The organism is Pararhodonellum marinum, assembly GCF_015354735.1.
GTDB lineage: Bacteria > Bacteroidota > Bacteroidia > Cytophagales > Cyclobacteriaceae > Pararhodonellum > Pararhodonellum marinum.
Genome location: NZ_JACEFJ010000007.1, coordinates 173,015 through 230,685 on the forward strand (window position 1 = coordinate 173,015; position 57,671 = coordinate 230,685).

Annotated in this window: 51 protein-coding genes (2 of these 51 running past the window's edge); 31 read left to right on the top strand and 20 right to left on the bottom strand. The window is 43.1% G+C overall.

Annotated features, from left to right (window positions below):
* Both H1A14_RS14235 and H1A14_RS14240 read right to left on the bottom strand, forming a co-directional pair.
* On the bottom strand, nt 1-1,217 hold the 5' portion of the coding sequence (locus H1A14_RS14235) for a D-arabinono-1,4-lactone oxidase (RefSeq protein WP_194776942.1). The gene continues 127 nt to the left of window position 1, outside the view; only the first 1,217 of its 1,344 coding nucleotides appear in the window; the start codon lies at nt 1,215-1,217; the stop codon falls past the left edge of the window.
* Nucleotides 1,218-1,315: 98 nt separating this feature from the next.
* The gene (locus H1A14_RS14240; RefSeq protein ID WP_194776943.1) at nt 1,316-1,777 is read right to left on the bottom strand and encodes a nuclear transport factor 2 family protein; all 462 of its coding nucleotides are present in this window, start codon (nt 1,775-1,777) and stop codon (nt 1,316-1,318) included.
* 367 nt (nt 1,778-2,144) lie between these two features.
* Here H1A14_RS14240 and H1A14_RS14245 point away from each other — a divergent pair, with 367 nt between their 5' ends.
* The 4 genes from H1A14_RS14245 (at nt 2,145) to H1A14_RS14260 (ending at nt 7,227) form a co-directional block, all read left to right on the top strand.
* Nucleotides 2,145-4,067 (top strand): sigma-54 interaction domain-containing protein, encoded by a 1,923-nt coding sequence (locus tag H1A14_RS14245; RefSeq protein WP_194776944.1) that lies wholly within the window; start codon nt 2,145-2,147, stop codon nt 4,065-4,067.
* A 140-nt stretch (nt 4,068-4,207) separates the two neighbouring features.
* On the top strand, nt 4,208-4,984 hold the full coding sequence (locus H1A14_RS14250) for an OsmC family protein (protein ID WP_228527789.1): 777 nt from the start codon (nt 4,208-4,210) through the stop codon (nt 4,982-4,984).
* A gap of 183 nt (nt 4,985-5,167) precedes the next feature.
* Nucleotides 5,168-6,667, top strand: coding sequence for a potassium/proton antiporter (locus tag H1A14_RS14255; RefSeq protein ID WP_194776945.1), 1,500 nt, complete (start codon nt 5,168-5,170; stop codon nt 6,665-6,667).
* 149 nt (nt 6,668-6,816) lie between these two features.
* Nucleotides 6,817-7,227, top strand: coding sequence for an OsmC family protein (locus H1A14_RS14260; protein ID WP_194776946.1), 411 nt, complete (start codon nt 6,817-6,819; stop codon nt 7,225-7,227).
* 189 nt (nt 7,228-7,416) lie between these two features.
* Here H1A14_RS14260 and H1A14_RS14265 read toward each other — a convergent pair whose 3' ends face one another.
* From H1A14_RS14265 to H1A14_RS14275, 3 genes are all read right to left on the bottom strand, one after another.
* Nucleotides 7,417-7,746: a hypothetical protein gene (locus H1A14_RS14265; RefSeq protein ID WP_194776947.1), complete on the bottom strand. Its 330-nt coding sequence runs from the start codon at nt 7,744-7,746 to the stop codon at nt 7,417-7,419.
* Nucleotide 7,747: 1 nt separating this feature from the next.
* Nucleotides 7,748-8,071, bottom strand: a complete 324-nt coding sequence (locus tag H1A14_RS14270; RefSeq protein WP_194776948.1) for a hypothetical protein — start codon at nt 8,069-8,071, stop codon at nt 7,748-7,750.
* 65 nt (nt 8,072-8,136) lie between these two features.
* Nucleotides 8,137-8,505, bottom strand: a complete 369-nt coding sequence (locus H1A14_RS14275; RefSeq protein WP_194776949.1) for a hypothetical protein — start codon at nt 8,503-8,505, stop codon at nt 8,137-8,139.
* A gap of 198 nt (nt 8,506-8,703) precedes the next feature.
* Between H1A14_RS14275 and H1A14_RS14280 the strand changes: the two genes are divergently transcribed.
* From H1A14_RS14280 to mgrA, 6 genes are all read left to right on the top strand, one after another.
* A complete protein-coding gene (locus tag H1A14_RS14280) occupies nt 8,704-9,054 on the top strand; it encodes a single-stranded DNA-binding protein (protein WP_194776950.1) in 351 nt (116 codons plus the stop codon).
* A 271-nt stretch (nt 9,055-9,325) separates the two neighbouring features.
* Nucleotides 9,326-10,618, top strand: coding sequence for a TCR/Tet family MFS transporter (locus H1A14_RS14285; protein ID WP_194776951.1), 1,293 nt, complete (start codon nt 9,326-9,328; stop codon nt 10,616-10,618).
* A gap of 309 nt (nt 10,619-10,927) precedes the next feature.
* A complete protein-coding gene (locus H1A14_RS14290; protein WP_194776952.1) occupies nt 10,928-12,808 on the top strand; it encodes a DUF4153 domain-containing protein in 1,881 nt (626 codons plus the stop codon).
* 95 nt (nt 12,809-12,903) lie between these two features.
* The gene (locus tag H1A14_RS14295) at nt 12,904-14,238 is read left to right on the top strand and encodes a YfcC family protein (RefSeq protein ID WP_194776953.1); all 1,335 of its coding nucleotides are present in this window, start codon (nt 12,904-12,906) and stop codon (nt 14,236-14,238) included.
* Between the two features lie 280 nt (nt 14,239-14,518).
* Nucleotides 14,519-15,544 (top strand): patatin-like phospholipase family protein, encoded by a 1,026-nt coding sequence (locus H1A14_RS14300; RefSeq protein ID WP_194776954.1) that lies wholly within the window; start codon nt 14,519-14,521, stop codon nt 15,542-15,544.
* Nucleotides 15,545-15,553: 9 nt separating this feature from the next.
* Nucleotides 15,554-16,570 carry an L-glyceraldehyde 3-phosphate reductase gene (mgrA, locus tag H1A14_RS14305; protein WP_317174893.1) on the top strand — a complete coding sequence of 339 codons (1,017 nt, stop codon included), beginning with the start codon at nt 15,554-15,556 and terminating at the stop codon, nt 16,568-16,570.
* Nucleotides 16,571-16,634: 64 nt separating this feature from the next.
* On the opposite strand, the gene H1A14_RS14310 is transcribed toward mgrA, so the two are convergent.
* Complete coding sequence (locus tag H1A14_RS14310; protein WP_228527790.1) at nt 16,635-17,426, bottom strand: hypothetical protein; 792 nt, start codon at nt 17,424-17,426, stop codon at nt 16,635-16,637.
* A gap of 346 nt (nt 17,427-17,772) precedes the next feature.
* Here H1A14_RS14310 and H1A14_RS14315 point away from each other — a divergent pair, with 346 nt between their 5' ends.
* Entirely contained in the window at nt 17,773-18,897 is a 1,125-nt protein-coding gene (locus tag H1A14_RS14315) for a pyridoxal phosphate-dependent aminotransferase (RefSeq protein ID WP_194776955.1), read from the top strand.
* Here the strand turns inward: H1A14_RS14315 and H1A14_RS14320 are convergent.
* The gene (locus H1A14_RS14320) at nt 18,894-20,270 is read right to left on the bottom strand and encodes an exonuclease domain-containing protein (RefSeq protein WP_194776956.1); all 1,377 of its coding nucleotides are present in this window, start codon (nt 20,268-20,270) and stop codon (nt 18,894-18,896) included. The two genes, H1A14_RS14315 and H1A14_RS14320, sit on opposite strands and share 4 nt — an antisense overlap.
* Nucleotides 20,271-20,330: 60 nt before the next feature.
* Between H1A14_RS14320 and H1A14_RS14325 the strand changes: the two genes are divergently transcribed.
* The 3 genes from H1A14_RS14325 to H1A14_RS14335 are packed head-to-tail and all read left to right on the top strand — an operon-like array spanning nt 20,331 to nt 23,283.
* Complete coding sequence (locus H1A14_RS14325; RefSeq protein WP_194776957.1) at nt 20,331-20,945, top strand: DinB family protein; 615 nt, start codon at nt 20,331-20,333, stop codon at nt 20,943-20,945.
* The gene (locus tag H1A14_RS14330; protein WP_194776958.1) at nt 20,942-21,499 is read left to right on the top strand and encodes a sugar O-acetyltransferase; all 558 of its coding nucleotides are present in this window, start codon (nt 20,942-20,944) and stop codon (nt 21,497-21,499) included. The genes H1A14_RS14325 and H1A14_RS14330 overlap by 4 nt, the downstream gene beginning before the upstream one ends.
* Before the next feature lie 2 nt (nt 21,500-21,501).
* On the top strand, nt 21,502-23,283 hold the full coding sequence (locus tag H1A14_RS14335; RefSeq protein WP_194776959.1) for an acyl-CoA dehydrogenase: 1,782 nt from the start codon (nt 21,502-21,504) through the stop codon (nt 23,281-23,283).
* 33 nt (nt 23,284-23,316) lie between these two features.
* Here the strand turns inward: H1A14_RS14335 and H1A14_RS14340 are convergent, their stop codons facing one another.
* Nucleotides 23,317-24,921 carry a GMC family oxidoreductase gene (locus H1A14_RS14340; protein ID WP_194776960.1) on the bottom strand — a complete coding sequence of 535 codons (1,605 nt, stop codon included), beginning with the start codon at nt 24,919-24,921 and terminating at the stop codon, nt 23,317-23,319.
* Between the two features lie 120 nt (nt 24,922-25,041).
* On the bottom strand, nt 25,042-26,721 hold the full coding sequence (locus H1A14_RS14345) for an AMP-binding protein (protein ID WP_194776961.1): 1,680 nt from the start codon (nt 26,719-26,721) through the stop codon (nt 25,042-25,044).
* 318 nt (nt 26,722-27,039) lie between these two features.
* On the opposite strand from H1A14_RS14345, the gene H1A14_RS14350 reads away from it, so the two are divergent.
* Nucleotides 27,040-28,248, top strand: a complete 1,209-nt coding sequence (locus H1A14_RS14350) for a hypothetical protein (RefSeq protein WP_194776962.1) — start codon at nt 27,040-27,042, stop codon at nt 28,246-28,248.
* A 102-nt stretch (nt 28,249-28,350) separates the two neighbouring features.
* Nucleotides 28,351-28,965 (top strand): DUF4230 domain-containing protein, encoded by a 615-nt coding sequence (locus tag H1A14_RS14355; protein ID WP_194776963.1) that lies wholly within the window; start codon nt 28,351-28,353, stop codon nt 28,963-28,965.
* Between the two features lie 56 nt (nt 28,966-29,021).
* On the opposite strand, the gene H1A14_RS14360 is transcribed toward H1A14_RS14355, so the two are convergent.
* Complete coding sequence (locus tag H1A14_RS14360) at nt 29,022-30,602, bottom strand: NAD(P)/FAD-dependent oxidoreductase (RefSeq protein WP_194776964.1); 1,581 nt, start codon at nt 30,600-30,602, stop codon at nt 29,022-29,024.
* 104 nt (nt 30,603-30,706) lie between these two features.
* A complete protein-coding gene (locus H1A14_RS14365; protein WP_194776965.1) occupies nt 30,707-31,672 on the bottom strand; it encodes a tryptophan 2,3-dioxygenase family protein in 966 nt (321 codons plus the stop codon).
* Nucleotides 31,673-31,798: 126 nt separating this feature from the next.
* Between H1A14_RS14365 and H1A14_RS14370 the strand changes: the two genes are divergently transcribed.
* Both H1A14_RS14370 and H1A14_RS14375 read left to right on the top strand, forming a co-directional pair.
* Nucleotides 31,799-33,007 (top strand): acyl-CoA dehydrogenase family protein, encoded by a 1,209-nt coding sequence (locus H1A14_RS14370; protein ID WP_194776966.1) that lies wholly within the window; start codon nt 31,799-31,801, stop codon nt 33,005-33,007.
* 351 nt (nt 33,008-33,358) lie between these two features.
* Nucleotides 33,359-34,012, top strand: a complete 654-nt coding sequence (locus H1A14_RS14375; protein ID WP_194776967.1) for an energy transducer TonB — start codon at nt 33,359-33,361, stop codon at nt 34,010-34,012.
* 114 nt (nt 34,013-34,126) lie between these two features.
* Here the strand turns inward: H1A14_RS14375 and H1A14_RS14380 are convergent, their stop codons facing one another.
* From H1A14_RS14380 to H1A14_RS14395, 4 genes are all read right to left on the bottom strand, one after another.
* On the bottom strand, nt 34,127-34,726 hold the full coding sequence (locus tag H1A14_RS14380) for a response regulator transcription factor (protein ID WP_194776968.1): 600 nt from the start codon (nt 34,724-34,726) through the stop codon (nt 34,127-34,129).
* 1 nt (nt 34,727) lies between these two features.
* Entirely contained in the window at nt 34,728-36,524 is a 1,797-nt protein-coding gene (locus H1A14_RS14385; RefSeq protein WP_194776969.1) for a sensor histidine kinase, read from the bottom strand.
* A gap of 277 nt (nt 36,525-36,801) precedes the next feature.
* Nucleotides 36,802-36,951 (bottom strand): hypothetical protein, encoded by a 150-nt coding sequence (locus H1A14_RS14390; RefSeq protein ID WP_194776970.1) that lies wholly within the window; start codon nt 36,949-36,951, stop codon nt 36,802-36,804.
* Nucleotides 36,952-37,011: 60 nt separating this feature from the next.
* The gene (locus H1A14_RS14395) at nt 37,012-37,326 is read right to left on the bottom strand and encodes a hypothetical protein (protein ID WP_194776971.1); all 315 of its coding nucleotides are present in this window, start codon (nt 37,324-37,326) and stop codon (nt 37,012-37,014) included.
* A gap of 1,155 nt (nt 37,327-38,481) precedes the next feature.
* Between H1A14_RS14395 and H1A14_RS14400 the strand changes: the two genes are divergently transcribed.
* Nucleotides 38,482-38,985: an RNA polymerase sigma factor gene (locus tag H1A14_RS14400; protein ID WP_194776972.1), complete on the top strand. Its 504-nt coding sequence runs from the start codon at nt 38,482-38,484 to the stop codon at nt 38,983-38,985.
* A complete protein-coding gene (locus H1A14_RS14405; RefSeq protein WP_194776973.1) occupies nt 38,972-39,562 on the top strand; it encodes a hypothetical protein in 591 nt (196 codons plus the stop codon). Before H1A14_RS14400 ends, H1A14_RS14405 begins: the two co-directional genes overlap by 14 nt.
* A gap of 6 nt (nt 39,563-39,568) precedes the next feature.
* Here H1A14_RS14405 and H1A14_RS14410 read toward each other — a convergent pair whose 3' ends face one another.
* Nucleotides 39,569-39,808, bottom strand: a complete 240-nt coding sequence (locus H1A14_RS14410) for a DUF7218 family protein (RefSeq protein ID WP_194776974.1) — start codon at nt 39,806-39,808, stop codon at nt 39,569-39,571.
* 357 nt (nt 39,809-40,165) lie between these two features.
* On the opposite strand from H1A14_RS14410, the gene H1A14_RS14415 reads away from it, so the two are divergent.
* The 3 genes from H1A14_RS14415 to H1A14_RS14425 all read left to right on the top strand — a co-directional run bounded on the left by H1A14_RS14415 (nt 40,166) and on the right by H1A14_RS14425 (nt 41,928).
* Nucleotides 40,166-40,600 (top strand): hypothetical protein, encoded by a 435-nt coding sequence (locus tag H1A14_RS14415; protein WP_194776975.1) that lies wholly within the window; start codon nt 40,166-40,168, stop codon nt 40,598-40,600.
* Between the two features lie 331 nt (nt 40,601-40,931).
* The gene (locus H1A14_RS14420) at nt 40,932-41,498 is read left to right on the top strand and encodes a YdeI/OmpD-associated family protein (protein ID WP_194776976.1); all 567 of its coding nucleotides are present in this window, start codon (nt 40,932-40,934) and stop codon (nt 41,496-41,498) included.
* A 7-nt stretch (nt 41,499-41,505) separates the two neighbouring features.
* Nucleotides 41,506-41,928, top strand: coding sequence for a DUF1801 domain-containing protein (locus tag H1A14_RS14425; RefSeq protein ID WP_194776977.1), 423 nt, complete (start codon nt 41,506-41,508; stop codon nt 41,926-41,928).
* Here H1A14_RS14425 and H1A14_RS14430 read toward each other — a convergent pair.
* Both H1A14_RS14430 and H1A14_RS14435 read right to left on the bottom strand, forming a co-directional pair.
* On the bottom strand, nt 41,925-42,458 hold the full coding sequence (locus H1A14_RS14430) for a hypothetical protein (protein ID WP_194776978.1): 534 nt from the start codon (nt 42,456-42,458) through the stop codon (nt 41,925-41,927). The genes H1A14_RS14425 and H1A14_RS14430 overlap by 4 nt on opposite strands.
* A gap of 171 nt (nt 42,459-42,629) precedes the next feature.
* Complete coding sequence (locus tag H1A14_RS14435) at nt 42,630-43,562, bottom strand: sugar phosphate isomerase/epimerase family protein (RefSeq protein ID WP_194776979.1); 933 nt, start codon at nt 43,560-43,562, stop codon at nt 42,630-42,632.
* A 241-nt stretch (nt 43,563-43,803) separates the two neighbouring features.
* On the opposite strand from H1A14_RS14435, the gene H1A14_RS14440 reads away from it, so the two are divergent.
* From H1A14_RS14440 to H1A14_RS14475, 8 genes are all read left to right on the top strand, one after another.
* The gene (locus tag H1A14_RS14440; protein WP_194776980.1) at nt 43,804-44,421 is read left to right on the top strand and encodes a TetR/AcrR family transcriptional regulator; all 618 of its coding nucleotides are present in this window, start codon (nt 43,804-43,806) and stop codon (nt 44,419-44,421) included.
* Between the two features lie 54 nt (nt 44,422-44,475).
* Entirely contained in the window at nt 44,476-45,831 is a 1,356-nt protein-coding gene (locus tag H1A14_RS14445) for a TolC family protein (protein ID WP_194776981.1), read from the top strand.
* Between the two features lie 6 nt (nt 45,832-45,837).
* Nucleotides 45,838-46,893 carry an efflux RND transporter periplasmic adaptor subunit gene (locus H1A14_RS14450; RefSeq protein WP_194776982.1) on the top strand — a complete coding sequence of 352 codons (1,056 nt, stop codon included), beginning with the start codon at nt 45,838-45,840 and terminating at the stop codon, nt 46,891-46,893.
* Nucleotide 46,894: 1 nt separating this feature from the next.
* A complete protein-coding gene (locus H1A14_RS14455; protein WP_194776983.1) occupies nt 46,895-49,945 on the top strand; it encodes an efflux RND transporter permease subunit in 3,051 nt (1,016 codons plus the stop codon).
* Nucleotides 49,946-49,971: 26 nt separating this feature from the next.
* The gene (locus tag H1A14_RS14460; protein WP_194776984.1) at nt 49,972-50,205 is read left to right on the top strand and encodes an acyl carrier protein; all 234 of its coding nucleotides are present in this window, start codon (nt 49,972-49,974) and stop codon (nt 50,203-50,205) included.
* 41 nt (nt 50,206-50,246) lie between these two features.
* Nucleotides 50,247-51,344: an MBL fold metallo-hydrolase gene (locus H1A14_RS14465; RefSeq protein ID WP_194776985.1), complete on the top strand. Its 1,098-nt coding sequence runs from the start codon at nt 50,247-50,249 to the stop codon at nt 51,342-51,344.
* 783 nt (nt 51,345-52,127) lie between these two features.
* Nucleotides 52,128-52,964, top strand: coding sequence for a DUF2490 domain-containing protein (locus H1A14_RS14470; RefSeq protein ID WP_194776986.1), 837 nt, complete (start codon nt 52,128-52,130; stop codon nt 52,962-52,964).
* A 371-nt stretch (nt 52,965-53,335) separates the two neighbouring features.
* Nucleotides 53,336-54,070, top strand: coding sequence for a class I SAM-dependent methyltransferase (locus tag H1A14_RS14475; RefSeq protein WP_194776987.1), 735 nt, complete (start codon nt 53,336-53,338; stop codon nt 54,068-54,070).
* A gap of 18 nt (nt 54,071-54,088) precedes the next feature.
* Here the strand turns inward: H1A14_RS14475 and H1A14_RS14480 are convergent, their stop codons facing one another.
* Both H1A14_RS14480 and H1A14_RS14485 read right to left on the bottom strand, forming a co-directional pair.
* Nucleotides 54,089-56,020, bottom strand: a complete 1,932-nt coding sequence (locus H1A14_RS14480; protein WP_194776988.1) for an SLC13 family permease — start codon at nt 56,018-56,020, stop codon at nt 54,089-54,091.
* A gap of 153 nt (nt 56,021-56,173) precedes the next feature.
* Nucleotides 56,174-57,671: the 3' portion of a sialate O-acetylesterase gene (locus H1A14_RS14485; protein ID WP_194776989.1), read on the bottom strand. The gene runs 470 nt beyond the window's last position; the window shows 1,498 of its 1,968 coding nt (coding positions 471-1,968); the start codon falls outside the window, past its right edge; the stop codon is at nt 56,174-56,176.

The following is a 57,671-nucleotide window of genomic DNA, read 5'->3' on the forward strand; positions in this document are numbered from 1 at the left end:
GTAAAGAGTTTGCCCCAATGCGGCCTCACCCCAAAGGGTTCAAGCTCCTTCTCGATCATAGGCAACAGGCCTTGGACCGCCTCCACTTCCTGCTTCCAGGTAAAATGAATGGCAATGGAATCCTGTCGGTAACAGGGGCTCATCCAGAGTTCATCTCCTTTGATGGAGCGGATTTCGGAAATGAATAGGTGGGGACCGATCTTAGCGCTTAGCTTTTTTACCGCGCGGATGGCCTCCACGGCATGGTGGTGGGGAACAAAATATTCAGACTGCAATTCCTTCCCACTGCTGGGCGTAAAACCCATCCGGAAATGAGGCAATCGGTCAAACCAAGGGCCCGGCACACCCATTTGTTCACTGCAATTTTCTGCGGATAGGTCCGCAATGGGATGTAAATTCCGTGTCGCGGCCTTACCTCCAAAAAACGCTGACATTCCAGCAAAGTCCTTTCCTCCTTTTGCCAGGGTTTTGATCCAAACCTCGTTGACTTGGTCACTTTGCAAGTCCGTGAACAGACTGACACTGTAAGCCGCGCCCATTATGGCATCGAAATTTGGATAAAGCTGTTCAAATGGCAGGTGTTCAAAAACAAATTGCTTGACCTGAAAACTTGGTTTTAGATCCAAGGTAATCTCTGTGACTACGCCCAAGGCTCCCAAACTTACCACCGCTCCATAAAAAGCTTCATCTTTGGAGCGGCTCAATCGAACCAATTCTCCATCAGCAGTGACCATTTCCAGCTCAGAAACGGCAGTGGCAAGGTTTCCGTTTTCCATCCCTGACCCATGCGTGGCGGTGATGCACCCTCCTACTACAGAAATATGGGGCAGGGAAGCCAGGTTGGCCAAAGCAAAACCCCTTTCCTCCAGGTAGGGAGCTAGTGTACCATACTTTATTCCCCCTTCCACCCTAACCGTTTTGGCTTGTTTGTCCAGATTTAAGACTTTGTCCCGGTTCTGCATGGCCAGAAGAAAATGCTGGCTGTCAGCAATGGTATTGAAACAATGTCGGGTACCCAATGCTTTGAGCTTAGGTTGTTTCCTGATGATTTTTTGGATTTCAGCCAATTGCTCGGGGTAGCTTACTTTATCCGTCCCGTACACCAGGTTTCCCGCCCAGTTACTCAATTTTTCCATTTTGATCAAATCTTTGGCTTGTACGAAGATAGGACTTGCCAGCAGTAGGGAGAACAATTTCAAAAATGTATTTCTTTCCATGCCTTTAGAGGTCGTGCATCAATTTACACTTAAATCAATCAAAATAAAATTGGGCATCCTGTTGAAACCTCAAAAAATCTAAATGCTGAATTGAAAGCCTAATTTTGGCATATGATATTGGCATGGCGGGCAATGACCTGCCACTTACCCTCCTGATATTTCCAGATGTTGGTGTACCTTCTGAGCACGGTTCTCCCAGCAGATGGAGCTTCACCTGTGGGGACGACCGTTTCCAATCCCATAACGATCACCAAATCACCTATTTCTTTGATGGCCTCTATGTCACGGGTAAAGGATTCATAGTGGATGATGCCCCCCCGCATTCGCTCAAACACAGCAGATTTCCCTTGGATCACCTGATAACCTGGGTTGTTGACCATAAAATCAGTCGCCCAGATTTTATCCAACGTCTCCATATCTTGGCCAAGTACTGCTAAACTTTCTTCCAATTCCAATTCTCGGATTTGTTGGGTAATTTCATTTTCTTGAATAATCTCCTGGGCAAACATGGAGGTAGACCACATCAAACCCACCAAAGTCAAAAATAGGCTGTTTCTCATTTTAGTGCTCTTTTAAGAAGCTAACATAATGGGCCAGTAATCTAAAATTACTTGGATACTCAAGTAGTAAAAAAAGCAACGGGCCTTAAATTTCAACTTTTCAAGACCATCAAAAAAGATAATTAAAGGTAAAACCAATTCGGTCCATTTCCAATACACCCTTTTATAATGACCTGTCTTTTAAACAATTATAAACAGAATAATTTCCCTGTTTTTCTTCGGTAAAAATTCAAAAAAGTTTAATTTTAAGCGTCTGTTTTAGCTTGAGTGCCAAATCCAATTGTCTTTAGCGTATGCTTTTCAATCACAAAAAGTATAGGTTCTATTTTTTGGTTTGATGTAAATAATTTTTCCCGAATTCAGAAACATGAAATCCATTCCTGTCCATAAGGAGAATGAAAACACTGACCGGCTAATCCGATATATTGTTGAACATACCCATCATGAATTCGGAGAGCAGTATTTCCTGTCCTTTGTAAAACATTTGGCAGAAGCGCTACAGGTTAAAGGTGCTTGGGTCACTGAACTCCGGGAAAAAGAAATGCGGTTGAGGTCTTTGGCTTTTTGGTTTGATGATCATCATGTGGAGCACTATGAGTATGATCTGATCAATACTCCCTGTGAAATGGTCATCAACCAACAAGAATGTTTTTTGGTAGAAGACAAGGTTATAGAACTTTTTCCGGATGACCCGGATCTCAAACCATTGAATGCGGTCAGTTATATGGGTTACCCACTGTTTGATTCTTCAGGCAAAGTGATCGGCCATGTAGCCATCTTACATGATGAACCGCTCTATCCTTCCACTGAGCAAGAGGCCATCTTCAACCTTTTTGTTCAACGGGCCAATGCAGAATTTATAAGACTCAAAACCTCCCAGCAGCTGGAGGAAAAAAAGCAGAAACTTTCTTCTCTGATCAACAGTGTGCACGATGCCATCTTGGAAACAGATGATACAGGATTCATTACTCTGGTCAATCCGGCTGCTGAAAAACTTACTGGCTTTAAACTTCAAGCACTTGAGGGAAGTTTGATTTTCAGTCTATTTGAAAAGGAGAGTGGGGATTACTTAAGGAAAACCTTAAAAAATATTCGTGACGAAGCAAAAGCCTTTCCAAATTTAAAAGACCGGAAAGAACTTTACTGTATCCATGCCAAAGGGGATACCATTCCTGTAGAGGCTTCATTGTGTCAATACAAAGTTCATGACAAACAATACATGACCCTGATCCTACGGGATTTGAAAGCGCTGAAAATGGCAGAGCAGCGGATTGAGATCATGGAGGAAAAATATGCCTTTAATGGTGCTCCGAGAAGGTCAGGAATCATCGGAGATTCACCGGTCATGTTAAGGCTGATGGAAGAAGTAGAGCAGGTTGCTGAAACAGACAGCACCATCCTTTTGCTGGGTGAATCGGGTACAGGGAAAGAGGTCTTTGCCAAATACATCCATCAACTGAGCAAAAGATGGGAAAAACCACTGATCAAGGTCAATTGTGCAGCTATCCCGCTCAATCTGATAGAAAGTGAATTTTTTGGGCATGAAAAAGGTGCATTTACTGGAGCTGTTTCCCGCAGAGACGGACGATTCACACTGGCTGATGGAGGCGCTCTTTTTCTGGATGAAGTGGGTGAATTGCCCCTGGAAATGCAACCCAAACTGCTGAGGGTACTGCAAGAGGGAGAATTTGAAACCGTAGGTGGGCAACGGACCCTCAAGGTCAATGTAAGGATCATTGCAGCCACCAATAGAAATCTGGAAGAAATGGTGAAAAAGGGCACTTTCAGAGAAGACCTTTATTACCGTCTTAATGTCATTCCCCTGACCTTGCCCTTGCTCAAGGAAAGAGGCGGAGACATTCTTTTGTTAGCGGATCATTTTATCAGACAGTTCAGCAGGGAAACCGGGAAACCCATCCTGCCTATGGATGAGGAACAGATAAACCAACTTTTGAAATACCCCTGGCCAGGCAACATCAGGGAGTTGGCCCATGTCATAGAAAGGGCAGTGATCCTTTCCAAAGGAGGAAAACTGGATTTGTTGCGCTTTTTGCCCTTTGATAATACACAAATAGCTACTTCCCAAACCGACCCATTGGATCTCATCCATCTCAAGGTCATGTCCATGGCGGCATTGACCCAACTTGAAAAAACCAATATCCTCAAGGCTTTGGAACTCACCAAGTGGAAAATTGCAGGACCACAGGGAGCTGCTGCCCTCTTGGGAATTCCTCCCACCACACTCAATTCCAAAATCAAAGCTTTTCAACTCAAAAAAACTCACGAATAATCGTGAGTTTATTGGCGAAATTTCGCCATTCACGAATTTCCATTACTTGTAAAACCCTCATAACTGGCTTCAAAGGCTGTTTTTCGGCTTTGGCATGTAAGTAGCCTTAGGACTGGCATGTTCAACAAAAAAACAACAAAATGAAAAACTTATCTAAAACCCAATGGACGCCCAAAGTGGTAACGGCATTGCTATTGGCAGCGATCCTGTTCAATCTAGGGATTGCTAGAAATGATTATTTCAATACAGACAACCTAAACCCCAAAATCAAAATGGAAACAACAGAAAAGAAAAAGAAAAAAGCCAATGAAACCGCCAAGATCAACGGTTTTGCATTAGGAGACATTGTAGGCACAGTAGAAGCCATTCAGGCCAATCCGGACATTGCCAAATTTCAGTTCCGTGTTCAGAACAAATGGATCAATGGTGGCCACAACCGCAGCTGGATCAAAGACTTTTATGGAGGAGGACAAGAAGATGATTCCAGAAAAAGACCTTTTGTCTATGACAATTCTGAGCCTCCGATTTTACTTGGCAACAATGAAGGAGCCAACCCTGTAGAATACATCTTACATGGTCTGGCTGGCTGTATGACCACCACACTGGCCTTGCATGCCGCAGCAAATGAGATTTACCTGGAAAGTGTGGAATCTAAATTGGAAGGAGATTTGGATGTACAGGGATTCCTGGGTCTCAATGATCAAATCAGGAACGGTTATCAAAATATCCGCATAACCTTTCAAATCAAAGGAGATCTTTCTGAAGATGATAAGGAAAAACTAGCTTCATTTGTGAAAAAATCTCCTGTTTTTGACATCGTGACCAATCAGGTTCCTGTACAGGTAGATTTGCAATATAAAAATTTGCAACACGCACTTGATGGCATTAAAGGCACATTACTCCATGACTTCGGGTAATGTGCTTTTGTATGGGTAAAAATCCATCACAGTATTAAGTCCCCAATTAAGAAAGTAAAAGATCGATTTGATATTGAAAAATTATTAGAAAAAATGTTTTTGTAGAATCATTATAGAAGTAATTGACTTTTGTGGTTTTTGGGTATCTTTATCTAATCCACCAAAAGCCTATCAAGAATACCTATGGCCATTTCCACCGAAAACATCCTATTGATCGGTTCCATACTGATCTTTATTTCGTTGTTGGCGGGAAAAACTTCATTCAAATTTGGCGTTCCAACATTGATTTTTTTCTTGGGGATAGGCATGCTGGCCGGTTCAGAAGGAATCGGCAAGATCTATTTTGATGACCCCCAAAAAGCCCAGTTTATTGGTATAGTAGCCTTGAACTTTATCCTTTTTTCCGGTGGACTGGATACCAATTGGCAGGCCATCAGACCTGTGCTTTGGCAAGGACTTTCCCTGTCCACACTGGGTGTTTTTCTGACTGCCGCCTCTGTAGGAGTTTTTGTCCATCTTGTCACCGATTTCTGTTTGTATGAAGGGTTGTTGTTGGGGGCCATCGTTTCTTCCACCGACGCAGCAGCTGTTTTTTCAATCCTAAGGTCTAAAAACATTGCACTCAAAAACCAGCTGAGGCCCATGCTGGAGCTGGAAAGTGGAAGCAATGATCCCATGGCATATTTTCTCACCATCGCCTTTATGGGACTGGTTTTGAATCCGCAGTCCAGTGTTTTAAGCATCATTCCGTTGTTCTTACAGCAAATTCTCATCGGAGCTGCCATGGGTTTCCTTTTTGGCTACCTTGGAAAAGTTACGATTAACCGGATCAAATTGGGCTTTGAGGGCTTGTATCCGGTACTTGTCATTTCCCTGATGTTTTTTAATTTTTCTTTTACTGATTTTGTAGGAGGCAATGGGTTTCTTTCGATTTACATCTGTGCGGTTTATTTGGGAAATCAGGATTTTATCCATAAAAAATCGGTTTTACAGGCTTTTGATGGCTTCGCCTGGTTGATGGAAATAGTGCTTTTCCTTACTTTAGGTCTTTTGGTGTTTCCGAGTCAGGTGGTGCCAGTTATGGGTATAGGTTTTGTCATTGCCATATTCCTGATTTTTGTGGCAAGACCTGTAGGGGTCATGTTGGCACTTCTCTTTTCCAAGGCGAGTATCAAAAGCAAAGCCTTTGTCTCATGGGTAGGCTTAAGGGGTGCTGTTCCGATAGTATTTGCCACCTATCCGCTGCTCAACGGGGTAGAAAAATCACAGATGATCTTCAATATGGTCTTCTTTATTTCCCTCACCTCCATTCTCGTCCAGGGTACCAGTCTATCCAAAATGGCCTCTTGGCTCAATCTCACACTTCCTCAAGACCTAAAACCCAAGCGGCCCAATGAAATCCTGCTATCCGATGAGGCCAAAGAAAAAATGATGGAAATCGAAGTAGACCCCAAAGGTGAGGCGGTAGGCAAAAAAATAGTAGAATTGGGGTTTCCTCCCTCCACGATCATTGGCTTGATCAAAAGAGATGGCAAATACCTTACTCCCAATGGCGCCACCATTCTCCTTGCCAATGATTTACTGATGATCCTGACCGATCAGGAAGATGGACTGGCCAAAGTACAAGAAATCCTAAGCCGCCCTAACATGGATCTGGGCAAGGATGCTCCCTTACACCAATGAAAAAAAATGGCGCTGACCCTATGGATCTTTTTTTACCCAGTGAAAGAAATTTAACCGCAGCCTAAGCCGGGGGGCTTTTATCTCTAAGATAACTTGACTAACTTGTAGGATAGTGAAACAAAACCAATACTAACCAAAATTAAATTGTTATGATCAGAAAAGCGAAAGCGGTATGGAAAGGCAGTGGCAAAACAGGAAAAGGCCATTTGACCACCGACAGCCATGTTTTAGAGCAAACTCCTTATGCTTTTAATACCCGTTTTGAAAATGAAAAAGGCACCAATCCCGAAGAATTGATTGCCGCAGCCCATTCCGGTTGCTTTGCCATGAAGTTGAGTTTTAACCTGAGTGGCGCAGGCTTTGAGCCCGAAGAGCTGCAGGTAGAAGGACAGGTATCTTTTGAAGATGGGAGTGTGACCAAATCCCACCTAGTGCTCAAAGCCAAAGTGGAAGGCATTGACGAAGACAAATTCGCCGAACTGGTCAAAGATGCTGAAGAAAACTGTCCCATTTCCAAATTGTTGGATACCAAAATTTCAGTGGAATACACCTTGAATTGAATTTAGGCCACCAACCGCTAACACGCTATCCGATTTCTCCTGTCGGGTAGCGTTTTTTTTTAAGGTAGAGGTGACCTTGTTTATTGTAACGGTTTCGGACTTTGCGTTCTGGCGGGATTAGGAGCACAAAACATTTAATAAGCCCTAATTTAATAGAAGCACAACTTTTCCCGCCATAGCGGGAAAGCTCTAATTTTGCACGTTACCCCGTCTGACGCATAATTCGTGAGGTAGGACTTTTTTATTACCCGCTCTTTTAATTGTCCATTTGTCTCCAATATGTTTTCTTATCGCAACGTATCCAGGCTCCATTTCCTTTAACTCCTTTAAGGTTGGATCTTTGTCCATAATCTCATTTAGTCCAACAACTTTTGCAACGCTCTCAAAGTCCTCAAACTCGTCATCACTGAAAAATTGCCATGTTCCATCTTCAATGTCATGCGTAACATAGGTTATATCCTTGTTGTCTTCAAGTATAAACTTTGTTGTATATACAGCTGTGTCGGTTGAATTTTCCAATTTATTTATATTTTTTTTGTCCAACTTTAAGAACTCCGATTTTATTGAATTGAATTACATTGTCCATAGTAGGAGACCAAAGTTGAAACTCATCTGTCCCAAGTAACGGTTTTATTTTTTCAATTATTTTTTCTTTTTTAAGTTGTTCAGAAGTTGTTCGTCCGTAGATAAATAATAATTCCTCGTCCTTTAAGTGGTCTTTAATTAATTTCTCCAACAGATCAAATTTGATTTCATTTTCAGTCCCAAAATGTATCCAATCTTTGTCCCAAATCACCAATTGTATCATGTGACTTGTTGCATTATACATTTCTCTTGAATCCATTGACTATAATTTTTTTAAAATACCCTACAACTCCAAAATTAATATCCCTCAATCAAAAACAAGTATCAATCCCCCTTGTTTTTGACGATCAGAAACCAGTTGTGATCCAGCTCCAGGTAGCCAAAATCATAGCAATACACATAGATGTTTCCCTTTTTGTTGGTGTACGTGTGGGTGCAGAATTTAAATTGAAAACCTTTGCCCAGTAACCTTTCCCGGGTCGTTTTGGCAGTCTCCTCCTCTCCCATCAAAAGCTCTGAAAGGATGTGGCGGTTTTTGCGAAGGGCGTTGTTGATGTTGCGGATCAGGTTGTTGCTGACCGACTTGATCTGATTGTTGTAGCCGTTTCTGCAATAATCATCACAAAATTTTTTGTCTATCCTCCCCTGCACGGGCTTTTGACAATACAAACAGTTTTTCTTCTCCAGTTCCATAAAAAATGAGGTTTTGGTTAAAAATCAAACTTAAATTAAGAATTTAATTTGAGAACTGCAAACGTGTACAAACGCTTACAAACGGATGGAAACGAAAAACAACCGAATTAGTTTTGCGCCAAGTCCCAACTTTGTATCGTTCGCTATCTGAAATGGATCGGACATCAAAAAAATCTTTTAACCTTAAATTTTAACATCATGAACGCTTTAAGAAACAGAGTACAGTTGATCGGAAGAATGGGAGACAACGCAGACGTAAGGAAATTGGAGAGCGGCAAAGCTCTTGCCAGATTCAGCATGGCCACCAATGAGGTGTATTACAACAGCAAAGGAGAGAAAGTGGAAGAAACCACCTGGCACAATGTAGTGGCTTGGGGCAAGCTCGCCGAGACCATTGAAAAATACACCCACAAAGGAAGCGAGATCGCCATACAGGGCAAGTTGGTCAACCGCTCTTATGAAAGCAAGGAAGGTGAAAAAAAGTACATCACCGAGATCCATGCCGCAGAGGTTTTGCTGATGGGCAGCAAAGCGGCCGCAGTGGGTTAAGGAAATACCTTTACTCTTGCAATAAAGCTTCAAAGGCATGTTGCCTTTGAAGCTTTATTATTTTTGGGGGATTGAATCTTGGTGCCGGGACCAGTGATTTACTGCTTCACTTCCGAGGCAATGTGAAAAAACAATCTGAAAAATTCATGTTTTGGTTTTGAGGTATTGTTGAACATATAGGCGCAAATGGAAGTTCTTTGGCTGAAGAAACAAAAACATGAAAAGTTTACCTTTCCTTAAATTCTAAAAGTCATTTAATTCGACTTCTACAATGCCATCCTCAAAATCAGCTTTACTTTTTATTTTCATTACCATACTGGTGGATGTGATTGGCATAGGTATAATCATTCCCATCATCCCGGAATTGATCATGGAATTGACAGGTGAAGGCACCCATGTTGCCATCATCTATGGAATGTGGCTTACTACTTCATTTGCCGGGATGCAGTTTTTGTTTTCTCCGGTGTTGGGTGAGATTTCAGACCAGTATGGCCGAAGACCTATTTTATTGATGGCATTGTTGGGATTGAGTATAGACTATATGATCCATGCCTGGGCACCGACAATCATTTGGCTTTTTGTAGGTAGGTTCTTGGCTGGAATTACCGGAGCGAGTCTGACCGTGGCTTCCGCTTACATTGCGGATATCAGCACAAAAGAAAACAAGGCAAAAAACTTTGGCGTAATCGGAGCTGCTTTCGGATTGGGTTTCATCATCGGTCCCGGTATCGGTGGCTTTTTTGGAAATATTGACATCCGATTGCCTTTTTACATTGCTGCAGGATTGACATTCTTGAATTTTCTTTTTGGATGGTTTTTCGTTCCAGAGTCCTTGGTGCAGGAAAACAGGAGACCCATCAATTATTCCAAAATGATTCCAGGCGCATCATTGGTAAGCCTAAAAAATTACAAAGGGGTTTTGTTGCTTATCGCAGCCTTTTTTCTGGCCAACCTGGCTGGGCAGGCGTTGCCATCCACTTGGTCTTACCACGGGATCGAGAGATACAATTGGAGTCCAAGGGACATTGGCATTTCTTTGATGGTAGTCGGTTTGGCAGTCTCTATTGTGCAGGGATTTTTGGTTGGATATTTGGTAAAAACCTTCGGAAAGCGAAAAGTCATCACGGTAGGATTTCTTTTTTGGACGATAGGAATGTTTCTTTTTTCTCTTGCAAGCGAACCGTGGATGCTTTATGTATTCTTATTTGCTTATGCCTTTGGGGGAATAGCAGGACCTACTGTCCAAAGTATCATTTCGGATGAGGTTTCCGAAAAGGAACAAGGCAACCTGCAGGGAGCCATCTCAGGATTGGTAAGCCTTACTTCCATTTTAGGCTTGCTGATTTTCTCCCCTACTTTCTATTACTTTACCAATCCCGAAGGATCGATTTATTTTCCCGGAGCGCCATTTGCCCTGGCAGCTATTTTTCTGTGCACGGCATTTATTCTGACACTTTTTGCCATGAAAAAGATTTTCGGAAAGGAGAACACAAAGGAAATTGCCCTTGCAGAAACTGGTGGTCTTTCCACCTCTCCTATAAACTTGGTAGAAATTAGGAAGTAAAGGCTTACTTCTTGTAAGAAGTTAAATGGTATAATGGTGTACCCTTAGCAATTGAAACGGGCCTATGGCTAAAGCAGAAGTGATCATGCTATGATTTTTTGTTCCATCTGCCGATTAAATCCAGCAACAGCACCCTTTTTCACTTTAGCGAATTTCCCTTCCCAAAAAAACATTATTCAAATAGAATACACTCGCGCTTTTGTATCGATCATTCTTTGACTAGTGAAATTCAAAGTGAAACTAACAAGTTAAAAAAATAAATACATTTGAAGTGAGAAATTTTAATTTGGATTTCGATAATTTACCAGAATGAAATTCAAAATAAAGGAGCTCTATCTTAATGCAGGCCTTGTATGGCGAAAGTATCCTTTCGTTCTTCTCTTTGCTTTCCTTGGAACCGCTTTACTGATTCTTGGTATTGAAGTCTCAGAATTCAAGCTAGAGGAGATTTTTTCATTCAGAAAAGAAAAACTGTGGGATTTTCCTTTCTACAAATTGAGCATGTTATCCATGCTGGGAATTTCTTTGTCTTTTGGATTGACCATGTTGGATGAAGTCAAAAAAACCAAATGGATCCAAATCTTTAGCATTGTATTGATCATCTTTTATTATTTTTTGTTTCCAAATGACCTTAAGCAATGGTCGGCATTTGACACGACTTTGTTTATAGTAATTGCCATTCTGCATCATCTCCTCGTTTCCTTCCTTCCCTTTTTGTTTCAAGCTAACAATGAATTGGATTTTTGGAGCTATAACAAGTCCCTGTTTTCCAATGCAGCCCAAACAGCCCTCTTTGTAGGTGTACTCACCGGTGGGCTTTTGCTGGCCATAGCGGCAGTTGAAACACTCTTTGGGCTTCATTTCGCGAATTCAAGACCCTATTTATACGTGACTTTGTTTTCATCTATATTTGGCTCCTGTTTTGTGTTTTTACTTTTTGGATTAAGTGGATTCCAAAGTCTGGTTCATGATCGTGAAGTACCGGTAGTTCAGCAATTTTTTGTTCAGTACATCCTGATTCCATTGCTATTGGTTTATGGTCTGATTTTGTACGCTTACGGAATCAAAATTCTGCTGGAGTGGTCTCTTCCCCAAGGTTGGGTGAGCTATATGGTCATTGCCTACAGTGTCTTGGGTTTGGTTTCTTTGCTACTCATCTATCCCCTATCCAAGCATACGGACAAAATTTGGGTCAGATGGTTTGACCGTATTTTTTTCTACTCTTTGTTACCGGTTTTGGTACTGTTGTTCGTAGCCATATTCACGAGGTTATTTGCATATGGCATTACCCCTAACCGATACTTTGTCTTGATCATTGCCTTTTGGGTCGGAGGGATAAGTTTCTTCTTTATTTTCTTCAAAAGTGCCAGCATCAAAGTCATCCCTGTTTCACTTTTTGCCTTGGGACTTTTTAGCATTGCCTTCCCATTCCTGAATGCGTTTAGTACCTCCATAAGAAGCCAAAAAAACCAATTCCTGAAAATTCTGATTGAAAATGAATTGTTGGAAAATGATAAAATTAATTTCAAGAAACCAATCAGCCACCAACTTGCCGATCAAGTCAGCAGTACAGGTGTTTTCCTCCTTAACAATGGTCAATCCGAATTTGTGGAGCAATTCATCCATGACACTGAAATTGAAAGACGAGAGTATAACAACCGGTATGCGGCATGGTCATTCAGGCAAAATTTTGAAAACATCCTTCACGATGATCAAAATCAAACCTTGCTGGAATTTGTCATAACCAGAAGGGATTCAGAAAATCAAAGCTTTACAGATGTCAGGGATGCCGACTTTGCACTTCTTTCAGAAAGGATTTATTCCACATATAAAGTTGAACTGGAAGCTTACTACATCCAAATTGATCAAGTCAACTTGAAACATTCCAACCCAAAAAAAATGAATTTTAATCTATATGCAAACAATGGACAGTTTTTGGAAAGTTATGATTTGATCCATTACATCAAGCAACAATTTGAAGAAAAAAAGCAAAGGCCAGGGCAGGGTGTTTTCATCCAAGCTGATTTTAGCCACAGTTTTGCCTTAGGCAGCTATGATATAACTGTGGTATTCGATGAAATAAGATTTACAAAGTATCACTTCGATAAACAAACTGAACAAAATCAAGACTGGGTTTTTGAAAATGTAGATTTCTTTCCCACTTACGTGGTTTTGGTAAAGAAAAGGTAAGTTCCAAGCCTTCAAATTGCCAGTTGGTGAATTAGATTAGTCTGTAAGCTTGAAGCATTAATTCCTTATAAAAACCACTTTCTTTAAAGCAGCCCATGAAACGCGCTTTTCCCCACCCTTTGGTCATCATGCTTGCATTTGTCATCCTGGCCACCATCCTTACCTACCTGATACCCGCTGGTGCCTACCAAAGGAATTTGGATGAAGCTACGGGCAGAGAGGTGGTGGTAGCGGGAAGCTATGAGGTAAAGGAAAGACAACCCGTCGGATTGGGAAAAATGCTCCTCAGTATTCCGGAGGGAATCATTGATGGCGCTGAGGTGGTAGTTCTGATTCTAATCATCGGGGGTGCTTTTTATGTGGTGGATAAGACAGGCGCCTTTCAGGCAGGACTGGAAGTTTTGATTGGGCAATTCAAAAATACCAAAGGCTATCTTTTGGCGATCATTGGTGTCCTTTTTGCCACGGCGGGTGCTTTGAATGGGCTTCAGGAAGAAATCGTGGCCATGATACCCATGCTGATGGTATTGAGCCAACGGATCGGATATACCAAATTGGCCGGTGTGTCCATTTCTTTAGGCTGTGCCGTTTTGGGTGGGGCATTTGGACCGACCAATCCATTTTCGGTAATCATCGCCCAAAAAATTGCAGAAGTACCTGTGTTCTCAGGTGGAAGCTTCAGGTTAATTTTTTTGTGCATTGCATTGGCTTTTTGGATCCTTTATGTGATCAAAAATGGTAAGGACAGCACTGTGCCTCAGCCTGAAACCTCTGAGCTCAAAGGCAAAATTTCCTTGGCCCATCGCATTTGCCTGCTATTGGTAGGACTGACTTTCGCAGTCATGATTTATGGACTGACTTACCGGGGCTGGGATTACAATGAAATGTCCGCCATATTTTTTGCCATGGGAATTACTATTGGGATCATCGGTGGACTTGGGATCAATGGAACCGCCAAGGCCTATTCAGAAGGTTTTTCTGAACTTATTTTTGCCGGTATCATTGTGGGACTGGCAAGGAGCATATACTTGGTTTTGGAAGATGGAAGCATCATTGACACCATCATTTATGCCCTTTTCCAACCCTTGGATAAACTTCCTCTCGCCTTATCTGCACTCGGCACGATGGTTTCTCAAGCGCTACTTCATATCCCGGTACCCAGTACCTCTGGGCAGGCCGTCTTGACCATGCCATTACTCAGTCCCCTTGCCGATTTGATAGGCCTCTCCAGACAAGTAGTGGTATTGGCCTACCAATATGGGGCAGGTTTGATGGATTTGATCACCCCGAGCAATGGAGCTCTGATGGCCATATTGGCCACAGCAGGCATTTCCTATAAGGATTGGATAAAGTTTATTTGGAAACCTATCCTGGTGGTGTTCTTGATCGCTGCCGTATCAGTTATCTCCGGAGTAATCTTCCTAAAGTGAGTTTTACTTGGTGATTTTTTTTATTTAACCCTACAAACATTCGGGATTCAAAATTTAATTAACTAATTTAAAGCTACTTATATTCCAAACTTCGATTTTACTTGAGGTTAAAAGAGCAAGTGATTCATTTCGTTAAAGGCCTTTTATGAACTACACCGAAGATTCGGTGACCCTCATTTCCCGAGGTTAAGGAAGCGTTCCGTGAGATTTTGTCCCAGTGTTTGGGATCTCTAGCAATTTATTACTAAAACCTATTTCGGATTTAAACCAGCCATAAATCATGAAAAGAGTCGCTATTTTATCCATTGATGGTGGGGGCATCCGGGGCATCATTCCAGGTGTGATCCTCAGAGTCATAGAAGAAAAAATCCAAAGAAAAACCAACAACCCGGATTCGCGATTGGTGGACTACATAGATTTTGTAGCGGGTACCAGCACAGGTGGTATTTTGGGTTGCGGCATGCTGATCCCGGATGCCGAAAATCCAGAAAGGCCAAAATACACCATGCAGCAGGTAGTGAATCTTTACTTAGAGCATGGTGGAGAAATTTTCAGAAAACCGTTTGGACATCAGCTTGTAAGCATTTTTGGGGTGAGACGGGAAAAATTTCCCAATTCCAACCTGACCCAAATTCTGGAAAAGGAATTCGGGGATACCAGACTCAGCCAACTTTTGAGGCCTTGTATTTTTACGGCTTATGACATAGAAAACCGGCAGGCTACTTTCTTCAAACAAGCCAGGGCCTGTGAAACAGAGGCCAAAGATTTTTATCTCAAAGACGTAGCTCAGGCTACCGCCGCGGCACCCACCTATTTTAGAACCGCCAAAATCACTTCGGTTATGGGGGTGACTTACCCACTGATAGACGGTGGCGTCTTTGCCAACAACCCAGCCATGTGTGCTTATGCTGAAGCCCGAAAGTGCAACTTTGGAGAAATTGTCAGTCCCAGTTCCAAAGACATGTTGATGCTTTCTTTGGGCACCGGAAGTGTGGATGAAAAAATCCCTTATGAAAAAGCCAGGAATTTTGGGATGGTACAATGGATCAGACCGCTGATATCCATCATGATGTCAGGAAATTCCGAAACGGTCTCCCATCAATTGGTTTGGCTTTTTGATGCAGGAAAAAATCCGGAAGGTTACATCCGCATTGAACCTGAGCTATTCAATGCCAAACCGGATATGGATGATGCCAGTCAACAAAACCTAAATGCACTTAGAGAGGCTGGATTACGATATGTAGACAAAAATGAAGAAAAAATTGACCATATTGTAAGCAGATTAGTCGAAAATAAATCCACATAAACCTATTCCATGCGTATCAATGACCACCAACCTCTTTTGCCCTATCTAGCGGCAGAGGACCGGTATGACCACATGCCTTTTAGAAAATGCGGGCAGAGTGGATTAAAATTGCCAGCCATCTCTCTGGGGCTCTGGCACAACTTCGGGCACAATGCTGACTTTAAAAATGCAAGAAGCATTCTCAGAACTGGCTTTGATTTGGGCATCACCCATTTTGACTTGGCCAACAATTATGGCCCACCTTACGGTTCGGCAGAAGAAACCTTTGGGAGAATCATGCAAAAGGACTTTGCGGTATACAGGGACGAACTTATCATATCCTCAAAAGCCGGCTGGGACATGTGGCCGGGACCTTATGGAAATTTTGGATCAAGAAAATACCTGATTGCCAGTTGTGACCAAAGTCTGAAGCGGATGGGGCTGGAATATGTGGACATTTTCTACCACCACAGACCCGACCCAGAAACTCCATTGGAAGAAACCATGGGGGCTTTGGATCATTTGGTCAGGCAAGGTAAAGCACTCTATGTAGGCATCTCCCAATATTCCGCAGCAGATACCGCCAAAGCTGCAAAAATTCTCAAAGAACTGGGAACACCCTGTCTGATCCATCAACCCCGCTACAGCATGTTTGACCGCTGGGTGGAAAATGGACTGTTGGAGGTTTTGGAAAAGGAGGGGATCGGAGCGATTGCCTTTTCTCCTCTGGAACAAGGCATCCTCTCCGACAAATATCTAAACGGAATTCCAAAGGATTCAAGAGCAGCCAAAGATGGCCGTTACCTTACAGCCAAGCAGATTACTCCGGAGGTACTCAACAAAGTCCAAAAACTCAATGAGCTGGCCAAAAAACGAGGCCAAAGTCTCGCGCAAATGGCCATCGCCTGGCTGCTCAAAGATCCCCGAATCACCACAGTACTGGTAGGGGTAAGCAAACCTGAACAGCTGAAAGAAAATGTGGCGGCCGCACAAAATGTTGTTTTTAGCAAGGAAGAATTAGATAAAATCCAAAAAATACTTAACTGATTTAACCTTGCATCAAAAAAGGCCATTCTTTTGGAAGATGGCCTTTTTTTATTGATTTTTTCAACTAGCGAACCGTGGTTTCCAAGGTGGCCAAGTAAACCCATTTTTGGTCCCTTGAGCTCAAACCTTTTTCCATCTCCATCTGACGCTCTTCACTGATGTCCAGGTCCTCATACTCCATGGAATTGAAAAACTGCATGTAATCTGAGTAGACATTGAGCGTCATATGGGTATAGCTGGCTTCACTTCCTGTAGGAACGGCATTCCGCAGCAAACTCCAACTGGCCATCAGGTCATTGTTGATTTTTTTCTCGTGCCAAGGTTTATACAGCCGCATTTCTACATCCTCATATTCATCAAATCGGCCCTCATGGGCTTTCATCAGGTCAAAAGAAGCCAAGGTGCCCGGTTTCATCTTGAAATTGTCCTTGGAATGATCAATTTCCACCATATAAGAACGAAGCGCCAAATCTCTGTATTTGGAGGCATTTTTGATGGTATTGGTCAATTGGTTGATGGACATATCCGGATAAACCTTGTTGGCCAATGCAATCAATCGGCTTTCGGATAGTCCGTTCATCATTTTCACAGGATCATTGAAATAGGTAATGGTGACGTATTGGAACTGCTGATCACTGCCTCCGGATTTCATCGACCAAAAATCCCAGCCTGTAATGTCACCACTATTCACAGCTTCACTATACACCTTTTCCATGAATTCTTTGTATTCGATGTAATCAAACATTTGGTCAATATCCACTCGCATAAATTCGAATACCAAATACTTCCTGTCCTGAGACAGGGAAAGCTGGATGGATAGTACCATCACAAACAAGAAGGCGAATATTTTTTTCATGATCAGAAATTTTGGGTTTCGTATTTCTTTCTTTAACTCCCTTTAATATAGGGAATTATTTTGTTAAAGTAAAAATCAGTCAAAGCTAAAACAGGTAAATCCAAGATCAATCAACCAGTTTTTCTCCCATGTTTTTATCTTATTTTTCCCTTTAAAAATGCCATTTGAGGCTTACAGAGACTTTTCTTGCTCTTTTCAATTACGCTAATTTTCCATACCTTAAGGAAAATTTCTTCTGTAGCCTTTATGGTTTTCATTTCTAACTGCCCTTATTTATGATGGGTGTGGAATAGATAAAGAATATCATCAGAGCATGTGTAGAGGATCTGCATAAGTATAAATTGTTATGAAACTCAATAGAAGACAATGGTTGAAAAGTGCCTCACTGACAGGTGGTATGGCCTTGATTTCGGGAATGGGGTTGGTCCCAACCCTTAGTGCCGAGGAAAAAAGAAAATTCAATCCTAGGTCATTTTCCAGTCCCATCCGACTCGGATCGAATGAGAACCCCTATGGCCCTTCCCAAAAAGTCCGGGATGCAATCGTCCATGAATTTGACATGGGCTGTCGATATCCATGGGCCTACATGAAGGAGCTTACCGAAATGATTGCAGCCAAAGAAGGGGTACCTACAGACCATATTGCCGTCACCGCCGGTTCCACTGAAGGATTAAAGATTGCCGGGGCCACTTTTGCCGCCAATGGAGGAGAGATTATTTCCTGCCTTCCCACCTTCCTATCCATGATGACTTATGGAGAACTGTGGGGAGCGAGCATCAACTGGGTGCCTTTAAACAAGGATCTGGATTTTGACCTGCAGGAGATGGAAAAAAGGGTTTCTCCTAAGACCAAACTGGTTTTTCTCTGCAATCCCAATAATCCAACCGGTAAATTGTTGCCGGCCAATGAAGTGATGGACTTCTGTGAATCGGTGAGCAAGAAAACAGTGGTTTTTTCAGATGAGGCTTATTGTGATTTTATCGAGGTCCCTGATTACCCCTCTATGGTGGAACTGGTCAAAAAAGGAAAGGACGTGATCGTGTCCAAAACCTTCTCCAAAGTGTATGGATTGGCGGGCCTCCGAGTCGGCTATTTGGTGGCAAAACCAGAGATCATCTCCAAAATTTCCGAAAGGTTGGTGGCCAACACCAATACCGCGGCCATGGCAGCAGCAAAAGCCGCACTGAAGGATCAGGAATTTTATGACTTCAGCCTCGCCAAAAACAAAGAAGCAAAAAAAATGATTTGTGCCATGCTGGATGAGCTTAAGTTGGAATACTTGGATTCCCACGCCAATTTTGTCTTCTTTCATTCAGGAAGGGACATCAATGAACTGGGTCAGGATATGCTTCAAAGAGGAATCATCATTGGAAGGGAATTTCCTCCGCTGAATGACTGGTGCCGGATCAGCACAGGCACCCTAGAAGAGGTGGCCCTCTTCAATCAGAATTTTAGAGAGAGTATGGCTTAATCCAATACCTGCATCCTACTTGGGTGTAAAGTGCTGATAAAGCTTTTTAGAATATAAAATGTCTCTGAAACCGGTTTTACCTGTCGGATAAAATCAAGGGCCTGCTCAGGCCTTCGAAGGTCCTCCTCCAAAGGCACGAAGCCATAACCCTGCAAGATCCCTTCTTCAAACAGCAATACGGCTTCTTCCTGAAGATCCCTTCCTGCAGCCCGGATCAAAAGCTTTGACTTTTGCTGTTTGATTTCCGAAAGCATTCGTTTCACTTTGGCATTGTAGGTCTCCATGTCTTCCTCTCCTTTACAGGCGCCCCGGCATTTGCCGATCTGATAATCAAAACATGCCCCATTGGACTTCTGCAGCCCACAAAATCTCGGACAAAGCTGAAAATACTGGCATTTTTCATTTAAAAAAGACCGTGCTTCAAAATGGCTCTGAAAGGTATATACTGGTTGTCCATGTTTGACCAACTTAGATGCCTGCAGCCGCATAAAACCCTGATTGTCCTCATACACATACAGTCCCCAGGAATTATTGGGGTTCTTTTGGGAGCGGTTGTATTTGGGCCACAGTCTTTTGATCTCTAAGGCTTCCAGCAAAAGGGCCAAAAATTCCCCTCCCGTCAATTCCCAAGTCACATCGTGGATTTCGGTTTTGAGCTGAAGCTTGGCCCCTCCTTGGGAATGACCCGAAAAATGTCCTTTAAAACGGGATTTGATGTTGTTGGCTTTCCCAACATAGATCACCTGTCCGTTGGCATCGTAGAAATAATAGATCCCGGGTTTTTCAGGTAGTTTTTGATAAGTTTCTTTGGAAATATGCGGCGGCAAAAAGCTTTCCCCTGAATTTTTTTTCATGGTTTTCAGGATCAATTCAGGGGAGGCTGCAAAGAGTTTTCCGAACAGCACCGCAGTCGCTTCCGCATCTCCAAAAGCACGGTGACGGTCAGAGATCTCAATCGACAAACGGTCACAAAGCCTTCCCAAACTGTAGGAACCCAATCCCGGAAAGACCTGCCTACTCAACCGCACTGTACAAAGTCTGTTGGCCTGATAATCCATCCCCGCATTTTTGAACTCCTCTTTGATAAAGCTGTAGTCAAAGTTGACATTGTGCGCCACAAAGACTTTTCCATTCAAAAGATCGAAAAGTTCTTGCGCGATTTCCCTGAATGTAGGGGCATTGGCCACCATCTGTTGATGGATACCGGTGAGGCCTGTGATAAACCCAGGTATGCTGCGCTCCGGATTGAGCAGGGTCTGATAAGTTTCCACCACCTCTACCCCATCATGGATCAGCACGGCAACCTCCGTAATCCGGTTGTTGCCCGAAAACCCTCCTGTGGTCTCTATATCTACAATGGCGAAATAAACCATGTGATAAAATTAAGCTTAATTCAATCAAGGTAAAAGTATCAGATTGAATTGTGTCGCCAAATGTCAGAAAAGAAAAAAATGCAGCAAAATATTCCTAAATTGTTTGGACAATCGCAGGGATATATGATTCAAAAGAAAAAATGGGAAATTGAATTTGACCAAATCAGTGCGAGGGTATTGGTGGAGTTCGGTGATGTGGCCATTACTGACCTGATGCAACGACCTGAACCCAATCAATGGAGCATTGCTGAAATCCTTCAGCACCTTATCCAACTCAACAGCTCTTATTTTCCGGTTTTTCAGCAGATCAGTGAGGGTACTTTCAAAGCTCCTTTGATTGGGAAAATCAGTTTTTTGACCAGATATCTGGGCAACGCCATCCTGAAGTCTGTCCATCCGGATAATCCAAAAAAAAGCCTTACCCTTCCAATCTGGAAACCTAGAGAATCAGAAATTAAGCCTGACATCCTCAAAAGATTCCAAGCCCATCAAGTGGAATTGAAACATTGGATCAAAAAACTGGAACCCCATTTTGGCCAAGGACTAGTGATCCATTCTCCGGCAAGCAAAGTCATTGTGTATACCTTGGATCAGGCGGTGGAAATCATATCCCTTCATGAAAAAAGACACCTCAAACAAGCCTTGGCTGTACTGGAAAAAGTAAATCCATCATGAAAAGTGAAAAAGAAAAAATGCTGGCGGGCGAACTCTACCTCGCCTCAGATCCCCTTCTGATGGCAGAAAGGTTAAAAGCCCGTGAACTACTCCATCGATTCAATCACTCTCGCCCGGCAGAAAGCCAATTAAGGCTCAACTTGTTGTCCGACCTCTTGGGGAAAATCGGTAAGAATTTTTGGATCGAGCCTCCGTTTTTCTGTGATTATGGCTACAACATCAGTTGTGGCGATGATGTGTTTTTTAATTTCAACTGTGTGGTATTGGATGTGACCCCTGTTAAAATTGGACATAGGGTATTAATAGGCCCCAATGTACAGTTTTATGCAGCCACCCATCCCATGGACCATAAGGTGAGGGGAACCCTGCTGGAAAGCGGCAAAGGGATCATCATTGAAGATGATGTGTGGATTGGCGGGGGCGCCATCCTGTGCCCCGGCGTCAAGATAGGAGCCCGCTCGGTCATCGGGGCCGGAGCTGTGGTGACTAAAGACATTCCCCCCGATACTTTTGCAGGAGGCATTCCCTGCGCAACAATCAAAAAACTCAAGTAACCATGTCCAGCTTTTATTCCAAAAAAGACCTCAGATTTCAGCTCTTTCAAAACAATCCTGTTTTGACCCTTAGTCAATATTCTTATTTCAAGGACCATGGGAAGGAAACTTATGAAATGATTCTGGACGCAGCAGATAAAATAGCCAATGCCTCCCTACTTCCTTATCTTTCAGAAATGGACCGAAAGGAACCGGTTTTGGAAAATGGCAAAATCAGGCTGCATCCTGCGATGAAAAAAATTCTCAGGCAGTTTGGCGAGGGCGGATGGATCAATGCCCCTTACACCTATGAAGAAGGTGGGCAGCAAATTCCCCAGGTCATTCAGTTGGCAGCTGGATTTATCTTTCAGGCAGCCAATTATTCCACCAGTGTTTTTCCGTTTTTGACCTCTGGAGCCGCCAACCTGATCAGAACCTTTGGATCAAAAACCCTGATTGATAACTTTACCCCCAAAATGTACTCGGGAGAATGGCAGGGCACCATGGCCCTGACCGAACCGGACGCAGGTTCCTCCTTAACTGACCTCAGTACACAGGCTACGCCTACTGGTGAGGAAGGGGTGTATCAGATCAAAGGCCAAAAAATCTACATTTCCTGCGGAGACCACGATGCCTGCACCAATGTGGTCCACCTGCTGCTGGCCAGAATCAAGGGTGCGCCCGCAGGGACCAAAGGCATATCCTTGTTCGTCGTTCCGCAGAAACGTCTTCCTGATCTCAGGTCCAATGATGTACTGACAGAAGGCATCTACCACAAAATGGGATACAAAGGCGCACCCATTGCACATTTGATGTTCGGTTCCCATGACAATTGCCTTGGCTACCTGGTGGGAGAACCTCACAAAGGACTTTCTTACATGTTTCAGATGATGAATGAAGCAAGGATCGGAGTAGGCATGAATGCCACTGCCATAGGCACCGCAGCTTATCAAGCCTCTTTGGCTTATGCCAAAGAAAGACCCCAAGGCAGAAAGGTAGGTGAAAAAGACCCGGCAAGGCCTCAGGAACTGATCATCGCCCATGCCGATGTCAAGCGCATGCTGCTGTTCCAAAAATCCATAGTAGAAGGTTCATTGTCCCTGATTTTGTATTGCGCCTACCTGTCGGATCTGGTTCATGTGCAGAAAGGTCAGGAAAGGGAAGCATCCAGGACCTTACTGGATTTGTTGACCCCCATTGCAAAATCCTATCCATCCGAAATGTGTTGCCTTACTACCTCAGCAGCGGTTCAGGTGCTCGGAGGAGCTGGATATACCACCGACTTTCCTGCGGAGCAATATTACCGTGAAGCGAGGATCCATCCCATCCATGAGGGCACCACAGGTATTCATGGTCTGGATCTTTTGGGCAGAAAAGTAATCATACAGGATGGGATGGGTTTTACGCTTTTGATGAAAGCGGTGGGGTCTACCATTCGAGAAGCCAATGTACACGAAAGCTTGAAAAGATATACGGAAGTCCTCAGCCATTATCAGGAACTCTCCCAAAAAGTTACCCTGAAGCTGGTGGAAAAAGCCAGGGAAAACCCTGAAGAATTTTTGGCCGATGCCACCTTATACCTGGAGTTTCTAAGCATCTTTACACTTGCCTGGCAATGGCTGAGACAAGGGATAAGTCTAAAAGAAGCCAAAGAAAACGGACAGATCGGAGAAGCCTTTTACTTGGGAAAAATGACTACCCTGGAGTACTTTTATGAATATGAATTGGTCAAAATGAAGGCTTTGGCAGAGAAATTGACTTCCAGTCATTTTCCCACCATCAAAATGAAAGCTGAATGGTTTTGACCAAAATCATTTGTTTTTAATTCTGTTCGGGGATTAGGCTGGGTTAGCCAAAATCATATCCGCCCCCTTCTCCCCGATCATGATACAGGCAGCATTGGTATTGCCAGAGATGATGGTGGGTATGATGGAAGCATCGGCAATCCGCAGGCCTTGGAGTCCATGCACCTTGAGCTCAGCATCTACCACTGAGTCCCTGTCCTGACCCATTTTGCAGGTACCTACGGGATGATAGAGGGTTTCGGCGGTTTTTTGAATGTGGTCAAACAGGGCTTCATCCGAAAATTCCTTCGGCAAAAAGATTGGCCCTGTGGCCAATTGGCTAAGCGGAGAAGCCTGCATCACCTCTTTGGCCTTCAGCATGCCTTTTTTCAAAGTGGTAAAATCTTCCGGAGCTGAGAAAAAATTGGGTTGGATCAAGGGGTCAGCAAAGGGGTCGTTGGATTTCAGTCCCACAAAGCCCTTGCTCTTGGGCCGGATGAGGATGACCATGATGCCAAAACCGCTTTTTCTGGGAAAGGTAGTGATGTCATAGATGTCCGTGCTGTAATCTTCCGCAATCCCGGAAGCGGCCAGATGAAACTGCACATCAGGCCGATCAAGTTCTGTAGCTGTTTTGATAAAAGCATTGGCAGTAAGGGGACCCCTCCCCAATGGCCCTTTTTTAAAAATCAGATACTGAAGGAGCGCCCTTGTCCTTGGGACGGGACTGAGCAATGCATTATCTGTGGGCCATTTGGACCAGGCTGTCATACCGCTCCAAATGTGATCCTGCAGATTTTTTCCTACACCCGGTAAATCATGTAGGGTCTCCAAACCAAAAGCATCCAGATAAGCAGATTTCCCTATTCCTGACAGCATCAACAGTTGGGGACTTTGGATGGCGCCGGCTGACAAGATCACTTCCTTATCGGCATAGGCCTGGTTTTTCTCTCCTTTCCCGTCGACAAATTCAACCCCTTTTGCCACTTTCCCTTCCAGTAAAATCCTGGTAACCCGAACGCCTGTCAAAACCTTCAGGTTTTTCCGGTGCAGCACAGGTTTCAGAAAAGCCGTGGCTGCACTTATCCTTTGGTTGTTTTTAATCGTAAACTGCAGCATGCCAGCACCCAGTTGCTCAGCCCCGTTAAATTCCGGATTTATGGGGATGCCCACCATTTCGCATGCCGCTAAAAATGCCTGTCCTACCGGATGGGGTTGGGGATTGCAGCCCACATGGAGCGGGCCGTTTTTCCCATAATAAGGTCCCTCAAAATCCACATTGTGCTCTGACTTTTTGAAATATGGCAACACGGAGTCATAATCCCAACCCTTATTGCCCAAGGCCGCCCACTCGTCAAAATCCAACTTATTTCCCCTCACATAGGCCATGGCATTGGTGCTGCTGCTGCCTCCCAGTGTTTTGCCTCTTGGTACAAAGAGCTTTCTGTTTTGAAGCTGGGCCTGAGGCTCAGTCCAGAATGCCCAGTCCACTTCTGTCCGGTGCAACTGTCCATAGGCCCCGGGAATATGGATTTCGGGTTTTTTATCCGGATTTCCTGCCTCCAACAAGAGAACGGAATTTTGGGGAGATTCACTCAGCCTGTTGGCCAATACACAACCGGCCGATCCGGCTCCGATGATGATGTAGTCCTGGGTCATTTTTGGGTCGAAATGAATGCTGGGCAATAGAATTGATCAAAAGATCGCTTCAAAATTTAAAAAAAACCTGAATGCAAAATCGGATTTTTCAGTTGCATTCAGGTTTTGTTGGCGAAGGGATCAGGCTAGGGTTTTCTCATGTTTTTCCTTGATCTTTCTGCGAAGGATTTTGCCCACATTGGTTTTAGGCAATTCATCCGTAAAAAAGACTTCTTTGGGAATCTTATAATTTGTCAATTCTTCCCGGCAATGGGAGATGATGTCTTCAGAAGTCACGGACTTGTCTTTCGGAACCACATAAGCCACTACCCTTTCTGTAGATTTATCATCCGGCATCCCAATGACACCTACTTCCAGTACCTTGGGATGGGAGGCAATCACATCTTCCACTTCATTGGGATAGACATTGAAGCCTGAAACCAATATCATTTCTTTTTTTCGGTCCACGATCTTCACAAAGCCATCTCCGTTGATGACCGCAATATCTCCAGTCTTGAACCAGTCTCCAATAAAGACATCCGCTGTCTCCTGTGGCCTGTTCCAGTAGCCTTTCATGACCTGGGGCCCTTTGATACACAGCTCTCCCCTTTCCCCGGCAGGCAAATCATTTCCCAAATCATCGATGATTTTTACATTGGTATTCGGCAAAGGAATGCCAATCGTCCCAATCCGCTCTGTCCCGTCAATGGGATTGCAGGTCGCAACCGGGGAAGTTTCCGTGAGGCCATAGCCTTCTGCAAGCGGAGTTCCAGTTACTTTTCTCCAGTTGTCAGAGGTGGCCTTCTGAACTGCCATACCACCGCCTACAGCAATTTTAAGGCTATCGAAATCCAGGTTTCGGAATGCCTCCTGATTCAGCAGGCCATTGAATAGGGTATTGACACCTGTGATGACCGTAAACTTGTGTTTGCTCAGTTCTTTGCAGAAAGCAGGCATGTCCCTTGGATTGGTGATCAATACATTATGTGCGCCGATTTTAAGCATCGCCAAACAGTTTACCGTGAGCGCAAAGATGTGATAAAGCGGCAATGCGGTAATGACGATCTCTTCCTTGTCTTTCAATTTTGGCTTCATCCAGGCAGAGATCTGCTGCATGTTGGCCACGATGTTGGCATGGGTGAGTTCGGCCCCTTTGGACACCCCGGTGGTACCACCCGTATATTGCAGGAAAGCAGCCTGACCCGGCTTCATTTCCACATGCTTAAAAGTGGAATTTTTTCCTTGGGACAAAACAGTTTTGAAGGGTATGGCCTTTGGAAGTGAATAAGAGGGGACCATTTTTTTGATATACTTCACCACAAAATTCACGATACCCCCTTTCAGACCACCCAAAAGATCTCCCAGTTCGGTGATGATGATATGCTTGGCTGGGATTTCCTTCCTGACCTTTTGCAGGTTGGCAGCGAAGTTGGCCAGAATGACCACCACATCCACACCTGCATCATTGAACTGATGCTTCATCTCGCTGGCGGTATAGAGGGGATTGGTGTTGACGGCAACCATACCAGCCCTGAGGCTGCCAAACATGGCGACCGGGTATTGGAGACAGTTGGGCATTTGGATGGCCACCCTACTGCCGGGTTGTAACTTGAGCTCATTTTGCAGATAGGCTGCAAAATCGCCCGAAAGCCTGTCCAGTTCCTCAAAAGTCATGGTCTTGCCCATGCATTCATAGGCAATGGCTTTTCCGTATTTTTTTACACTTTCCTCAAATAAATCAACTACACTGCTGTAGGCATTTACATCCACTTCCTTTGGCACTGAAGAGGGATAAAATTTTAACCAAGGATAATCTTGCATAGGTCGTTATGTTTTTTGGGTTTTAGGTTTCAAATGTAAAAGGCACTATGATTTAATAAATATAAACGAATTATGTTTTTATTAAAAAGAATTGCCCATCTCCTTCCGCAATAAGGAATTAAATCTGTTTGAATACGCATTTACTGCTCAAAAAGTGCGCATGGCTCGAATTTCAAAATCAATTATCAAATGAACAATACAAATTCAATGTGCACAATGATATCCACCCAACAAGACTGCAGTGTGGACGAGTAAATCAGAAAGTGGCCTGAAAAAAGTGGCATAAAATTAGATGCTTGAAGAAAAACCATTTTCATTATGAAAACACTTTGCACCCTCCTTTGTCTCAGCATATTGACTTTGATGACCCAATACAGCCACGCTCAGAACGATTCCATTGTAACCTCACTGGAAAGAAGTTTGAAAAACAGCTTGCTGAGCAACATCAAACAGAAAACCGACTCTATGGACAATCAATTGGGCGCCAAACTAAGCGACTTGGATGCCCGTATTCAACAGTTGGACAAATCTTTGAACCAAAGCAACACCGAAAGCCAAAGAATAGAAAAACTCGTAGAGCGGGTCAAATTGATTGAGGATGTTCAGGAAGCAGAGAAACTTTCCGAACTCAACATCTATCAGGGGAATTATCAGGCGGCCATCATCAACCTGGTTTCCATGGAAAGGGAATTGAGGCCTTTGCTGCTTTTCGGTGCTACCAGGGACTTTTTCACAACCCTGGAGTCAGTTGGCAATCCAAGTACCTATCCCGGTTTCAATGAATGGTACAATGGCTACAAGGAGTATGTGGAAGAGAACAAAACCGGAAGCGCTTCCCTGGGTGTGGTGTCAAACCTGATGTCCCTGACCGGGGATCTCTCCGCAGGTACACCCATTTTCGGAACTTTCAGTCAGGCCTTGTTTACGGGCATGTCCAGCTACATCGACAACATCAACGGCAAAAAGAACCTTGACCTCAAACTCCGTAGCCAGAAAATGTTTGAACTGGTCACGGAATTGGGTCAGTACACCCATGAGATCCACCTGGTCGAAACAGAGTGGGCAGCCATTGATGCAGAACTAGAAGAACTCAAGCGCCTGTACGAAATCAACCTTCAGAAAAATCTCGATATCCTCGGGGTCAAAAAAGTAGATTTTGACAAACGTTACAGTTTGGAAAATGATGCCAACAAAAGGTATGAATACCTCAATCAGTTGACCGACACCATTTCCAAAAGGGTCAGTGTTGAAAAATCCAAAAACCCGAAAAACTGGAAAAACACCTTCTACTATGAGATGTCGGAAGTACAGGCTTTAAAAATCCGTTTTGGAACCATTACATTCCGGATTAGGGAAAACATTTCCAAGTACAACGAGCTTATTTCCAAATACAAAAACAGCCGTCAAATGGGCTCCAAAATCGCTGAATTGGAAAACAAATTGAACGGGTTGCAAAACTCCTTTGACAAAGCCTACAATCCCTTGGACTACATCAATTCGGCGAACAAAATGTACAAAGTAAATTGAGCAATCACAACTCAATGAGGGGATTGAATGGCCACATCAGAACCAAAGTTTCAGGGTAGGTGTTTACTTTCTCCTAACCCTCACCTTAGCACAAAGCAATAAATGAATAGATTTCTTTCCGGTATTTTAGTAGCCGCCATCACTTTCGTGGGTCTTTGGTTTTTCTTGGATAAAAAAGAAGAAAGGGAGGAACTCCGTTCCAATTCAGATTTGATCCAACAGCAGATACAACAGGTGGGAAAGCTCATCGTAACAGAGGGATACTTTTCAGAAGTATTCACCTTCCAAAATTCCAAGAAATATTACCTCGACATTTTTTCATCCAACAAAAAGGCTTTGGTAGTGGCCAATGCCAAAGTAACAGTGGAATATGACTTAAGAAAACTGGAAACAGAAATCGACGAATCCAACAAAACCCTGATCATCAAAAAAATTCCGGAACCGGAAATCAACATCTATCCGGACATCGAATATTATGATGTCACCCAGGACTATTTCAATAAGTTTGAGGCCAAGGATTACAACAAAATCAAAGCGAGTGTCAATTCCCAAATCCGGCAAAAAATTGAAAAGTCTGATCTTAAAGACAATGCCCACGAGCGGCTGATGAGTGAACTCCTTAACTTTTATGTATTGACCAAATCCATGGGTTGGACTTTGCAGTATGAAGAAATACTGATCGATGATCCTGAAATAATGCGGCAGTTAAGAAGGTAAAGTATGGCTTTATTTTAAAACACATAAATACCTCATTTAAAGAGATTTATATTATTTTATTTTTTCTTGTAAAGGGCGATCAATTTTTCGGCACAACGTTCCCCATCCATGGCTGCAGACACTATCCCTCCTGCATATCCTGCCCCTTCAGCACAGGGAAAAAGCCGCTTGATTTGGATGTGTTCAAAAGTTTCCTTATCCCGGGGAATCCGAACTGGAGAAGAGGTTCGACTCTCTACTCCTATCAATTGGGCATCATTGGTCAGGTAGCCTTTCATTTTCTGGCCAAAAGTTTTCAAAGCATCTTTGAGCCTAACAGCGATAAAATCCGGCAGAATTTCCCTCATGTCCGCTGACATTAGCCCCGGCTGATAAGAAGTAGGCAATAAATGATCACTCACCTTATCCTGAATAAAATCCATCATGCGTTGGGCAGGAGCAGTTTGTGTCTTTCCTCCCGCTTTCCAGGCCTGCTGTTCTACCCTTGCCTGAAACCTCATGGGACCCAAGGCACCGTAGGGTTGGAATTCAGGCAAATCCTCCAGCTCAACTGCGACCACCATGCCTGAGTTAGCGAACTTGCTGTCTCTTCGACTGGGGCTCATGCCATTAACGACCAATTCACCTGGAGAGGTGGCAGCAGGTACTATAAAACCCCCGGGGCACATGCAGAAAGAAAACACCCCCCTTTGCTTTCCCTTATAATGGGTCTGCTGAACCAGCGAATAAGAAGAAGCGGGCAAGTAGGGTCCTCTATCCACTTCGCAGTGGTATTGAATGCGGTCTATCAGCTGTTGTTGGTGTTCAATCCGGACACCCAAAGCAAAGGGTTTGGCTTCAATTAAGATCTTTTTGAAAGCCAGCAACTGGAAAATATCCCTTGCCGAATGACCTGTGGCGAGGATCACTCCCATGCCTTTGATCTTTTCACCATCCTGCGTGATCACCCCTTTTATTTCATCATTTTCCAGGATCAAATCCACCACCTTCGTTTCAAAAAGCACCTGACCTCCTGCATCCAAAATGCTGTTTCTCAGCTCCTCTACCAGTTTAGGCAGTTTATTGGTTCCTATGTGGGGATGCGCGTCAATCAGGATTTCAGACGTGGCACCATGGGCCACCAAAATTTCCATGATCCTACGGATATCCCCTCGCTTTTTAGATCGGGTATACAATTTTCCATCAGAATAAGTCCCCGCTCCCCCCTCTCCAAAGCAATAATTGGACTCAGGATTGACCACATGATCTTTGTTAATGGCTGCGATGTCCCTTCTTCTGGCTCTGACATCTTTACCTCTTTCCAAGACGATGGGCTTGTAACCCAACTCGATGGCCCTAAGGGCCGCAAAAAGCCCTGCCGGTCCAGCCCCGACGATGACCAAAGCATCTGAATTAGTGACGTTGGGATATTCCCTATGCCCACTAACCAATTTATAAGGTTTTTCTTGGATAAACACTTCCGCAGTGACATTGACCTTGACCTGTCTTCCTCTTGCATCAATACTTCTTTTGAGTTGACGAACGTACAAATCAGATTGGTCAGGATGTATTCCCGCCTGCTTTAAGGCAACCTGACGAAAATTCGTTTCGTCATAGGCCTCTTCAGGTTTGAGTTGGAGTTGGATTTCTTTTTTCATGGGCTTCCGGTAAGGTGTTTATCCTTAAATGGAACAATGGGATTTGATAAATTTATTTTATATGCCTGAAGTTTAGGCTATATCCTACAAGTTATGTAAAAAAATCAAATTTCCTCTTGGCCAAATATCTCCTTGACCACCCATCCTTTACCCCAATTGTCCTTTTCTTCTTCCGTCCATAATTCGGGATAGAAGACCACTTTTTGAAAACGGGGTGGCAGGTATTTTTGCCAGTTGGTGCCACCTGTGGCGGCAATGTCTTCTGGATTGCGCTGTAGATACCTCACCGCTGACTTGTAATGGGCCAATGGCCAGAACACATTGGCTTTCAGGTCCATGGATTTCATCAGATCGGTAAGCTCCTGATCCACATCTTTACATTGCCTGTATTTTCCCCAGAGGTTATTGTCTTTATAATTGACAATCAATTCCTTCAGTTCCTTACCGTATTTTTTTTCGAAATTCTTTAGGGTAAGTGTTTTCTCTCCTGTGGCCAATTCGGTAGCTCCGAATTGCCAATATAGGTTATCAAAGAGTTCCTGCACCGATTCCTGTCCGGAAAAATCCATCCTTTCTTCCAAATGAACTAAGTTTTGAACCGGAGTGGATAGGATTTCGATGACCCTGAACTGGGCACTTTGAAAACCGCTTGAAGGCAGCAAAGACATCCTGAACTTGAGGAACTGATCCTTTTCCATGCCTTTCCACATGACGGTGAAGGAGGAAATCAGGTGGTCAAAATACATGATGACCCTTTCCAGCCTTTCCTTAAAAAAAGCAGCTTTGATGTCTTCCTGTTCGGCAATTTGCTCCATTTCCCAAATGATCAATTTAAAATACAACTCGGTGATCTGATGGTAGATGATAAAAATCTTTTCGTCCTTAAAGGAAGTTTTGGGCTGCTGCAGGCTCAGCAGGGTGTCCAGGTTGATATAATCCCAGTAGGTCAGGTAATCCGCATAAAGCAGTCCTTCCAGGTAAGAGGAAAGATCCTGCCCTGAAGCTTTGAACTTTTCCTGAAGCAACTTGATTTTTTCTAAAGTTTCTGCCGGATATTGGGTATGGGGCATGATATTTTTTTGGATTTATAGCGCTTTTCGAAAAAGAACTTGCGTTTTTAAACTTTGTATTGCTAACCTTTGTAATATATTTGAAAGTGTAAAATTCCATTTAAAAACCCAATTAACAAAATTATTATGGAAGCAGTTGAGGCGAAACATAAATCCCAGAAACAAGACCAGTTTGAAGGTGTGGATTTTTATCAGATAGATGATCTTTTGAGTGAGGAGCACAAATTGGTACGGGGTGCCATTCGGGATTTTGTCAAAAAGGAGATCTCACCCTCTATAGAACAATGGGCTCAGGATGCGCATTTTCCTTATGAGATCGTCCGCAAGTTTGGTGAGGTGGGCGCTTTTGGCCCCCAGATCCCAGAAACCTATGGAGGAGGAGGTTTGGATTACATCTCTTACGGCCTGATCATGCAGGAAATCGAAAGAGGGGATTCGGGCATGCGGTCCACAGCTTCCGTTCAGGGTTCGCTGGTGATGTATCCTATTTATAAATTCGGCTCAGAGGAACAAAGGAATAAATTCTTGCCCAAACTCGCTTCCGGAGAGATGCTTGGTTGTTTCGGACTGACCGAGCCTGACCACGGTTCCAATCCCAGCGGCATGACCACCCATTTCAAGGACATGGGAGACCACTATCTGCTCAATGGAGCCAAAATGTGGATTTCCAATTCTCCCAAAGCGGATATCGCTGTGGTCTGGGCTAAAAATGAAGCGGGAAGAATCCATGGCTTGATTGTAGAAAGGGGTATGGAAGGGTTTTCTACACCTGAGACCCACAACAAATGGTCTTTGCGCGCTTCCTGTACAGGGGAACTGGTCTTTGATAACGTAAAGGTGCCCAAGGAAAATTTATTGCCCAATAAATCCGGTTTGGGTGCACCTTTGATGTGTCTGGATTCTGCACGCTTTGGAATTGCCTGGGGGGCGATTGGGGCTGCGATGGACTGCTATGATTCTGCACGAAGGTATGCGATGGAAAGGATACAGTTTGACAAACCTATTGCTTCCTTTCAGTTGATCCAAAAGAAATTGGCCGAGATGTTGACTGAGATCACCAAAGCCCAGCTGCTGGCATGGAAACTGGGCAAGATGATGAATGAAGGCAAAGCCACCACTTCTCACATTTCCTTGGCCAAGCGCAACAACGTGGCCATGGCCCTGGAGATCGCAAGGGAAGCCCGTCAGATCCATGGCGGAATGGGCATCACCGGGGAGTATCCCATCATGAGACACATGATGAATCTGGAATCCGTAATCACCTACGAAGGCACCCACGATATTCATTTGCTGATCTTGGGTAATGAGATTACAGGGATTCCGGCGTTTAAGTAAAGTTAAATAGATTCAATTTCAACCTCAGAGGTCTCCGGGACCTCTGAGGTTTTTTTGCTGTAGAAGTTTTTTAACCAAAAATAGTTGAAATAAAAAAGAGATGACACATGGCTCTTTTTTGAAAATGGAGGATTGAAGGCTTAATATTTAATTGAAAGAAATACCACTTCTTTAATTGTTTAGCATTGTTAAATACCAGATGGGCCCACCTTTCTCCCCACAAAAAAACCTAGCGGATATCTTATTGAATCAAATTAAGGCAATAAAGACTTAAATTTTGTGTTTTAGAAAATACTTTATAGTTTCAAGAATTCTTTTTACTATCGAAAGCTAATTTTTATTTCCAATTTAATGAAAAAAATTTTATTTACACTTGGCTTGATTTCTCTATCTTTTACCCTTATCGCCCAGCAAACCAAGTATTTTAAAGACGAATATTTATTACAGGAGATAGATGAAAAAAAGGCCAAATTCAAATTAGTGGAAACCATGAATCAGGACACTTTATTGGTCCAGACTTTCGAAATAAAAGGCGCCAAACTTCTCAGGGAAGCAAAAACCTTTCAAGGAAAAGCTGTCGGGACTTGGAAAACCTTTGATTACAATGGGAATCTCCTATCAGAGAAAAAATTTGGATCGTTGGTTTACTCCAAAACACCAATTGAGGGGCTTTTGGAAAACAATCCGAATGGACTTGTTTGTGGTAATTGTAAAATAGCTCAGTTTCCAGGTGGTGAATCTGGACTGAATGCTTATTTGGCCTCTCAAATAAAGTATCCTAAAGAATCGAGGCAGGCGGGATCAGTTGGGACAGTTTTTATTCGATTTGTTATACATCCGGACGGTAAGGTCTCGCCTCATTCCATTTACCGAGGCGTTGATCCCTTTATTGATTTGGAAACCTGGAATCTAATTGAAAAAATGCCCAATTGGGAACCAGCTCAAGAAGATGGAAAATCAGTAGCATCCTTTAGTGTACTTCCAGTTAGATATGCTGGCATGTGATTAGAAAAGGTTTATTTGGGCTCAACCTTTGAGGTCCCCGAGGCCTTGAAGGTTATTATTGAATCACAGAGGCGTGGTTTACCAGTAAAGCAGAGCCGTCAGGAGGATGGTTCCTCACCCGATTTTTCTAATCAACTCGGCTTTGGTAGAAACATCGAATGCCTGATACAATCTTTTTTGGTAACTTTTGATGGTATTGATACTGATAAACAGGCGGTCTGCTGCTTCCTGATAAGACAACCCCTCTCTTAAGGATTTCAAGATTTCATATTCCCGCTCGGAAAGGCTTATGCCGTAGTTGCTCTTGATGTACGCTTGGGAAAAATCCGTTTCCATGCGCTCAGTTTGGAATTTGTGAATCGCAAGTTCTATGGAAACTTTAAGATCTGTTTCATTAAAAGGCTTCACAATGTATCCATAAGGCAATGTATCTTTGGCCTTATCCAAAGTCATCACATCGGAATAAGCCGTCAAAAATACAAAGGGAATGAGGTGGTTTTTTCGGATCAGACGAGCTAAATCAATCCCATTCAAGGACCCTTTGATGTGGATATCCAACAAGGCCAAATCTGGATTGAACATTGTCAGGGCATTAAGAGCTTTATCTCCATTCATGACCATTCCGACTACCTCATGGCCCAAATCCTCCAAGCTCATTTTAATTTCCTCAGCCACCATCACTTCATCTTCCACGATCAAAATCCTCTTTTTCATATTAAACCGGAGTTATTTTGTAATCCTTAAATTCCATCAAAACCTCGGTTCCATGTTCATGGACTACTTTCCATGCCCCATCCAGCTGCTCGATTAGGGACTTGACCATTCGCTGACCAAAAGAGGCTTCTCTTACGTTATCAGGATCGTATCCTACCCCATTGTCTTTGATTTGAAGTTTGAGCAATCCGGCTTTTTCCTTTAAAGTTATGTAGAGGTCTCCATCTTTTTTTTCCGGAAAAGCATACTTCAAACTATTGGTTATCAATTCATTCATGATCAGTCCCAGTGGAATTAGCGTATCGATATCCAAATTCAATTCCTCAATATCAAGGTGTAGCTTTACCTGATCATTGTGGATGTTGTAGGTGTCAAAAAGCTCTCTGCACAATTTGATCAAATAGTCCTTGACTTTTAGCCCGGTGATGTTGTCTCTTTGGTAGAGATCCTGATGAATCAAGGCCATTGACCTTACCCTGTTTCTTCCTTCATTGATGGCATTGATAGCCATCTCATCATTGATGCTTTTGCCCTGTAGGGTAAGCAGACTGGAAATCAATTGCAGGTTATTTTTCACCCGATGGTGGATTTCACCCAATAAAATATCCTTCTCCCCCAAAGCTTTGGCCAAATCCTTTTTTTGTCTAAGGTATTTTTTCAGGAGCATAAAAAGAATCAAACTGAGTAAGGTAAACAAGACCATGGCTGAAACCACTACGATCAGTGTCTTGTTTTTTTGACCTATGATCAGTTTGGATGCTTGATTTTCAGTGTCCAAAAGTGAAATTTTTGCTTTTTGTTCGACCAATTCAAATTTCGCATCTTTCTCTGCCAGAATTTCCGCTAAATCCCTGTTGTAAATTGAATCTGAGATTAGTTTGTAATCTTTATAATACGCCAAAGCTTGTGAATAATTCCCTTTGGCTTCATGGGATTCAGCCAGAACCCCGTAAGCCCTCTCCTGATGGCTTAAGGATTGGGTTTCAAATCTGGTCTCCAAAATCTTTTCGGCTTGATCAATCGCATCATCATACCTTTCCAAATCATATAAAATCTGGGCCAATCCAGCCCGAGATTCACTGACGTTGTAGATGCTCGGCAAAGCCGATCTGATCTGCAATCCGGTGAGGTGATATTGCAAGGCCTCCTCCTTTTTGCCCTGCATATTTTTCAAAGACCCCATAAAATCAAAATGAAAACCAAGCCCTCTTTGGTCATTGACCAATGAATCCAGCCTCCCTTGGATTTTCAGATGGTGCTCAGCCTCTTCGAGATTGCCTTCCTCCATCAGCAAAAGGCCAAGATTGGCATGGATGCTGGCCCTTCCTAAAGTATCATCAGCGGATTCATAGAGGGCCAAGGCTTCCAGATACCTTTCATATGCCTTTTCATTTTGTCCCATATTGGCATAGAAGATGGCAAGTCCATTCACCGCACTTGCCAATTCTGATGGCATATCCCTGGGCTTGAGCAACTCATACCTTTCCAACAAGTACTTCTGGGCCTCTTCATTGTATCCCATGAACACATTCATGGCGCCTAAATAGGAATTGACAATAGCCAAATTGACAGTATCTGATTGGTTTTTGTAGTATTGATAACAAATGCCAAATTCTTTGATGCTTTGTACATAATTGCCCAGCCACCGCTCTGCCGTTGCCTGATAGCGCAAAGCCTTCATCAACAAGCTACTGTCATGTTGCACCTCCTCAAAGGCCATTAATCTTGAAGTATAGGACTTGGTTTTGGAAACATCCTCATCCAAAGAGGTTTCAGCGGCTTCCCATAGCAATTCCATGGTTACTGAAGAAGCTGTTGTGCTGCTTAGCTTTTTATCCAAATTTTCTAGGGTGCTTTCTGATTGAAAAATGAATAAAAAACAGCCTAATAATTGCCAGATAGCGCTCATATAAAATATTTACTAAAGGATATCCCAATTACAAACCCCAACAAAACTGCCGCAGCCAAAACCAAGGGGCTCATTTAAAATTAATGATTTTTTCATTTTGATAAAATACAAAACAACATTTTGTATATCGATTAAACTAAAACAATTGTATTGCATCTTATCTCCTTCACTTGAGTTGTTGCTTTTTTGTCTGGTTTTTGGAATGTGCGTCTTTAAGGCGACGGTCGATATCCCACAGCTCTTTGCAGACCTCCCACAATACCAGGTTCTGTTGAATGGCCAATTGGATAAAAGGGAGTCCGTTCGATTTCTTCATAGCGTTTGTTTACATAAACATCATTTTTTGGGACAACCATATCAAAGGAATGGGGAGAAACTAAAATTCCAGGTCTCTTTTGATGTTTTCATTAAAGGAATCCTCAGGTTTAAAATTGAGGTCTATGGAGAAGGCCTCATCCAGATCTTTCAGAATAAATACCAATCCTAAAGAAAGGAGCGCTACCAGAGTGCCGAGATACATCCATTGGACATACATCAATACCATACCTATAATGGCCATTCCATACAAGGCAAGGCACCTTCTTTTTAGGTAGAAATTGCTTTTCTTAATGATTGGAGCAACTTTGATTTTTTTGGCAGCTTTTTCTTCGGTAACTACTGCTCTTTTTTGAAGTACAATGACATTTTCCATGATTCTAGTGGTTTTGTTTGATGATCAAATTTGCAGGATTCTAAGGGTAATAAATACACCCGAACGGGTGAAAATGAGCACTTTGTAAATAAAAAAAATGGGATTAAGAAGACGGCTTACTGCCGTAAGTAAGGCATATCGAGGAAAAGAAGGTGGACTTGAAAATCCGTTAAAAGGTAAATGCTGGTAAATCCAGATGGATTGAGTAACAAAAGCATTTTCCCCGGATGAAAACCCGGGGAGATTTAAATCTGTGATAAAGAAAAAATCCCAAAAGGATTTTAGGGAATTGCAAGGGAAGCGAGGGTGAGTATTTGTTCAGCGGAAAGAAAAAAGAAGTGCCAAGCTAGCCCGATACCGAAATGAATCAGCATTCAACCTCCTTCTAGATTTGAATACCGAGCTCCTTTACCAAATAGCCTATGCTTAGATATCAATTAACCCGGAATAGAAATTATTTGAAAAATTCATTTTTGAAATTGACAATTGACATCAGCTACATTGGCCCAATAAAAACCAGATCAGGATAAAAATCAGAATGGTACTCAAGCATCCCCCGCCTAGTTTATACGCTCCATACCCGGCAAGTAATCCTTTAAATAATTTGTTCATGGTTGTGTTTTTTTGATTGATATTTCCTTAAATGTCCCTGAAATAAATTTCGGCAATTTAGTCATACGAAATTGGCTTTTTTTACACAAATTCCCTTTTGGTTTGCATGATTATTATCTTCCTGCTTTTAAGAGAAAAACTCCCTTGTAGGCCTTTTTCAGATAAAGACCATATTTTAATACTTGCCTGAAGGCGATTTCCAATCAAGGAGCAGGAGTTTTTTACCACATAGTTCCATAGTTCAACTAGTAGTTTTAAAAAAACAACCCTTCTGAAATTAAGTGATTAAAAAATATGTGTTCTGTGTGCCTCATGTGGTAAACTTTTTTTATAGGAAAATCGCCGTTTAATTGAAAAACCAAAAGAAATCTGTCCCAGAATTAAAAAAAAATCCAATAACGTGTAATATTCGTGCCATTTAAGGTACAAACTAATTGAACGTTGATTTATTTTCTTTCGAAATAGTCAAATTAGGTTCTGGAAGTGAAATCAATCAGGTCTCACGAAAAGTTCATCAATAGCATTGCATGTTGTAAAGGGCAAATGAATAAAAAAGAAACCCTATTTCATAAAATTACCAAAGAATCTCAGGATAGCATTTTCAGAATCTGCTTGTCCTTTGTAGGCAGGTCGGAAGATCTGAATGACCTCAAGCAGGATATCTATCTACAAATCTGGAAATCGATGGATCAATTCCGGGGAGAAAGCACCTGGAAAACCTACATCTTCAGAATTGCCTACAATACTGCCATCAAATACAAAAGCAGGCAAAAGCCATCAACCCCACTTCCTGAAAACTACATCAACAAGGCGGAAGAACCATTCCAAACTCAAGGGGAAAAGTCTTTAGAGCTGGATTTGCTGCATAAATGCATTCAAAAATTGGCTGAAGGAGACAGGCTGTTGGTTTCCTTTATGCTAGAGGATCTCACCTACAAGGAAATTGCAGACGTACTTCAACTGGAAGTCAACCATGTGGGTGTCAAAATCAACCGTGTGAAAAGAAAATTAGCCAAGTTAATCGAATCCGAAAATGGAAAATCTTGAAAATTTAAAAAACCTATGGAAGTCTCAAAAAGACCTGGCCAACATTGATCCCCGAGAGATTCAGCAAAGGGTGAAAACGGAGCACCTGAAAATGTTGTTGGTCAATGTCCTATTGACCCTCGCGATGGGATCTAGCCTAGTCATGATTATCATGATCATGATTCAGTTCACTGACAGATCATGGCTATTTTATTCGAGTCTTGGGTTGATGGGTTTGTTGCTGTTGCTTTTTATGATAGGGATGTGGGGAGGAGTTTCCCTCTCCAAAAGCTCAGCCTTGGAGAATCCATCACTTTATTTAACCAAGCAACTCAAAAAAATCAAAATCAGGCGATACATGTTGGCTTATGGCACCCCGGCATTTCTATTCTTGATGTACCTCTCCTTTATGTTGTTTCTTGCGGATGTGCTCAAAGGTGCACATCCACTTTTCCACACCATGACTTATATTTTTGTCATTGGATTTTTTGTGTTTATGGGGATTTTTGCCCGATATCGAAGTCAAAAATCCCTCGCATCCAACCAAGAAATCCAAAATAAACTTATAGGCTGGTTAAAGGATCTTCAAAATCCATAAATCCAATCAATGATTACGCAAGGCTTGGATAAGCTCCTCCTTGGTCATCCTGCTCCTGCCAGGAATATCGACTTTTTTCGCCTGCTCATAAAGCGCTGATTTGGTACAGTATTCATAGGGTGTGGAATTGAATTCCGGACGATCGGTATTGGCAATCCGGGCCGCTTTTTCTTTGCTCATGCCTTGTTCCCGAAGGGCTTCATATTGGGATTCGTTTTTGATTTTGGGTTTTGCTTGCTTTGCCATGTTGTTTTTGGTTATGGATTAAAAAAACTTTTAAGGGTTAAACGCTTTCTTGAATATAGTCTAGCTTATTCTATTTCATAAATAATACCATTTTTTTTTGTCTTATTTATATGCTAAATTTAATTTATGTATCTATTTATTGATAGATCTACCAAAATAGAAGGTAAAAATTCTACATGATGCACCATTTCTTCCACATACCGATACCGGGAAAGTGGTTCAAGAGCATTAAATAAGACTGCCAATAAAAATTATAAAGCTTGCACCTATTTTGCACAAAAAAATGAAGCGGTAAAGGGAAAGGCCTTACCTAAGGATTGGATAAAACGGATATCTTAAACTAAAATCAGCTATAAAATGAAAAAATTAATGTTTTTGGGTATAGCCCTCTTGATGACACTGAGTGCCTGTGATGGGCCAAATAACAAAATCACCGCGGATGAATCGGATGACCTGAGAGACAACCAACCGGGATCGGAAGAAGTATCAGATGCCTTCAGGCCGAGTTATGAAGACTTGGAAGACAGACAAAAAGACTTGAGAGATGACCTCAACCAACTCAAGGCTGAAAAGCCGGCAAGAACCAATTCCCGAACGGAAACTAAGTTTGATCAGCAATTTTCAGCCATAGAAAGACAGGTGGATGAACTGGGGATGAAAGCCCAGGCTTTCAGATCAGCCGAAGAAAACGTTCAGGAAGGAAGTCTTCAAAGGGATTTTGAAAAAATGGAAGAGGAAATCAAAACCCGGATCAATGCCTTCAAGGATGAATTTGAACCCAATCAAGATTAAAATCAACCAGAATTTGATTTTTAAGAGAGGCACTGGAGTTGCCTCTTTTTTTGTGGTCAGAGATACCATGGTGTCATCTTAGTGCCGTAGGCACGACCGATCTACTAACCGTAGGTTTTAACCTACGGACTTAAAAGCATGCCCCAACCCCAAAGTCCCGTAGGGACTCTTAACCAATTTTCCGATGCCTAGTCCATGGATTGAAATCCATGGTTAGTAAATCGGCCGCTCCTATGGAGCTAACTCCAGTTTTTTTTCAGCAAATTGTTTCCTAATTTAAGGTATCGATAAGGAAGCGAGTTAAGATATCGCTTTCTAAACCCAACCCACCATGACCAAACACGAACATTTCAGAGAAGCATTGGACCATTTGAAATCCTTATTGAAGGAAACCGAAATGGAACCCAGCATCAAATGGGGAATGGATGTGTATACGGTCAATGGTCAAAATGTAGTAGGCGCCATCGCTTTCAAAAACCATGTTAGCCTTTGGTTTTACAACGGGGTATTTTTGTCAGATCCCAAAAAAGTCCTGAGCAATGCCCAAGATGGGAAAACCAAAGCGATGCGCCATTGGCAGTTTACCTCCCTTGAGGAAATCAAAGCTTTCCAAAAAGATATCAAAGCCTATTTGCATGAGGCCATCAGCAACGAGAAATCCGGAAAACGGTGGCAACCTGAAAAAGACCAATCCTGGGAAATTCCGGAATTGCTCAAAAATGCTTTAGAACTGGATCCTGATCTGAAAGCTAATTTTGAGGAGTTGAGTCCATACAAGCAAAAGGAATATGCCCTCCACATCCAGGAAGCCAAGCAGGAAAAGACCAAAGTGGCTAGACTGGAAAAAATCAGACCCATGATTATGCAAGGCATGGGACTCAATGACCGCTATAAATAAAACAGCCATGAGCACCAACAAAACAACCCCCACAGATAAAAACGTCAGTGATTTCTTGGAAAAGGTCAGTGACAAAAAGAAACAACAGGATAGTAGAAAATTGGTGAATCTTTTTGAAGAAGCTTCAGGTTTTCCACCGAAAATGTGGGGAGATAGCATGATAGGATTTGGAAGCTATCATTATACGTATGAAAGTGGAAGGGAAGGGGATTTTTTTCTGGTAGGTTTCTCCCCAAGAAAGAACGCCATCTCACTTTATTTTTCCTGTGACCTCAACCATCAGGAACCTGATTTATTGGATAAATTGGGGAAAATAAAGACAGGCAAGTCCTGCGTTTATATCAAGCAACTGGAAGATGTCGATTTGAGCATCTTAAAAGTTTTGACCGAAAAGGCAATAGCGCATACCCTTCAAAAATTTCCAAATTAAAGACGGAAAGAAATTCCGGCATTCAGAACTCCTCTAAATCCGAAACCTAGTTCAGCAAAAAAAGCAAGACCATCCCCCACCCTGACACCGATTGGAACCACTTGATAACCGAATGCCGAACCAGAGGATCGTTCCGGTGTGGTATCATCACTGTTACTGGTGAGAAAGGACATACCTACTGACAAAGCGCTGTACAGCTGCAAGGCATCTCTGTTGATATAATTGAAATTTGCCCTAGGCATCACTGTAAACCATGCATCACTCGTGGTAACAGTCTGCAGATTCATACCGCTATACGTGGTTTCCAGTACCTGATAACCTGCATCCAAGCCAAAACTGAACCTGTCCATGGGATTTACCACATAAGCTACCAAAAAGGCAACCGATGACTTGATACTGGGTTCATCATAATTATCCAGCCCACCAATAACCGCTCTCGAAGTAATTGTGCCTATATCCGGAGCAGTAAGGTAACCCAACCCTACACGCAATTCACCTCCTTGACTAAAGGCATCTTGAAAAGCAAACATGCATGACACAAACAAAAAGAGACATAAAAGCCTAAAAGAATTCATAGCGAAAGTAAATTAAAGTCAAGAATTAATTTTTTTTAATTTACACATTATATTGAAAAATTTATATTTCTTCGCGTAAAATCCTCATAAACAATAAACCGGAAATGTTCCTTCATAATTCAAACTTTAAGTAGATGGAGTTACCAATGCCACTGCCCCCCTCATTTTATCCAGGCCAGTTTTGGCAACTTCCAGTGCGTCGAGTTTCCAGTAATCACGGTTAAATAATTCCAGCGACAGGACTTTTTCACCACCCATGTTTTTAAGATCGGTTAGGATTTGTTGCAGTGGTGCCGCACCATCTCCGGGATAGACACGGTCCTTGTCTTCTTGCTTTTCCCGAGGGATATCCATCACATAATCATTCATGTGAAAAATTTCAACAGACTTTCCTTGCAGCATTTTTAGCCCTTCAAAACCTGAATTCCCTCGATAGAGGTGATATACATCCGCCAAAATCCTCGCATCCGCATCATCGGATACAGCCGCCACCATCAAGGCCTGACCCAAATGGTGAAAATAGGGGAAAGCACCCCAAAATTCCAGCTGAGGCATCACTCCGGTTTCCCTGCCCAATTGGAGCAAGTCACGGTATCTACCCCCTGCTTCAAACAAATCCAAAGTTCCCGTCACCCCAGCAGCAGGAGCGGCCACCCTTTTGCAACCTAAGGCTGCCAAGAGCTCCATTTCCTCCTTCATCTGAACAAAGCCTGCTTTTCTTTTTTCATCCTCATCTACCATCCACGGAGCAAAACCGATGGCATTTTCAAAAGTCAAACCTGCATCTGAAAGGTGTTTTTTGAGCTGATTGGTGGACTTTCCATTCTCCAAATAGGCTAAAATGTCCCTGATCCATAGTTCAATACCCTCATATCCTGCCCTAGCTGCCACCTCAATATTTTTTTCCATACCGAGATTTTGGCCGCTGATGGTACTCGTGTTTAAGCAAAATCTAAAAGTGTCAGCTGCCTTCGGAGTTTCAGCTTTTAATTGCGGATGGATCATCCAACCAGCTCCTGCAATTCCCAGGGTTTTGAGTGCCGTTCTTCTGTCTGTCATAGGTCTTGGATTTGTTAAAAAGAAAAGGATATGAAAATCAAATCCAAAATAGGGGGACTTGTGCGGTTTTTCAAATTATATTTGAAAAATGCTTACACCAAAAAGCGAGACTCCAACAATTTGAAGTATCAAGCAATCAATCTTTAGTGAGTACCTGCTGATCAACATTGGAAAAAAAGTTGATGAAAAATTTGGAATATTAAACACTGTTCAATTATATTTGTATGTATAATATTTTACCATGGGAATAGCCGATAGAAAAGTAAGGGAGAAAGAAGAGCTGACACAGCAGATCCTTGCAGCGGCCAAGTCCCTGTTTATCGAAAAGGGCTTTGAAAAAACCTCCATCCGGAACATAGCCGATCGGATAGAATACAGTCCTGGAATCATCTATCATTATTTCAAAGACAAGAACGAAATCTTCCATACGCTCCATACTGAGGGTTTCCAGGAAATGGGCAAAAGAATGGGCATCTTGGCAGCAGTGGAAAACCCAATGGAAAGACTCAAAGCCATGGGCAGGATTTACATTGAGTTTGCGTTGGAAAATAGCGACATGTATGACCTGATGTTTATCATAGAAGCCCCCATGCATCATTTAGAGGACAAAGATGATGATTGTTGGACGGAAGGTTCAGGCACTTTCAAAAACCTGAAACATACAGTAAAGCAATGCTTAGACAAAGGTTATTTTGAAGGGCACAACCTGGATGCACTTTCATTTATGATCTGGTCAACGGTACACGGGATGGTCTCTCTGAAAATCAGAAAGAGAACAGACGTGATAGAATTGGCAGAAGAAGAACAAATTGTCGAAAAAGGATTTGAGTCTTTTTTGAAAGTATTGGACAAATTGTGATTTTTTTTGACCTATTATTAAACAGTGTTAAATAAAATAACAACGTAATTATTTATGCAAATTGTTTTAAAAAGAATTCTGCTTACGGTGCTGATTTTCTTTGCGATTCTAGAAAAAGCCCCGGCTCAGTCCCAACTTGATGGATACATCTACGAGGGTCTCCAAAACAACCTGGTTCTAAAAGACAAAAACATCTCCCTGAACCAAAGCCTTTTGGCACTTAAGGATGCGAAAAGTTTTTTCCTTCCTGCAGTGGATTTTGGAGCCAACTACAGCCTGGCAAGGGGAGGCCGAGCCATTATCCTGCCTTTGGGGGATTTGTTGAATGGTGTTTACTCCTCCCTCAACACCCTGATGGACCGGCAAACCTTCATGCCTCTGGAAAACGTGGAAGAGCAGTTTATGCCCAACAATTTCTATGACGCCCGATTCAGGGTCTCCTACCCTATTCTAAACCCTGACCTGCACTACAACAAGCTGATCAAAGAACAAAGTGTCAAGCTGGAAGAATACGAGGTGGAAATCTACAAAGCTGAATTGGTCAAAAACATCAAGCAGGCCTATTATCAATTTTGTTTGGCACATACAGCCATGGAGATTTTGAACCAGTCTAAAATATTGGTAGAACAAAACCTCAAGGACAACCGCTCCTTACTGGCCAATGGAAAAGGTCTACCTGCTCAGGTACTTAGGGCTGAAAGTGAAGTGGAAAACATCAATGCGCAACTCATCGAGGCGCTGAACAGAAAGGCCAATGCGGCTTATTATGTAAACTTCTTATTAAACCGTCCAATGGAAAGCGAGGTCATTTTCGAAACCCAGCCCATCGAAGAAATGGAAATCAACCGGTTGCTTCAGGAAGAAGACTACGAACAAAGGGCAGAACTGCTCAAAATCAACACTGCTACCAATATCCAACAGACTGTACTGAAATTAAATCAGCGCTACGCCGTCCCCCGCTTGAATAGCTTTGTGGACCTGGGTATGCAGGGGTTTGATTTTGACTATTCCCAGCAAAGCCGCTATGCCTTCTTCGGTCTAAACCTTAGCATGCCGGTGTTCCAAGGTGGCAGAAACCGTAACGCCATCCTTCGAAGCCAGAACCAACTCGAAGCATTGTCCTACCAGACCGAACTGCTGGACCAGCAAATCAACATGGCCGTTCGGGCTTCCAAAAACAACATCAAGGCGGCCCAAGCTGCCAAAACATCCGCTGAACACAACCTCAGGTCAGCCTCTGCTTACCTCCGGCTGATAGATCGAGGGTACAAAGAAGGCACCAATTCCCTGATAGAATTCATTGATGCCAGAAACCAGTTTACCCTTTCCGAATTAAAAGTCACAGTGGCCAACTACACACTTTTGGATGCCTTGGCCCAATTAGAACGAGAATTAGAAACCTTGAATTGATACACCATGAAACGTCTTATTCCTTACTTATTTTTGCCTGTGCTCGGACTGATCCTGCTTCAGGCCTGCACCACGGATGGCAAGACCATCAAAACCGAAATCCCCCAAGGACAAATTCCAGTGAAAGTCTGGAGCATTGTGGCCTCTGAATCCTTATTGGATATTCAGGGTACCGGGCAATTTACCACCGATGATGAGACCTTATTGTCCTTCAAAACCGGGGGCATCATCAGCCAGGTGTTGGTTACAGAGGGGGATTATATCCGAAAAGGACAATTGTTGGCCACCCTTGACTTGACAGAAATCAACACGAGCGTAGCTCAAGCCCAACTAGGGTATGAAAAAGCCCTCAGAGATTATGAAAGGGTACAACGGCTTTTGCAGGATTCGGTAGCTACAGTAGAACAGTCCGAAAACACCAAAACTGCTTTGGACATCGCTGAACAGGGCCTTCAGGCGGCCAAATTCAATAAGGACTATTCTCAAATCAAAGCGGTGCAAGACGGCTATGTTTTAAAAAAATTTGTCAATCCGGGCCAACAAATCGCTTCCGGTTCTCCTGTCTTCCAAACCAACGGAACAGGTAAAGGGACATGGAAACTCAAAGTGGCTTTGAGTGACCGCGACTGGGCCATGATCAAGGAATCGGACAAGGCCGAAATCACCACCCCCGTGGATCCATCTAAGGCCTATGCCGCCACGGTAAAAAGAAAGGCGCAGGTAGCAGATCCCATGACAGGCACGTATATGGTGGAATTGGAATTTGAAGGGAACAAGCCTGATCATCTGGCCAGTGGCATGTTCGGTACTGCCACTATCCATGCCAGGCAGAGCAAGACAAGCTGGTACATCCCCTATGAAGCCATCTTGGATGCCAATGGTGGAAAAGGATTAGTTTTTGTCAGCAATGACGGGGAGCTAGCCCAAAAAGTGGAAGTTACCTTGGGTCGAATTTATCCGGAAAAGGTACAGGTTCTGAATGGATTGGAAGGATTCAAACATCTGATCGTATCGGGAAGTGCCTACCTGAGTGACCAATCTCCCATCTCTATCCAAAACTGACATGAGAATCTCCAATTTCGCCGTAAAAAATTACCAGTTCACCTTGGTGATTTTTCTGATGACTGTGGCCCTTGGTCTTACTACCTTCCTCAATATGCCAAGAAGTGAGGACCCCGCCACCAATGCGCCGCAATTTCCCGTCATCGTGATCTATCCAGGTACCAGCCCGGAGGACATGGAAGAACTGATCGTCGATCCCATAGAGAAAAGAATCTATGCCCTCGAAGACATCAAGCGCATCAAAACCAAAATCAGAGATGGTGTGGTGGTCTTCAATGTGGAATACAAATACGAAAGCAATGTCAATGACAAATACCAGGAATTGGTACGGGAGATCAACAGCATGAGGGATGAGTTACCTCAAGATATCCTCAGCATAGAAATCAATAAAGTGACTCCTTCCGGAGTGAACATCCTTCAGATCGGACTGATCAGCGAAAACAGTTCGCGGGATGCTTTCAAGAAATACGGGGAACGGCTCCAGGATGAGCTGGAAAAAATCTCCGCACTCAAAGAGGTGGAAATCCATGGGCTTCCCGAGGAGATCGTGAGGGTAGATTTGCAGCTGGATAAAATGTCCCATATGAACATTCCACTGCAGGCTGTCCTAGGCAGCATCCAAAGTGAAATCGGCAATATTCCCGGAGGCACCATAGAAGCAGGCAGCAAAGCATTCAATGTGAAAACCAGCGGCAATTATGATGGCTTAGAGGAGATTGCCGGTACCTTGGTATACTCCATGCAAGGCAAAAGCATCGCCCTCAAAGACATCGCCCATGTGCACAGGGATTATGAGGAAAGCAAACACATCACCAGGCTCAATGGATACCGGGCCATTTTTGTAACTGCCGCCCTCAAGGAAGGCAGCAACATCTCACAGGTACAGGAACAATATCTCCCTGTGCTAGAAAACTTCAAAAGTACCCTCCCCGCCAACATAGACATGGTTGTGGCCTTCGACCAGGCTGAGTTTGTCAATAAAAGACTGGGGGGATTGGGCTTTGATTTTATGATTGCCATCCTTTTGGTATCCATTACGCTTTTGCCCTTGGGGGGACGAGCAGCCATGATTGTCATGATTTCCATCCCGCTTTCCTTGGCCATAGGCCTTATTTTGCTCAATCTCTTGGGATACAGTCTCAACCAACTGAGCATTGTGGGTCTTGTGGTGGCACTCGGGCTTTTGGTGGATGATAGCATTGTGGTCGTGGAGAACATTGAACGCTGGATCCGGGAAGGACACAGCAGAATGGAAGCCACCTTGCTCGGCACCAAGCAGATCGGGCTGTCTGTGGTGGGTTGCACCATTACCCTGATCATTGCCTTTATGCCTTTGGTATTTTTACCTGAAGGTGCTGGTGATTTCGTGAGAAGCCTCCCCGTGGCGGTGATTTTGAGTGTATTGGCTTCCATGGTGGTTTCGCTGACCATTATCCCCTTTCTTTCCAGCCGTATCCTCAAAGAACACAAACCCGGTCACCAAGGCAATGTCTTCCTTCGTTCACTCCAATCGGTCATTTCCAGAAGCTATGCGCCTCTACTGGAGCGTTCCCTGAGAAAGCCGGTTCAAACCTTAATCTTGGCTTTGGTGATTTTTGTGGGTTCACTGGGTATTTTCCCCATCATCGGCTTCAGCTTATTCCCACCTTCCGAAAAACCACAGTTTCTGATCAATGTGATCACACCCATCCAAACCAAGATAGCTGGGACGGATGCGGTGGTCCGAGATGTGGAAGCGGCCTTGAGAAGCATACCTGAAATTGAGTTTTTCTCTTCCAACGTGGGCAAAGGCAATCCTAGGGTCTACTACAATGTCATTCCGGAAAATGAGCGGACAGATTTTGCCCAGATTTTTGTTCAACTTAAATCTGATGCCTCAGCTACCGAAAAAATCAAAATCACTGAAGCACTTCGGGATAAATTTTCGGATTATGTGGGGGCCCGTGTGGAAGTCAAAAACTTTGAACAGGGACCTCCTGTGACTGCACCCGTAGAGGTTAGGCTTTCCGGGGAAAATCTGGACAGCCTTCGTGTAATTGCTGCGAAAGTAGAGAAACTGGTCAAAGAAACCCCGGGCACCCTATACACAGACAATCCCGTAAGCCACTTGAAAACCGACATTCGCGTGGCCATTCAAAAAGACAAAGCAAGGGCTTTGGGGGTCAATATCGTCGAAGTGGACAGGGCAGTTAGGATGGCCATTGCCGGATTGAAAATGGGCACCTTCTCAGATGCCAATGGCAATAAAAAGGAAATTGTAGTAACCAGTCCAAAAGCCGAAAGGGCTTCCCTGCTGAATTTTGACCGATTGTTTATCAACAATGTCCAAGGAGCCGCTGTACCCATCCGGCAATTGGCTGACCTGACACTGGAAAGTTCGCCACTTTACATTGACCACTACAACAAAACGCGAACTGTTTCCGTCTCGGCATTTATACAGGAGGGATTCCTGACAGACAGGGTCATCCGAGAGGTGGAAGAAAAAATGGGACAATTGGATTTACCGGTAGGCTATGCATTTAAAATGGCCGGGGAAGCTGAATCAAAAGAAGATTCCTTCGGTGGATTTCAGTCTATCATCATCGTGACAGTGTTTCTTTTCATTGCCGTTTTGATCCTGCTGTTCAAAACCTTCAAAAGTACGATCATCGTCCTGTCTGTAATTCCATTGGGTATGGTTGGTGCATTGACCGCACTTTGGCTTACAAGCAACTCTTTGTCCTTTGTTGCCATCATAGGGTTGATTGCATTGGCTGGAATAGAAGTGAAAAACTCCATCTTACTGGTGGACTTCACCAATCAACTCCGAAAAGAAGGCAAAGCATTGGATGAGGCCATCCGAGAGGCTGGGGAGATTCGTTTCTTACCGATCGTATTGACTACCCTGACGGCAATAGGAGGATTATCCCCTATCGCATGGTCTACCAATCCGCTGATTTCGCCTTTGGCCATTGTTTTGATAGGAGGTTTGATCAGCTCCACCCTCCTATCCAGGATCGTGACCCCAGTGGTCTATAAATTATTGCCACCAAAAATTGACGTTGTAAAGTAAATTAAACCAACAAACCAAAAGTAAATATGAACCAAATTGCTAACATCAAAAAAGCCATAGGGATCTTCAAATCCTATGGCATTCCCCTGACTGGGAAACAGAAGTCTGCCAACTTTTACCAAGAACTTCGCATGGACAGGGTATATGTTTCCGGGCTGATTTTCGAATTGGAACTGGAATTGGAAAGACAATTGGAAGACGAAAAAGTGGCTGCTGTGCAAACCCCTTCCGAGTTGTTTCACTACCTGCTTTCCGCATAGAAACTATTCGGGAAAGAAACAGGTTGCTATGTGCATAAACCATGAAGAAAAGAAATTACTTTATTCTCATTCTTATTCCAGTTTTTACCATGTTTTTTTTCCTAAAGGGTCCTGACAAGGAACCTGAAATTTCCCACACTTCCAATCCAGCACTCCCTACTCTCCCAGGTATGGAAGATTGGAAAGGAACCCCTGTCGATGAAAAGGGCCGATTTCAAAATTTGTACCAGCCCTTTGAGTCCAGTTTTGGGGATTTGCTGAAATGGCAAACCAGTAAAAATCCACAAAAAGCGGAAAAGAAGGCGGAAACCAGGCAACTCCCGGTTGAATTTGACCCGGCAATTTTAGAAGGAAACCAAGACTACCTCATTTGGCTGGGACATGCTACTTTTCTGATGCGTCTGCAGGGAAAGGTGATGATCACGGACCCGGTGCTGATCGAAAGTTTTTTTTTGAAGAGAGAAAGTGATTTGCCCTTTCCCTTGGAGGAGCTTCCTGCCATCGATTATATCCTGCTATCACACAGCCACAGGGATCATTGTGACCAAAAAACCATCCAATACCTTGCCGAAAAGAACCCGGATTTGACGGTTCTAACCGGCCTGGAAGTAGGTAAAGTGTTGTCCAATTGGACCAATGGCCATGAGATACAGGAAGCAGGTTGGTTTCAGCAATTCAACACCCCTGAAGAGGGTCTTAGCATCACTTATGTACCGAGCAGACATTGGTCCAGGAGGGGACTTTTTGATGAAAATATCAACTTATGGGGCGGGTTTTATATCCAGGCAGGATCCCAAAAGCTGTATTTTATGGGCGACAGTGGCCAAGGTCCCCATTTTGAGGACATCCGAAAAAACTTAGGTGCTCCCGATTATTGCCTGATGGGTGTAGGGGCTTACAAACCCGAATGGTTTATGCATCAGGCCCATATCAGTCCACTCGATGCCATCGATGCTTTTCATGTATTAGAGGGCAAGTATTTTATTCCCATGCACTTCGGTACCTTTGACCTTTCCGATGAGCCAAGGATGGAACCTTGGGATATTTTGGTGGAAAATAGAGAAGCCATTCAGGGAGAACTGGTTTCGGCCGTTATTGGGCAAAATTTGTTGAAAAAAAACATTCTAATAATTAATTAAGTGTTTGTACGAAATGATGCCAGTAAAAAGGTAATTCAATACAATTCTCGCCAGTAAACTGAAAGTCAATGACTTCCGACTTCCTACTTCGGACTTCCGACCCTTTTGAAGAAGAACATTGGGTTGCTGGCAAAGAAGCGGAAATTTAAAATTAATTATGTGTATGTACCCAATGATGCCCGTAAAAAGGTAATTCAATACAATTCTCGCCAGCAAACTGAAAGTCAATGACTTCCGACTTCCGACTTCGGACTTCCAACCCTTTTGAAGAAGAATATTGGGTTGCTGGCAAAGAAGCGGAAATTTAAAATTAATTATGTGTATGTACGCAATGATGCCAGTAAAAAGGTAATTCAATACAATTCTCGCCAGTAAACTGCAAGTCAATGACTTCCGACTTCCTACTTCGGACTTCCAACCCTTTTAAAGAAGAATATTGGGTTAGTGGCAAAGAAGCGGATATTCAAAATTAATTATCTCATTTTTAAGATTCAGAACTGTTTAGGTCGAAAAATTTTTTCCATCTAACATTAAAGATCACTTCCAAAGTGACAAAAAAAAAGGAAAAATTATTATATTTAGAATAATAATTGTAACTTAAAATAAATAGAAATATAAATATTATTACTTATTAAATATATTTTTTAAATTAAATTAGACATTCAATAACTAAACCGGAATTTTTATTTGGACTTCCGAGTTCGGACTTCCGACCCGTATGAAGGAGAATATTGGATACAGGCAAAGAAGCCGATCACCATTAAATGATATTCAAAATTGACTATGCTTCTCAAAGTAAATAAGTATATCATCATAACTAAAATAAAAAAACTTTTTAGACCAATCTTTGACTTTAGATTTAAAAACAGATTTACAAAATACTATTTACAAATTTTTCTCTCCACTTTATTAGGTATCTCAAACCCTGTTCTTGGTCAAAACATCCCAAATGCCCTTGAAAGCGGCGAGGTATATTGGACACGATATTATTTAGAATGGGGACTTTCTGATAAACTTCAGTTGGATGTTGAGGTAGATAATAGGAGGTTTTTTGATCCTTCCAGGCAATTACAAACCATTGCGAGAACTACCTTGTATTATATGAAGTCTGATAATTTTAATGTAGGGGCTGGCATCGCCTACTCACAATTATACAGTCTCTATACACCTACTATTCAACCTGAGATCAGGCCTCACCAGGAGGTAAATTTTACCTATTCAGAAAATAGATGGAATTTTAATCAAAGAATCAGAACTGAGCAACGATTTAGGGCAGATACCCTCAGAACAATCATACCGACCAACGAAGTGATTGAAACCATTCAAGACAGTTACTCCTTTGACTTTAGGGTACGGTACCAATTTTCCACTGATTTTTCTTTAGTTGATAAGGACCGAGAACGTGGTCATTGGAATATACAGGTATCCACAGAAATTATGGCGCATATGGACTGGGAGGAATTTTTTGACACCGCCCGGATTTATGCGGGACTTCAGTACTACCTCAGCGACCAAATCCGCCTTGAACTGGGTTACCTCCACTCCGCAGAAAAGGAATACAGGTACGATATCTTATTCAATTATGATATTCTCAGATTTACCTTTAGACATAAACTTTAATAAAGCTTGTTCATTGCTAGTAATTGTAGATAACATTTGGAATAAACCGTGTTACTAACGCTATTTGGACTCAAATATGTTCTAATCCTACATGGCTTGAATTCTATCATTCATTTATGTTTGTATTACAGTTAATTTGCCGCTGCGAAAGGCTTGGGCAGTCACCACTGGCAATTTGACCTAGACATTGTTGTATAAAAAAATCGAAAATCAGATTCTGAGTAGTGGCTTTTGAGGTGGTAAATTAAAATGGGAATCCTGTAAAAAGATTTTCTGATACAAAGAATCGAGACTTGAACTCTACTTGGATTAGATTTTTTTCAAAGGATTGGTGTTAGGTTTAGTACCCAGACTCTAGTTATTATTACAATATGAAAGACCGCTTTTCTGAACAATCTGATGCCTATTTGCAATTCAGACCAAGCATCCCTTCCGAGGTTTTTGATTTTATCTTCAAGCTGCTTCCCGATATGGATCGCGCATGGGATTGTGGCACCGGCAATGGTCAGGTAGCAAGACACCTGGCAGAAGTTTTCAAATCGGTCGAAGCTACGGATATCAGCCAAAGTCAACTGGATAAAGCCTACCGCTATCCCAATATCCGGTATTCCCGGCAGCCAGCCGAAAACACCGATTTTCCCGACCAAACTTTTGACTTGATTACCGTCTCACAAGCCATCCATTGGTTTGACTTTGAGCAGTTTTATAAAGAAGTCAAGCGGACCGGAAAAAAAGGGGGGATTTTGGCCGTGATGGGTTACGGTTTGTTGTCCATCCATCCCGAAATAGACCAAATAATTCAACTGCTTTACAGTGAAACATTGAAAGGACACTGGGACCCTGAAAGGAAGTACATCGATGAAAACTACCTGACCATTCCTTTCCCTTTCCCAGAAATCGACTCCCCTCAATTCAAACAAACCTTAAACTGGAGTTTGACTCAATTGGTCGGCTATTTGGAGACTTGGTCAGCGGTAAAGAATTACCAAAGGCATACAGGAAAGCAGGCCTTATATCTGATCAAACAGGATCTAAGGGACAGCTGGGGAAAGGAAGAAGTCAAGTCTGTAACTTTTCCCATCTTACTTAGAGTGGGTAGGCTATAAGGAGCTAGCATAAATTAATCAAAAAGGCAAAATCAAAGGAATCAGCAAGATGGCGATGATCATGACAATGATGGTAAACGGAACGCCTATTTTGATGAAGTCACCGAAGCTGTACCCTCCAGGCGCCACCACGAGGGTATTGACCGGTGAAGAAACCGGGGTCATAAAGGCAGACGAAGCCGCCAAAATAACTGCCATGGCAAATGGATATGGTGACAGTCCTAAGTCATAGGCCATGGCAATGGCAATGGGCGCCATTAAAACCGCAGTGGCAGTATTTGAAATGAAGAGTCCGAGAATGGCTGTGATCAGGAACAAGGCCCCAATGGCAACCCTTGGCGCAGAGTCACCTACCAAAGACAGCAAAGCCTCAGAGGCCATCTCCACTCCTCCTGTCCGCTGCAAAGCGATGGAAAAAGGCATCATTCCCACAATCAAAACCAGGCTTTTCCAACTGATGCTGTTGTAAGCACTGTTCATGTCCACTATGCCAAAAATCCCCATCAATAGGCAACCCAAAATCACCGCATGCACATTGGGTAAAATCCCGGCAACCATCAGGAAAACCACGAGCATCAAGATCAGAATGGCATGGACTCCCTTATCAGCGGCAGGCAAGACCTCATCAAATTCGCTGGGCAGATGGAGAAGCACCAATTGGTCATTGTCCTGCTGTATTCTTTTGATGTCTTCCCAAAAACCGGCAATAAGGATGGTATCCCCTACCTTCAATTCCACATCCAAAAAATCTTCTACTAGCGGAGCATTTCCCCTCCATAATCCTATGACTGTCAATCCGTAATCGGACTTTACCCTAGCATCTCTTACGGTTTTACCCACCCAAGTGGATTCTACGGGAAGGATGGCTTCCGTCATTCCCATTTCCTGTGCGGTATCTGTCAGGTATGATTTTCCCATTGCCAAGCTCATCTTTTCCACCCTAAATTCCTCAGAAAGGGATTTGATTTTCACCTCATCACTCCTGATATCCAAAAGCAGTACATCTTCCTCCATAAACTGCATCTGCTTGTTGGGTCTGATAAAAACGGTTTTTTTACCTTCTTTTCTTTCCACTGCAAGCAGGTTGATCCCGTCTTGACTCAGGTTCAAATCTTGAATCTGCAAGTTTAGCAAAGGAGAATCAGGCAAAATTTTCACCCTATACTCCCGGTCTTTGAGACCATATTTGTTGATCCAGTCTTTGATCGTCGGCTTTCGGATTTTTTTACCGGATTTTTCTGAATTGTCAGGCAGCCATTTTCTGGCAAACAACATGTATCCCACGCCCAAAGCCAAGATGGCCAATCCAAACGGAGTAATGGTAAAAAATCCAAAACCACCCTCTCCCTGACGCATGAGTTCGGAGTTGACCACCAAATTAGGGGCGGTAGAAATCAAAGTCATCATGCCACTGATCAATGCGGCGAAGCTCATGGGCATCATCAAATGGCTAGGGGCAATTCCTGTATTGTTGCATATCCGGAAAACCACTGGAATAAAAATGGCCACGATAGCAGTAGAGCTCATCACAGAACCCAATCCAGCCACCGACAACATCAAAAGCACAAGCAGTTTGGTTTCGTTGCCACTCGCCTGGGTATTGATCCAATCACCCAGATTTCTGGCAACTCCTGTCCTCACAAGTCCTTCTCCCAAGACAAACAAAACCGCAATCAACACAATATTGGGATCACTGAATCCAACCAGGGTTTCTTCTATCGTAATGATGCCGGTAAAGGGCAAGGCAGCGATCATGATCACTCCTACGGCATCCATTCTAGGCTTATTTTTCACAAACATGGCAATAGCGGCACCAAGAAGTAACAAAACCAAAACAAGCCTAAAATTCTGACTGGAAGGGTCAATGCCTCCAATCCAAGCGAGAGGTGGATTTTTTTGAAAAAATAAAAACAAGCCCCGAAATACTACATTTTCACAAAATGCTGGCATAATAGACGGAAGAGACGGTGGAATACTTAATTAAATTTTGGAAGAAAGAACAAAATTGAAATCCAAAATTAAGGAAGATTGCGGAAAATCAGTGGGTTATCTTCAATTTTTGAAGGCATGAACCAATAAAAACCGATTATTCTTTATTCCAAATTACCTTCTACCAACCTGGTTCCAGTCGTCAGTTCTGAAGGGAGAAGCAGGTAACCCTTCCATGTTATACAGGTTGGCTTGATCCGGGTTATCCGCCCAGGCATAGCGGACAGCCACCGGGTTTGGAACCGCTTCATGCCAGACCATGACCTCATCTGCCACTATTTCTGCTTTGGCCCAGTAAAATTTCTGGTCCGCACCGGCTATGGCAAATTCTTTCAATTCACCTCCATCTTTGACTTTGAGGCCGGTTCCAATTTCCTTGAAATTCAACTTAATTTTATTCCCCTCCAAGCTCATGGATTCATACAATGGACCAAAAGCTACTACATCTTCCTGGTAGGCTACTTTCCTTGCAGCCAAAGCCAATCTTTTGCTTACGTCCTTTTTGTTCAGGGGATGGATGTCATTCCACTCACCCAGGTCTATGGCCACGGCCATGCCTGTATTGGGTTGGGATAGGGTTTTCAATTGGGATTCCCTGGTGAGGGCCCAATTGCTATCCGAAGGTTGCTCCTTGCTTTCCATAAAATTAGGGAGTTGAACCCATAAAAATGGGAAATCCCCCTGCCCCCAATGTTGCCTCCAGTCTTTGATCAGGGCAGGCAATAACTCCGCATATTCCTTGGGTTTTCCGGTGTTGGATTCCCCCTGATACCAAATGACCCCTTTTATGGCGTAATCCGTCAATGGGGCAATCATGCCGTTAAACAGACCTGTTGGTTTCATTCTGATATTGGGCTGTCCCCGCAAGGGCTTCATCTGTGCCCCAAGTCGGTAATGCCACTTTCCGATAAGGTCTAAGGTATCCTTTCCGAGAACCAACTCATAGGCCTTTTCGGGAACAAAGCCCCCTTTGCCCTCTGAACTGATCAATCGCACTGTAATGGAATTTTTTCCTTCTTTGAGCAATCCCTCCGGAACATGATACCTTCTTGGCGGGTATTGGTAACTTATTGTACCCACGAACTGGCCATTGACGAAAGTGGAATCTCCGCCAACCAGTGTTCCGAGGTAGAGCCGGCCAGACTTACCTGCTTGGTCAGCTGACAATTCAAATTCTTTTCTGAACCAAACCGACCCATTGACATTTCCCAATTCCCCATCTGCCCAATAGCCGGGTATTTCCATCTGAGACCAATCTGATACATCCATCTGAGCTTTATGCCACGGTGCATCGGTCTCATGGTACCCTGCATCCTTCTCGTTCAATTCTCCATACCATGCTGCGTTTTCTTCCCGAGCGGCTTTTTCAATACTTTCCACCAAAGCCTCATCCTTAAATTTCCGGGCCTCTGCCAAATGATCCGGAAATGCTTTGATGGAGGCTTCACTGATCCAAGCTTCTGCAGGTGATCCTCCCAAACTGGAACGGATCATACCTATGGGTATTCCCAAATGCTCATGTAGCTCCAGTCCGAAAAAATAGGAAACAGCAGAAATTTCCAGGATATTGTCTTGGGAAATACTTACCCATTTACCTTGATCAAAATCTGTG

What these genes read in the sequence shown, in the direction of transcription:
- H1A14_RS14240 (WP_194776943.1), bottom strand. Translation starts at nt 1,777, where the DNA reads ATGAGAAACAGCCTATTTTTGACTTTGGTGGGTTTGATGTGGTCTACC.
- H1A14_RS14245 (WP_194776944.1), top strand. Translation starts at nt 2,145, where the DNA reads ATGAAATCCATTCCTGTCCATAAGGAGAATGAAAACACTGACCGGCTA.
- H1A14_RS14250 (WP_228527789.1), top strand. Translation starts at nt 4,208, where the DNA reads ATGAAAAACTTATCTAAAACCCAATGGACGCCCAAAGTGGTAACGGCA.
- H1A14_RS14255 (WP_194776945.1), top strand. Translation starts at nt 5,168, where the DNA reads ATGGCCATTTCCACCGAAAACATCCTATTGATCGGTTCCATACTGATC.
- H1A14_RS14260 (WP_194776946.1), top strand. Translation starts at nt 6,817, where the DNA reads ATGATCAGAAAAGCGAAAGCGGTATGGAAAGGCAGTGGCAAAACAGGA.
- H1A14_RS14270 (WP_194776948.1), bottom strand. Translation starts at nt 8,071, where the DNA reads ATGGATTCAAGAGAAATGTATAATGCAACAAGTCACATGATACAATTG.
- H1A14_RS14275 (WP_194776949.1), bottom strand. Translation starts at nt 8,505, where the DNA reads ATGGAACTGGAGAAGAAAAACTGTTTGTATTGTCAAAAGCCCGTGCAG.
- H1A14_RS14280 (WP_194776950.1), top strand. Translation starts at nt 8,704, where the DNA reads ATGAACGCTTTAAGAAACAGAGTACAGTTGATCGGAAGAATGGGAGAC.
- H1A14_RS14285 (WP_194776951.1), top strand. Translation starts at nt 9,326, where the DNA reads ATGCCATCCTCAAAATCAGCTTTACTTTTTATTTTCATTACCATACTG.
- H1A14_RS14290 (WP_194776952.1), top strand. Translation starts at nt 10,928, where the DNA reads ATGAAATTCAAAATAAAGGAGCTCTATCTTAATGCAGGCCTTGTATGG.
- H1A14_RS14295 (WP_194776953.1), top strand. Translation starts at nt 12,904, where the DNA reads ATGAAACGCGCTTTTCCCCACCCTTTGGTCATCATGCTTGCATTTGTC.
- H1A14_RS14300 (WP_194776954.1), top strand. Translation starts at nt 14,519, where the DNA reads ATGAAAAGAGTCGCTATTTTATCCATTGATGGTGGGGGCATCCGGGGC.
- mgrA (WP_317174893.1), top strand. Translation starts at nt 15,554, where the DNA reads ATGCGTATCAATGACCACCAACCTCTTTTGCCCTATCTAGCGGCAGAG.
- H1A14_RS14310 (WP_228527790.1), bottom strand. Translation starts at nt 17,426, where the DNA reads ATGAAAAAAATATTCGCCTTCTTGTTTGTGATGGTACTATCCATCCAG.
- H1A14_RS14315 (WP_194776955.1), top strand. Translation starts at nt 17,773, where the DNA reads ATGAAACTCAATAGAAGACAATGGTTGAAAAGTGCCTCACTGACAGGT.
- H1A14_RS14320 (WP_194776956.1), bottom strand. Translation starts at nt 20,270, where the DNA reads ATGGTTTATTTCGCCATTGTAGATATAGAGACCACAGGAGGGTTTTCG.
- H1A14_RS14325 (WP_194776957.1), top strand. Translation starts at nt 20,331, where the DNA reads ATGTCAGAAAAGAAAAAAATGCAGCAAAATATTCCTAAATTGTTTGGA.
- H1A14_RS14330 (WP_194776958.1), top strand. Translation starts at nt 20,942, where the DNA reads ATGAAAAGTGAAAAAGAAAAAATGCTGGCGGGCGAACTCTACCTCGCC.
- H1A14_RS14335 (WP_194776959.1), top strand. Translation starts at nt 21,502, where the DNA reads ATGTCCAGCTTTTATTCCAAAAAAGACCTCAGATTTCAGCTCTTTCAA.
- H1A14_RS14340 (WP_194776960.1), bottom strand. Translation starts at nt 24,921, where the DNA reads ATGACCCAGGACTACATCATCATCGGAGCCGGATCGGCCGGTTGTGTA.
- H1A14_RS14345 (WP_194776961.1), bottom strand. Translation starts at nt 26,721, where the DNA reads ATGCAAGATTATCCTTGGTTAAAATTTTATCCCTCTTCAGTGCCAAAG.
- H1A14_RS14350 (WP_194776962.1), top strand. Translation starts at nt 27,040, where the DNA reads ATGAAAACACTTTGCACCCTCCTTTGTCTCAGCATATTGACTTTGATG.
- H1A14_RS14355 (WP_194776963.1), top strand. Translation starts at nt 28,351, where the DNA reads ATGAATAGATTTCTTTCCGGTATTTTAGTAGCCGCCATCACTTTCGTG.
- H1A14_RS14360 (WP_194776964.1), bottom strand. Translation starts at nt 30,602, where the DNA reads ATGAAAAAAGAAATCCAACTCCAACTCAAACCTGAAGAGGCCTATGAC.
- H1A14_RS14365 (WP_194776965.1), bottom strand. Translation starts at nt 31,672, where the DNA reads ATGCCCCATACCCAATATCCGGCAGAAACTTTAGAAAAAATCAAGTTG.
- H1A14_RS14370 (WP_194776966.1), top strand. Translation starts at nt 31,799, where the DNA reads ATGGAAGCAGTTGAGGCGAAACATAAATCCCAGAAACAAGACCAGTTT.
- H1A14_RS14375 (WP_194776967.1), top strand. Translation starts at nt 33,359, where the DNA reads ATGAAAAAAATTTTATTTACACTTGGCTTGATTTCTCTATCTTTTACC.
- H1A14_RS14380 (WP_194776968.1), bottom strand. Translation starts at nt 34,726, where the DNA reads ATGAAAAAGAGGATTTTGATCGTGGAAGATGAAGTGATGGTGGCTGAG.
- H1A14_RS14385 (WP_194776969.1), bottom strand. Translation starts at nt 36,524, where the DNA reads ATGGAATTGCTATGGGAAGCCGCTGAAACCTCTTTGGATGAGGATGTT.
- H1A14_RS14390 (WP_194776970.1), bottom strand. Translation starts at nt 36,951, where the DNA reads ATGAAGAAATCGAACGGACTCCCTTTTATCCAATTGGCCATTCAACAG.
- H1A14_RS14395 (WP_194776971.1), bottom strand. Translation starts at nt 37,326, where the DNA reads ATGGAAAATGTCATTGTACTTCAAAAAAGAGCAGTAGTTACCGAAGAA.
- H1A14_RS14400 (WP_194776972.1), top strand. Translation starts at nt 38,482, where the DNA reads ATGAATAAAAAAGAAACCCTATTTCATAAAATTACCAAAGAATCTCAG.
- H1A14_RS14405 (WP_194776973.1), top strand. Translation starts at nt 38,972, where the DNA reads ATGGAAAATCTTGAAAATTTAAAAAACCTATGGAAGTCTCAAAAAGAC.
- H1A14_RS14410 (WP_194776974.1), bottom strand. Translation starts at nt 39,808, where the DNA reads ATGGCAAAGCAAGCAAAACCCAAAATCAAAAACGAATCCCAATATGAA.
- H1A14_RS14415 (WP_194776975.1), top strand. Translation starts at nt 40,166, where the DNA reads ATGAAAAAATTAATGTTTTTGGGTATAGCCCTCTTGATGACACTGAGT.
- H1A14_RS14420 (WP_194776976.1), top strand. Translation starts at nt 40,932, where the DNA reads ATGACCAAACACGAACATTTCAGAGAAGCATTGGACCATTTGAAATCC.
- H1A14_RS14425 (WP_194776977.1), top strand. Translation starts at nt 41,506, where the DNA reads ATGAGCACCAACAAAACAACCCCCACAGATAAAAACGTCAGTGATTTC.
- H1A14_RS14430 (WP_194776978.1), bottom strand. Translation starts at nt 42,458, where the DNA reads ATGTTTGCTTTTCAAGATGCCTTTAGTCAAGGAGGTGAATTGCGTGTA.
- H1A14_RS14435 (WP_194776979.1), bottom strand. Translation starts at nt 43,562, where the DNA reads ATGACAGACAGAAGAACGGCACTCAAAACCCTGGGAATTGCAGGAGCT.
- H1A14_RS14440 (WP_194776980.1), top strand. Translation starts at nt 43,804, where the DNA reads ATGGGAATAGCCGATAGAAAAGTAAGGGAGAAAGAAGAGCTGACACAG.
- H1A14_RS14445 (WP_194776981.1), top strand. Translation starts at nt 44,476, where the DNA reads ATGCAAATTGTTTTAAAAAGAATTCTGCTTACGGTGCTGATTTTCTTT.
- H1A14_RS14450 (WP_194776982.1), top strand. Translation starts at nt 45,838, where the DNA reads ATGAAACGTCTTATTCCTTACTTATTTTTGCCTGTGCTCGGACTGATC.
- H1A14_RS14455 (WP_194776983.1), top strand. Translation starts at nt 46,895, where the DNA reads ATGAGAATCTCCAATTTCGCCGTAAAAAATTACCAGTTCACCTTGGTG.
- H1A14_RS14460 (WP_194776984.1), top strand. Translation starts at nt 49,972, where the DNA reads ATGAACCAAATTGCTAACATCAAAAAAGCCATAGGGATCTTCAAATCC.
- H1A14_RS14465 (WP_194776985.1), top strand. Translation starts at nt 50,247, where the DNA reads ATGAAGAAAAGAAATTACTTTATTCTCATTCTTATTCCAGTTTTTACC.
- H1A14_RS14470 (WP_194776986.1), top strand. Translation starts at nt 52,128, where the DNA reads ATGCTTCTCAAAGTAAATAAGTATATCATCATAACTAAAATAAAAAAA.
- H1A14_RS14475 (WP_194776987.1), top strand. Translation starts at nt 53,336, where the DNA reads ATGAAAGACCGCTTTTCTGAACAATCTGATGCCTATTTGCAATTCAGA.
- H1A14_RS14480 (WP_194776988.1), bottom strand. Translation starts at nt 56,020, where the DNA reads ATGCCAGCATTTTGTGAAAATGTAGTATTTCGGGGCTTGTTTTTATTT.